The sequence below is a fragment of the Methylosinus sp. DMC45 genome, assembly GCF_056313885.1.
Map to the genome: position 1 here is coordinate 1 of NZ_JBQUZK010000011.1, position 44,147 is coordinate 44,147.

Annotated in this window: 34 protein-coding genes; 9 read left to right on the top strand and 25 right to left on the bottom strand. The window is 63.7% G+C overall.

Annotation, left to right across the window (positions count from 1 at the left end):
* The coding region (locus ACT53T_RS03555; RefSeq protein WP_476160116.1) for an IS1182 family transposase at positions 1-1,328 on the top strand (1,328 nt) is incomplete at its 5' end.
* An 89-nt stretch (positions 1,329-1,417) separates the two neighbouring features.
* Here ACT53T_RS03555 and ACT53T_RS03560 read toward each other — a convergent pair.
* From ACT53T_RS03560 to ACT53T_RS03575, 4 genes are all read right to left on the bottom strand, one after another.
* Complete coding sequence (locus ACT53T_RS03560) at positions 1,418-1,636, bottom strand: hypothetical protein (protein WP_476160117.1); 219 nt, start codon at positions 1,634-1,636, stop codon at positions 1,418-1,420.
* Positions 1,637-1,814: 178 nt separating this feature from the next.
* Positions 1,815-3,002, bottom strand: a complete 1,188-nt coding sequence (locus ACT53T_RS03565; RefSeq protein ID WP_476160119.1) for a PepSY-associated TM helix domain-containing protein — start codon at positions 3,000-3,002, stop codon at positions 1,815-1,817.
* 63 nt (positions 3,003-3,065) lie between these two features.
* Positions 3,066-5,354: a TonB-dependent siderophore receptor gene (locus ACT53T_RS03570; RefSeq protein WP_476160120.1), complete on the bottom strand. Its 2,289-nt coding sequence runs from the start codon at positions 5,352-5,354 to the stop codon at positions 3,066-3,068.
* Between the two features lie 67 nt (positions 5,355-5,421).
* Positions 5,422-5,877 carry a hypothetical protein gene (locus ACT53T_RS03575; RefSeq protein ID WP_476160121.1) on the bottom strand — a complete coding sequence of 152 codons (456 nt, stop codon included), beginning with the start codon at positions 5,875-5,877 and terminating at the stop codon, positions 5,422-5,424.
* Between the two features lie 178 nt (positions 5,878-6,055).
* On the opposite strand from ACT53T_RS03575, the gene ACT53T_RS03580 reads away from it, so the two are divergent.
* Both ACT53T_RS03580 and ACT53T_RS03585 read left to right on the top strand, forming a co-directional pair.
* The gene (locus ACT53T_RS03580) at positions 6,056-6,733 is read left to right on the top strand and encodes a response regulator transcription factor (protein ID WP_476160122.1); all 678 of its coding nucleotides are present in this window, start codon (positions 6,056-6,058) and stop codon (positions 6,731-6,733) included.
* On the top strand, positions 6,730-8,115 hold the full coding sequence (locus tag ACT53T_RS03585; RefSeq protein WP_476160124.1) for a sensor histidine kinase: 1,386 nt from the start codon (positions 6,730-6,732) through the stop codon (positions 8,113-8,115). The genes ACT53T_RS03580 and ACT53T_RS03585 overlap by 4 nt, the downstream gene beginning before the upstream one ends.
* 83 nt (positions 8,116-8,198) lie before the next feature.
* On the opposite strand, the gene ACT53T_RS03590 is transcribed toward ACT53T_RS03585, so the two are convergent.
* The 5 genes from ACT53T_RS03590 to ACT53T_RS03610 all read right to left on the bottom strand — a co-directional run bounded on the left by ACT53T_RS03590 (position 8,199) and on the right by ACT53T_RS03610 (position 14,867).
* Positions 8,199-8,954: an STN domain-containing protein gene (locus tag ACT53T_RS03590; RefSeq protein WP_476160125.1), complete on the bottom strand. Its 756-nt coding sequence runs from the start codon at positions 8,952-8,954 to the stop codon at positions 8,199-8,201.
* 249 nt (positions 8,955-9,203) lie between these two features.
* On the bottom strand, positions 9,204-10,487 hold the full coding sequence (locus ACT53T_RS03595) for a PepSY-associated TM helix domain-containing protein (RefSeq protein WP_476160126.1): 1,284 nt from the start codon (positions 10,485-10,487) through the stop codon (positions 9,204-9,206).
* Positions 10,488-10,566: 79 nt separating this feature from the next.
* Positions 10,567-13,176 (bottom strand): TonB-dependent siderophore receptor, encoded by a 2,610-nt coding sequence (locus ACT53T_RS03600; RefSeq protein ID WP_476160127.1) that lies wholly within the window; start codon positions 13,174-13,176, stop codon positions 10,567-10,569.
* Between the two features lie 145 nt (positions 13,177-13,321).
* A complete protein-coding gene (locus ACT53T_RS03605) occupies positions 13,322-14,269 on the bottom strand; it encodes a FecR family protein (protein ID WP_476160128.1) in 948 nt (315 codons plus the stop codon).
* Between the two features lie 94 nt (positions 14,270-14,363).
* On the bottom strand, positions 14,364-14,867 hold the full coding sequence (locus ACT53T_RS03610; protein WP_476160130.1) for an RNA polymerase sigma factor: 504 nt from the start codon (positions 14,865-14,867) through the stop codon (positions 14,364-14,366).
* An 877-nt stretch (positions 14,868-15,744) separates the two neighbouring features.
* Here ACT53T_RS03610 and ACT53T_RS03615 point away from each other — a divergent pair.
* The 3 genes from ACT53T_RS03615 to ACT53T_RS03625 all read left to right on the top strand — a co-directional run bounded on the left by ACT53T_RS03615 (position 15,745) and on the right by ACT53T_RS03625 (position 19,043).
* A complete protein-coding gene (locus ACT53T_RS03615; protein ID WP_476160132.1) occupies positions 15,745-17,187 on the top strand; it encodes an IS1182 family transposase in 1,443 nt (480 codons plus the stop codon).
* 313 nt (positions 17,188-17,500) lie between these two features.
* Entirely contained in the window at positions 17,501-17,761 is a 261-nt protein-coding gene (locus ACT53T_RS03620) for a hypothetical protein (RefSeq protein ID WP_476160134.1), read from the top strand.
* 271 nt (positions 17,762-18,032) lie between these two features.
* Positions 18,033-19,043, top strand: coding sequence for a hypothetical protein (locus ACT53T_RS03625; protein ID WP_476160136.1), 1,011 nt, complete (start codon positions 18,033-18,035; stop codon positions 19,041-19,043).
* A 195-nt stretch (positions 19,044-19,238) separates the two neighbouring features.
* Here the strand turns inward: ACT53T_RS03625 and ACT53T_RS03630 are convergent, their stop codons facing one another.
* Positions 19,239-22,112 (bottom strand): ATP-binding protein, encoded by a 2,874-nt coding sequence (locus tag ACT53T_RS03630; protein ID WP_476160137.1) that lies wholly within the window; start codon positions 22,110-22,112, stop codon positions 19,239-19,241.
* A gap of 153 nt (positions 22,113-22,265) precedes the next feature.
* Between ACT53T_RS03630 and ACT53T_RS03635 the strand changes: the two genes are divergently transcribed.
* Together ACT53T_RS03635 and ACT53T_RS03640 are read left to right on the top strand one after the other, a co-directional pair.
* On the top strand, positions 22,266-23,180 hold the full coding sequence (locus ACT53T_RS03635; RefSeq protein ID WP_476160139.1) for a helix-turn-helix transcriptional regulator: 915 nt from the start codon (positions 22,266-22,268) through the stop codon (positions 23,178-23,180).
* Between the two features lie 244 nt (positions 23,181-23,424).
* Positions 23,425-24,834 carry an alginate export family protein gene (locus ACT53T_RS03640; RefSeq protein ID WP_476160141.1) on the top strand — a complete coding sequence of 470 codons (1,410 nt, stop codon included), beginning with the start codon at positions 23,425-23,427 and terminating at the stop codon, positions 24,832-24,834.
* Between the two features lie 5 nt (positions 24,835-24,839).
* On the opposite strand, the gene ACT53T_RS03645 is transcribed toward ACT53T_RS03640, so the two are convergent.
* The 3 genes from ACT53T_RS03645 to ACT53T_RS03655 form a co-directional block, all read right to left on the bottom strand.
* Positions 24,840-26,477: an MFS transporter gene (locus ACT53T_RS03645; protein ID WP_476160142.1), complete on the bottom strand. Its 1,638-nt coding sequence runs from the start codon at positions 26,475-26,477 to the stop codon at positions 24,840-24,842.
* Positions 26,478-26,605: 128 nt separating this feature from the next.
* A complete protein-coding gene (locus ACT53T_RS03650; protein ID WP_476160143.1) occupies positions 26,606-27,037 on the bottom strand; it encodes a DoxX family protein in 432 nt (143 codons plus the stop codon).
* A 60-nt stretch (positions 27,038-27,097) separates the two neighbouring features.
* The gene (locus ACT53T_RS03655) at positions 27,098-27,796 is read right to left on the bottom strand and encodes a pirin family protein (RefSeq protein WP_476160144.1); all 699 of its coding nucleotides are present in this window, start codon (positions 27,794-27,796) and stop codon (positions 27,098-27,100) included.
* A gap of 112 nt (positions 27,797-27,908) precedes the next feature.
* On the opposite strand from ACT53T_RS03655, the gene ACT53T_RS03660 reads away from it, so the two are divergent.
* Positions 27,909-28,838 carry a LysR family transcriptional regulator gene (locus ACT53T_RS03660; RefSeq protein WP_476160145.1) on the top strand — a complete coding sequence of 310 codons (930 nt, stop codon included), beginning with the start codon at positions 27,909-27,911 and terminating at the stop codon, positions 28,836-28,838.
* 28 nt (positions 28,839-28,866) lie between these two features.
* On the opposite strand, the gene ACT53T_RS03665 is transcribed toward ACT53T_RS03660, so the two are convergent.
* The 12 genes from ACT53T_RS03665 to ACT53T_RS03720 form a co-directional block, all read right to left on the bottom strand.
* Positions 28,867-29,985, bottom strand: a complete 1,119-nt coding sequence (locus ACT53T_RS03665) for a DUF1275 family protein (RefSeq protein ID WP_476160146.1) — start codon at positions 29,983-29,985, stop codon at positions 28,867-28,869.
* Complete coding sequence (locus tag ACT53T_RS03670) at positions 29,982-30,890, bottom strand: VOC family protein (protein ID WP_476160147.1); 909 nt, start codon at positions 30,888-30,890, stop codon at positions 29,982-29,984. Before ACT53T_RS03670 ends, ACT53T_RS03665 begins: the two co-directional genes overlap by 4 nt.
* A 27-nt stretch (positions 30,891-30,917) precedes the next feature.
* A complete protein-coding gene (locus ACT53T_RS03675) occupies positions 30,918-32,768 on the bottom strand; it encodes an amidohydrolase (protein WP_476160148.1) in 1,851 nt (616 codons plus the stop codon).
* 53 nt (positions 32,769-32,821) lie between these two features.
* A complete protein-coding gene (locus ACT53T_RS03680; RefSeq protein WP_142861392.1) occupies positions 32,822-33,070 on the bottom strand; it encodes a XapX domain-containing protein in 249 nt (82 codons plus the stop codon).
* The gene (locus ACT53T_RS03685; protein ID WP_476160151.1) at positions 33,067-34,284 is read right to left on the bottom strand and encodes an MFS transporter; all 1,218 of its coding nucleotides are present in this window, start codon (positions 34,282-34,284) and stop codon (positions 33,067-33,069) included. The genes ACT53T_RS03680 and ACT53T_RS03685 overlap by 4 nt, the downstream gene beginning before the upstream one ends.
* Before the next feature lies 1 nt (position 34,285).
* The gene (locus tag ACT53T_RS03690) at positions 34,286-34,966 is read right to left on the bottom strand and encodes a hydrolase (protein ID WP_142861390.1); all 681 of its coding nucleotides are present in this window, start codon (positions 34,964-34,966) and stop codon (positions 34,286-34,288) included.
* A 46-nt stretch (positions 34,967-35,012) separates the two neighbouring features.
* A complete protein-coding gene (locus ACT53T_RS03695) occupies positions 35,013-35,834 on the bottom strand; it encodes an alpha/beta fold hydrolase (RefSeq protein WP_142861389.1) in 822 nt (273 codons plus the stop codon).
* Between the two features lie 683 nt (positions 35,835-36,517).
* Positions 36,518-37,687: a VWA domain-containing protein gene (locus ACT53T_RS03700; RefSeq protein ID WP_476160152.1), complete on the bottom strand. Its 1,170-nt coding sequence runs from the start codon at positions 37,685-37,687 to the stop codon at positions 36,518-36,520.
* Positions 37,684-39,930 carry a DUF5682 family protein gene (locus tag ACT53T_RS03705; protein WP_476160154.1) on the bottom strand — a complete coding sequence of 749 codons (2,247 nt, stop codon included), beginning with the start codon at positions 39,928-39,930 and terminating at the stop codon, positions 37,684-37,686. The genes ACT53T_RS03700 and ACT53T_RS03705 overlap by 4 nt, the downstream gene beginning before the upstream one ends.
* Positions 39,931-39,934: 4 nt before the next feature.
* Positions 39,935-41,029, bottom strand: a complete 1,095-nt coding sequence (locus ACT53T_RS03710) for an ATP-binding protein (RefSeq protein WP_476160156.1) — start codon at positions 41,027-41,029, stop codon at positions 39,935-39,937.
* Positions 41,019-42,449 (bottom strand): DUF5691 domain-containing protein, encoded by a 1,431-nt coding sequence (locus ACT53T_RS03715; RefSeq protein WP_476160158.1) that lies wholly within the window; start codon positions 42,447-42,449, stop codon positions 41,019-41,021. Before ACT53T_RS03715 ends, ACT53T_RS03710 begins: the two co-directional genes overlap by 11 nt.
* On the bottom strand, positions 42,446-43,855 hold the full coding sequence (locus ACT53T_RS03720) for an SWIM zinc finger family protein (protein WP_476160159.1): 1,410 nt from the start codon (positions 43,853-43,855) through the stop codon (positions 42,446-42,448). Before ACT53T_RS03720 ends, ACT53T_RS03715 begins: the two co-directional genes overlap by 4 nt.
* Between the last annotated feature and the right edge of the window lie 292 nt (positions 43,856-44,147).

Genomic DNA, 44,147 nt, shown 5'->3' on the forward strand with positions numbered 1-44,147 from the left:
CCCCGCGTTCAGCAAACCTCGGCAGAGATCCACTTAAAATCCGCGGGGAGTTGTCCAGAGAAGCGGGGCCAGCTCTGAAACCGTTCTACAGCAACACCGGCCGCCCCTCTGTCGATCCAGAGCTGATGATCCGCATGCTTCTCGTCGGCTATTGTCTGGGCATTCGTTCAGAACGCCGCCTGTGCGAGGAAGTGCATCTCAATCTCGCCTATCGCTGGTTCTGCCGTTTGGGGCTGGACGGCAAGGTCCCAGACCATTCGACGTTCTCCAAAAACCGGCACGGCCGTTTTCGTGAGAGCGACATTTTTCGCCGGCTCTTCGAAAATATCGTGGAGCGCTGCATGGCCGCAGGCCTTGTCTCCGCCGAGGGCTTCGCCGTCGATGCGAGCCTGATCGCCGCCGACGCCAACAAGCAGCGCTCGGTCCCGAGCAAAGACTGGGAACCCGCCCGGATCAAAGACGGCGCGTGCCGCGCGGCGCGCGAATATCTTGCGACGCTCGATGACGCCGCGTTCGGCGCGGCGTCGCCGGTGACGCCAAAGTTCATCGCGCGCTCGGACCCAGCGGCGCAGTGGACCGGCGCGCACAAGGGCCATGCCTTCTTCGCTTACGCGACCAATTATCTGATCGACACGGATCATGGCGTGATCGTCGACGTCGAAGCGACGCGGGCCATTCGGCAGGCAGAGGTCGGCGCCGCGCGAACGATGCTGGAACGCACGGAAGGACGCTTCGGCCTGAAGCCGGATTATCTCGTCGCCGATGCCGCATATGGCTCGGCGGACAATCTCGCCTGGCTCGTCAAGCAGAAGCAGATCACGCCGCACATTCCCGTCTTGGATAAGTCGGCGAGAGCGGACGGCACGTTCTCGCGTTCGGACTTCACCTTCGATCCCGAGGCCAATCGCTATATCTGTCCCGCGGGCGAGGACTTGGTCCAGTTCCGACGCGCCTACTCCGTTCCGCGGACCGGCATTACGGCCGACGGCACGCGGCGCTTCCGCGCCAGCAAGCAAGATTGCGACATCTGCGAGCTCAAAGCGAAGTGCTGCCCGAATGCGGTGGCGCGGACGATTTCACGCGATCTGGAGGAAGATTCCCGCGATGTTGCTCGTGCGCTCGCAGGGACGCCCGAATTTGAAGCGGCATGTCGGCGACGAAAGAAGGTAGAGATGTTGTTCGCCCATCTCAAACGCATACTGCGACTCGGGCGCTTGCGACTTCGTGGGCCGTATGGCGCCAAGGACGAGTTCCTGCTCGCCGCGACCGCGCAAAACCTGCGAAGGCTCGCCCGGTTACGGCCGGCAGGGTTCGCAATGGCGGCATAAGCCGCCCACGAGGGCGGCTTCGCCGCCGCCCCGGCGAAGATCGCACCGCCCAAAATCTCGAAAAATGCCTCCGAAGGGACCTGCGACGCTCAACGGCAGAGTTTTTCAACGAAATCCGCCATGAACGGCCATTCGTCGCGAGCGACCATAGTGTCCGCTTTCCCTAAATTTCGCAGACGTTCGTAGAGGCAGAGCGGCTGGACGAAGTTCCGGCTCCTGTGGCCCGGCAGACGTTCGCATGGCGAGGTTTGCGCCTGCATCACGACGCCAGCTGTGCCCATCGCCATCCGCCCGATCGAATTCCGCATTTTGATGGTCGCGCGCCTTTTCCATGCGCAGGTCCATTCGAGATGCGACGTTTGGTGTCGAGAAGGCCGATCTCGTCCTGTCCGAACTCAGCCTTGCCGATGCGTCGATTGATTTGGACGACCAGAGGCAACCGGTCGCCGCATGGATTCGATGACGGGCAACGTTCGAGCCTAGCAATCATAGGGTCCAGGGCGTTGAGATAGGGTTCCGGGCTGCGCGCTTCTTCCACCAGACATACACGCCTGTCGCACTGAGCATGACGATCGCCAGGCCGAGACAGGAGACGAAAACGCGGTATGGGGTTCCGAAGACATTCGCCGTATGGAGCTCGACGAGCCATGTCGTCAGCGTCGCGCCGCTGTGCTGGCCGGTCGGCAGGCTGAGCGCGGTCAATTCGCCGTCGCGCGCGTCGAAGAGGATCGACGTCGATCCCGCCTTGTCACCGATGTCGCGCGACGAGCGCACGCGATATTCGAAGAGGCCTTTCTCGCGCAGATCATAGAGCGCCAACGGGCGTTCGATCGCAAATCCGTGAATGCGCGCCTGTTCGGCCATCAGCCGCTCGCCGGTCGCTTGCGCCTCCTCCCACTCCATGAGCGGACGCGTTCCGTTGCGCGGAGGCGCTTCCGCCGCCCAGACGGGGCCGTCGTAATGGAGGAACAGCTGCGTCGCTCTCGTGTAGAAATTGGGGAAGGTGAAGAAGACGCTCGACCAGGCGAAGACGAGCAGAATCGCCCAGAGCCACAGGCCTCCGGCGCGATGCAGATCGAAATTGAGCCGGTAGAAGGATCCGGACGGCTTGATCAGCCACGCCCGCCGCCACCGCGCGACAAAGCCGCGACGCGCCTGTCCGCCGACCGGCGGCAAGGTGAGATAGAAGGCGATGAAGCAGTCGATCGTCCAGGTCAGCGCGACGGCGCCGAGAATCCAATCGCCGATCCCGCTCATCGCGAGATACATATGCAGCCCGTAGACGAAGGGCATGACGTCGTTCTTCGTCTTGGGCAGCCCATGCCAGACGACGCGCCCCCGCTCGCTCCCGTCGATCGGATCGAGATGGAGGAATTCGAAATCGAGCGGCGGCGCGCCGTCTCGCGCCTCCATGCCGATCTGAACCGTGCCGGGATAGCCGAGATAGACAGCTCGCGCGCGCGCCTGTGGAACCAGCGCCTCGGCGCGGCGCGCGAGCGTCGCGGCGTCGAGCATGACGCCGGGCCTCTCGCCCGGATAGAGATCGGGCGTCAGCCAATGATTGATCTCGAGCCAGAAGGCGAGCAGGCTGCCGGTCAGCCCGACCAGGATCAGAAATCCCGCCATGGCGAGGCCGGCCCAGCGGTGCAGCCGAATAAAAATATCGCGCATCATGTCACCTCGCCCGTTCGTGGACAGGTCGCCTCCCACGCCGAAAAGCGAGGGAGGCGAGGCGTCTTACCATTCGAAGCGCAGCGTTCCGGTCGCCGTGAAGGGCGGAGCGGGGAGCGCCGACAGCGGCGGATTGTAGTAATTGAAGAAATTATCGACGCCCGAATAGTAGCGCGTGTTGGTGATGTTGCGCAGATTGAGCTGCGCTGTCACCTTATGGCCTTCGTAGAGCGTCGTGTAGCTCACGAAGCCGTCGAGCCGAGCCCAGCCGGGAATGATGAAAGTGTTCTGAATGTCGCCCCAGGCGTGGGTCGAGGCGGTGACGCCGCCGCCGACGCGCCAGCCGAGGCCATGCTCGCCGAAATCATAGGTGAAGAAGATTTTTCCGGAGTGGCGCGGCGCATTGTCGAGATGGTTCTGATAGACGCCGCTCGGACCGAACCAGCCGAAAGGATTGAGCGGATCATGCCAATTGTCGGAGATCACCTTCGCGTCGATATGCGCATAATTGGCGACGACCGTCCATCGATCGGTGATGCGGCCGACGACGTCGAGCTCGATCCCGCGGCTGCGCTGCAAGCCAGCGAGTTTCATCGCGAATGGATCGGGCGAGGCGTAGTCGCGCGTCGCAATGCCGGATTTGGTGATCTGGAAGAAGGCGAGCGTCGCGGTCAGCCCGTCGAGTGGCTCGGCCTTCAGACCGACCTCCCATTGCAGGCCGCGTCGCGGTCCGAGATTGACTCCATTGGAGTCGAAGCCATTACTGACGCCGAAGGAGCGCGAATAGCTGCCATAGACACTGAGCTCGGGCAGCACGTCATAGACGAGGCCGAACCGCGGGCTCCAGGCTTTGTCGTTACGCGATTTCGCATGATCGCGCGCGGCGCTCGCCGCGTCCGCATTGGCGCTGAGATCGCCGCCGAAGGAAGACGACGTTCCCCGCGTGATATCGGCTACGTCATAGCGCACGCCGAGCAGAAGATGCGCCTTGTCGTCCAGCGCGGTGATCTGATCCTGGACATAGAAGGCCTTCTGTCGTTGCAGCTCCGAGGAATGGAACTTCGAGCCGAGGCCGGCCACGCTGGCGAAATAGGCGTAGGGTGAGACTGTCCCATAGATCGGATTGTAGATATCGATCGAGGAGGCCCTGCCATTGTCGGCGAAGTAATAGTCGGTGAGGCTGTTGACATAGTCGAGCCCGAACAGGAAATCATGCTTTGCGCCGAATGTCGTGAATTTCCCTTCGACGTCGATGTTGGTCGCGAAGGTTCTGCCGGAGATCCATTGATACTCGCCGATGCGCGGCAAAGTGCGCATATCGGCCGAGTCGACGCAGAACGGATAGCCGCAGAACATGGTGACCATGTTCTTCTCCATCGTCGGCGTGGCCGCGTAGAGAAAGCGATTGGTCACTTTCCAATTCTCGTCGAGATTCTGCCGGAAGCGATATCCGATATTGAAGCTCTCTATATGGTCGCGCGGATCGTTCGGCTCCTGGAATGAACGATAGAATGGCAGATTGGCCGGCGCCGAGCCGATCGTCGGGACGCCGATGTCGCTCTGCGCCTTCTGGCCGAGGAACTGGCCATCGACGGTGAAATCGGTCCATTCCGTCGGCCGATAGCTGATGACCGGCGCGATGAGCACGCGTTCGCCGCCTTGGAATTTGCGGAAGGAGCCGTTGTTCTGATAGGCGCCCGACACGCGATAGGCGAGGCCCGGAACCTCCGGCAGAGGCGTCGAGAAATCCCAGCTCGTGCGATAATGATCGAAGGAGCCGATCTGCTGATCGACGACATAGCGCGGCTTGTCGAGCGGCTCCTTGGTGATGATGCCGATGAGCCCGCCGGGCTCCGCGCGGCCGTAGAGGACGGAGGCCGGCCCCTTCAGCACCTCGATTCGCTCGATATTCGCCGTGTCGAAGCCGCTCGGATTGGCGCCGCCGCCGGGGATGGGGAGATTGTTGCGATAAACATAGAGGCTGTCGAAGCCGCGAATCTTGAAATTATAGCCTTCGAGCTCATTGCTGTTCGAGCGCACGCCGGGAACATTCTCCAGCGCGTCAGTGAGACTGGTGAGAGCCTGATCGATGATGACTTGCTTGGGCACGACATTCAACGAGACCGGAATCTCGCGGATGGGCGTGTCGGTCTTGGTGGCCGAGCCGGCCTCCTTCGTCACATAGCCGTCCTCAGCGGTCTTCGGCTCGCCGCGAAAGCGGGAGGCGGAAGGCTCGGAAGAGGCTTCGCCGGCGATATCGATCGTCGGCAGAGCCTCCTGCGCGGAGGCGTCGATGGAGAGAATCAAAGCGAGAACGCCGGCCGAGGCGCCGCGCGCGAGATGACACGAAATCATGAGCATGCTCCCGAGCGCCCGCCGCGGGCGCTCGCCGAATAGGGTTGTTCGGAAAAGGCGAGAGAGGTCAGGCCGTGCGGGTGCGGCGGGGCGGCGCGCGCGACGACCAGGCGGTCGCCCAGCCGGCGAGGGCGAGGAAGTCCTCGCGCGCGGCATATTGCGACGCGGCGCCGGAGGGCGCGGCGTGCGGAACAAAGCCGCGCAGCGCCGGAATCTCGGCATGTGCAGGCTGATCGCAGCCCGCCGCGCAGCAGAGACCGCCGGAGTGGCATTCGCCGCGGCGCGAGTCGTCGCTCGTCCGCTTGGATTGATGGCCTGTGCAATCGGCGGCGATCGAAAGGGCGACGCCGCCGTCGGGCGCGTGCCGCGGCCAGCGCGGCAGATCCGCCAAAAGGCCGGCGACCAAGAGCAGCAGCGCCATCAGGCCGGCGATCGGCGCGCGGCGACGCGCGACGCCCATGCGCCGCGCCGCACGCTTCGAATTTCGTCCCGATTGCCGCATCGCCATCGTCGTTTCGACCATCACGCGCCACAATAGCCAAGGTGGAACAGCAAAACCTGACATGAATCTGGCGCAGCCGCCTCGAGATCAGATTTCGGCCGGCCGTGTCCTTCCGGCCACAGCAGCGGGGTGATATGGCTCATATCTGCGCCAGCGGCGTTGCGAGATTGCGCCGCGCGCCAGTCGGAGCGGCGTCTGGATGCGTATATTGCTGGTGGAGGACGAATCGGAGGCGGCGCGGCTGATCGCGTCGCTGATCGGGACTGCGGGTTTCGCCGTCGATCGCGCGGCGTCGATCGCGGCGGCGCGGGAGGCAGTGGCGAAGACGCCCTATGATCTCGCCTTGCTCGACCGCCGGCTGCCGGACGGCGACGGCCTCACCCTGCTGTCCCATTTGCGCGCCGTCCTGCCGGGCGTGCGCGTGATGATGTTGACCGCCATGGACAGTCTCGACGAAAAGGTGGCGGGCCTCGACGACGGGGCCGACGACTACGTCACCAAGCCGTTTCAGGGCGAGGAGCTGATCGCGCGCATCCGCGCCTGCCTGCGCCGTCCCGGTGGGCCGCCGCTCGCGCCGATCGTGGTCGGCGCCCTGTCCTTCGACACGACGACGCGCGAAGTGTCGATCGCCGGCAAGATCGTCGCTCTGCATCGCCGCGAGCTCGATCTGCTCGAGGCGTTGATACGACGCGTGAGCCGTGTGACGCCGCGCGAGACGCTGTTCGAGGAAGTGTTCGCCGCAGGCTTCGACGTACAGGACAATGCGCTCGACACAGCCGTATCGCGCCTACGTCGGCGGCTCGATTCGCTCGGCGCAGGGGTGAGCGTCCATACGCTGCGCGGCGTCGGCTATATGTTGACGGAGCACGTTGGTTGAGGGGGCCGTCGCTCGTCGCGCGAACGGTCGCCTATCTCGTCGTCGCGCAGATCGTCGCTTTCGGCGTCGCTTGGTTCATGACGCTCGGTCTCGGCCTCGCAGGCGTCCAGCGGTTCACCTACTCGCTGGACGAATTGTCCACGGCTCGCGCGCAAAAGCAGGTCCTCGCGTCGCTCGCGCGGGACGAGGACGGACAAATCGTGATCGCTCCGACGCCGGAGCTGCGTGACGAATTGGCCCGCTCGCCGACGATGAGGATCGCGGCCTTCGACACGCTTCGCGGACGACCTCTCGGCGGCTCGGCCCCGGAGCTGGTCGAAGCGCTGCGACCTTTGATCGTCATGCGTCCCACCCATGTGCATTTCGTGCTGCCCGGGCAACTGCCCACCGTTCGCTTGGGGCTGCTCGAACCGCAATGGACGCGCTTCGGTCCCGTGCATGTCGCCGTCTATGAAACGAGGTTTCATCTGAGCGATATTCTCGACGATGCGGTGGAAGAGACGCTCGGGCTCGCGGCCTATATTCTCATGGCGATTTTGATGAGCGGGGTCGCCGCCTCGATCGCCGTGCGCTTGGGCTTGCGGCCGTTGCGTGAGATCGTCGCCGAGGCGGCGCGCATCGACATGGGCTCGCTGCATCAGCGTCTGTCATTGAAAGGCGTGTCGGCGGAGATCGGCCCGCTCGTCGAGGCCGTCAATGGGGCGTTGGCGCGGCTCGACGCCGGCGTCGCACGGCAGCGCCGTTTCACGGCGAACGCCGCCCATGAGCTGCGCACGCCGGTCACCATTCTCGGCGCCCGACTCGACGCGCCCGAGGAGCCGAGCTTTAAAAATGATCTGAGGCGCGATCACCGCAGGATTCGCAACATCGTCGAGCAGCTGCTCGCAACCGCGCGGCTGGGCGAGAATACGGCCCGCGTCGAGGAGGGGCTCGATCTCGCCGCCTTGGCGCGCGCGATGATCGGCGACGCCGCCCTGCTCGCCGTGCGATCGAAGCGCCACCTCGTCTTGGAGGCGCCGCAGACGCCGGTTCTCGTCACCGGAAGTCGCGTCGCGCTCGAATCGGTCATCGCCAATCTCATCGACAACGCATTGAGGGCAGAGCCCGAGGGCGGGACGGTGCTCGTGCGCATTTTCGAAGATGCATCGCTCTGGGTGGAGGATCACGGAAGCGGCGTCGACGAAAGTGACCGGTCTGCGATTTTCGAGCCATTTTGGCGTAAGAGCGACGCGGCGCCGGGCACGGGTCTCGGCCTCGCTATCGCCAAAGAGCTGATCGATGCGCATCGCGGACGAATCTGGGTCGAGACGACGCCCGGCGGCGGAGCGACATTCAAAATTTCGTTCGAAAATCGCCACGGGAGGAGGGAACGCAACACCTGACGATGGGGAGTGGCGATGAAGAGCGGAGCCGGATGTGGAAGGCGCCCCAGCCAACGAAACCTACAAATCAGTGACTGGCGGCTTCACGAACCCGGCCACGTCGTGAAGAAAGCTCCGGGAGGCGCGGCGCCAATATGCATCTCGAATGGGACGAGGCGGCCGGCTTTCTTCCGGATCACGACAGCACGGTTGCGGACGTGGCCTCCGACGTAGACGTCGCTCACTTGCAAGGGTACATTTGCAGCGCTTTGTTGGTGGCGAGATCGACATTGCGCGGTCACGCCTGTGGCCTTCGAGCTATAGGTGGACGTGTATGACGCGAGTTTCACCTTAGTGAGCGGGAGAACGATATTGTGGCTCCAGGCGACGATCGAGCGCGAGCGAGAAGCGCGCCGTGCGATGCCGGTTCGTGCGGAACTGTATTCGCGCGGATACTGGCGGAGCCAGACGCGCTCGCAGTCCGTGGAAATGACCGGCGTGACGTAGCTGTTCTGCGGTGTGAGGGTCGGCTTGCCGTCGCCCGGCCCGCTCGTCTTCGGCTTCTCCGCGCCTATGTCGATCGCCGGCAGCGCCTCCGCCCTGGCGTCGCTGCGCGCTCCCGTATCGTTCTGCGCCAGCACGATCGACACCGATTTCCCATTCGCGTCGAAGCGATAGGTCAGGCTCGTGCCGATCAGCAGCCTGTCCAGCGCCTCGGTCAGGGAATAGGCGCCGACGAGGCCCGGCGTGCGCCAGCCGCGCGTCGCCCCGGCGGGATAGAGGACATGGACATTGTTCTGATCGGCGATCTCGTTGAGCGCGCCGCCCAGCGTGCCCGGCGCGATGATGTATTCCCGCACGACGCCGAGGCGATCCTGGGGCGCGACGGACGCCTGCGCCGGAGAGGATGGCGCCTGGGCCGCGAAAGCGGCGCTTCCAACAGTCGGCGGGCGTCAGCGGCGCGCGCCGCGCGCGTCCGATCGACGTCGCGAGAATGGATGTCTCGAATAGTCTCGGGCATATCGAAATCTGCTTCTGTGCGAAATGTCGTGGTGGGACTTTCGTCGAAATGTTCCATGGCCTCGAGGCTACGGCTTCGAATACTTTCGTCAATCGGCGATCGTGGCCTCCAGCGCCGCGCCTGCCGATGCGCCACGCTCCTTGTGAAAGCGCCGCGCCTTTCTTTTCTTCCACCAGATGTAGACGCCGGTGACGCAGAGCGCGGCGACCACGAGTCCCATCGCGCAGACGAATAGTTTCATCGGCAGGCTGAACACCGCCGCCATGTGCAGAAACATGAGCCAGAAGGTGATCGCCGCCCCGGCCGGAACATCGCTCAGCATCAGCACGCGGGCGAGAGCGCCAGTGTCGGCGTGGAAGAAGACCGCCGTGCCGCCCCACTCCGTCCAATCCCTGGAGCTTTTGACGCTGTAGACATATTGGCCGTCGCCCCTGTTGAACGCGAAGCCGATCTCCTCCTCGATCGCAAATCCCTTTTGCGCAGCGAGCTGCGCCATCAATTCGCGTCCGCGCGCATAGGCGTCGCGAAAGCCGAGCGCGGGATCGTCGAGCGCGGGATCGTCGAGCGGCTTATCCAAAAGCGGCTTGTCGTCATGATGGCTCAGCACGCCCATGTCGAAGGCGGCGCTCATCACCGGCGTGTAGACGCTGCTCAGATTGAACGAGACGCCGGACCAGGCGAAGACGAGCAGCATCGCCCAGGTCCAGAGACCGAAGGCGCGGTGAATGTCGAAATTGAGCCTGTAGGGCCCGCCGCGGCGGCGAATGAGCCAGGCCGGTCTCCATCGGCTCCACCAGGAGCGGCGCGCGCCTTCGGCGCCGACGCGTAGCGGCAGCGTCAGATAGAATCCGACGAAGCAGTCGATCGTCCAGGCGAGCGCAACCATTCCGAAAAGCGTACGCCCGAAACTCGCGAAGTTCTCGGACAGAGCGAGCGACGTGTGGAGACGCAGGATGAAATTGAGAATCCCTCGTCGTCCGAGCGAGACTTCCTGCATGTCGCGGGCGCCGATCATCTCGCCCGTGTAGGGGTCGAGAAACAGCTGCCGCATCGGCAGGTCGAACGGCTTGCCCGTCTGCGGGTCGGTCTTCGGCGGCAGAAGGATAGCGAAAGACCGACCCGCCGGCAGCCTGAGGTCGATCGCGTCGACGCGCGCCCGCGGCTCCAGCGCTTCGGCCTTCTCGCGCAGATTGAACACGTCGAGCGCGGGTGCGTCTCGCACCGTCACGTCGAACAGATCTGCATTGAGCCGGTGATCCAGCTCCTCGCGAAAGGCGAGGATGCTGCCGGTGAGGCCGACGAGGAAGAGAAAACTCGTCATCGTCAGCCCGGCCCAGCGGTGAAGCGCCACCCAGAAGGAGCGTTGGAACATTCGCGGTCTCCCTATCCACGCGATGGCGGCGCAAAGATCGGCGCCGGCCACCCCGAAACGGGTGACCGGCGCTTGCCCATTATTCGAATTTGTAGGTGATATTGGCGAAGATCGAGCGCGGTTCGCCGCGCTGCATCGCGCCAAAGCCGTTCGACTTCCAATTGGAGCGGTCGAAGAGATTATTGGCGTTCACCTGAATCTTGATCTGATCGTTCACCTTATAGGAGGCGAACAAGCCGAAATCGTAGATCGGCGCGATGGTGAAAGGGTATTGACTGGAGAAGTTGCCGCCGTTCAGAATATTATTTAGATTCGACTGCGGATTATTGGGGAACAGCGCGGGCGTCTTGGCCGAATAATAGAATTTGGCGCCAATATCCAGGCCATTCAACGGGCCTTCCTTGAATGCGTATATCGCCGAGAAATTATAGAAACGCCGCGGTGAGAAGGTCAGCTCGCTGCCCTCGGCGGTAGGCGTGTTGGTGTCCCGCCCCGCCTGCCCGTGCATGAAGGTCAGCGCCGCGTTGACGCGCAGATTCGGCAGCACTTCGCCGGTCAGATCGAACTCCAAGCCGTGGCTATGGTAAGTGCCGATCAGCAAACTGCTGAGAGGATTGACCGGATTGGGCACCAACACATTGGTGCGGGAGATGTCGAAAGCGGTGGCCCCCGCCTGAACCCTACCGTGGAACAATTCCTGTTTAATGCCGATGTCCAGCTGCTCCGAATATTCGGGCGGAGCCGGATGTCCGAAACTGAGGTTGGCGCTGCTCGGCGTAAAGGATTTTCCCCAGGCGGCGAACAGCGAGGTCTCCTTGAACGGTTGAAAAACGCCGCCGAGATGCGGTGAGAAATATTCATAATTTTGTTTCGAATCTAGATAATATCCCAGCCCGAATATATTTTCCGGATTGCGTCCCACGGACCATGTTTTCGCGGAGTCGTAGCGCCCGCCGTACAACAGCTTGAATTGGTCGGCGATTTCGACGATGTCCTGTCCGTAGATCGCGTTGATCGCCCAATTCAAGGTTGAAGCATAATAACCGCTGCCATCCGTTAGGGCGCATCCCCGCTCATTGAAGAAACATTGCGTGTTCGAGTAGACTGGATAAAAAATATTGATCGACTCTGGTGTGGCCGGAAAGCCGAGGTTTGCGTTCATGGTACGCCAGAACTGTCTTCTGTACAGTCCGAAAACGGTGTTGTGTTTGATGAATCCGGTGTCGAATTTTCCTCTGATGTCGATCTGGCCCTGGAGTGTGTCTTCATGGGGTGTGAAATAATAATTGAATTGCCCGAGATTCAATTGTGATGCACCATCGAATGAATAAGTGGCGACTGGCAGATATTCTCTCGTGTAATTGTAGTCGAAAGTGGCGGTGATGTTCCAGTTTTCGTTGAATTTATGCTCGTATTTCAAGGTGGCGTTGGCGATCGGATGCACCGCGTTGAAGCGGAGGTCGCCGATGAATTCCTCGCGCGGCAGCAATTGGAAGATCGGGTAGATCGGCGACCCGGCCGACGAGCGCTCATGGGTGACGCCATATTGGCCATGGAAATCGAGCTTGTCGCCATTGTCGAGGAACAGGGTCAGCGCCGGCGAAACGAAAAAGGCGTCATGATACTCTTGATGCTGCGTGCCGTTTTTCTGCTCCAGCGCAGCGTTCAGCCGAAACAGCAGGCTTTTGTCGTCATGCAAGGGCGAGTTGAAATCGATTGTCGTGCGATGAAAGCCGAAGCTGCCGATGCCCTCGCCGACATGGACGAAGAATTTGTCGGTCGGCCGCTTGCTGATGAAATTGACCGCGCCGCCGTAACTGCCGGAACTGTCGCCATAGAGCGTGGAGCTCGGACCCTTGGCGAATTCGACATGATCGATATCGGCGAGGTCGATGGCCGATTCGGCATAGTAACGATACATGCCGTCCTGGAGCACCACGCCGCTGTTGGAAAAGCCGCGGATTTGGAAATTCGGCGAGTTGGCCGCGCCAACCTGGCCGCCGATGGGATTGCCGATAACGCCGCTGACCTGGTTGGCGAGGTCGTAGACCCGTAATTGCGGACCCTGATCCTCGATCAATTGCGGCGTGATCACCTTCACCGATTGCGGCACGTCGCGCAAAGGAAGGTCGATCTTGGTCGCGGTCGAGGCGTTGGGGGTGACGTAGGCGTCCTCTGGAAGATTGCCGAATTTGTCGGCGGCTCCCGGCTTTGTCGGCGGCAAGCTTTGTGTCCGCGCGGCGCCGATGTCGATCGGAGGCAGCGGCTCCGCTCCTGCGTCGCTGCGCACGCCATTGTCCGCCTGTGCCAGCACGATCGACACGGCGTGGCCATTGTTCGTGAAGCGGTAGCCGAGGCCCGTTCCGGCGAGAACATGGTCGAGCGCCTCGCGCAAGGTGAACTCGCCGGAAAGGCCCGGCGTCACCCGGCCGCGGGTGATCGCGGCGTTGTAGAGCACATGGAGGCCATTCTCGTCGGCGATGCTGTTCAGCGCCTCGGTCACCGAGCCCAATGGAATGCGATAGGGACGCGCCGCGTGGACGCCATCCTCCGGCGGAATGGCCGCCTGGGCAGGCGAAGCGCCGGGACCCGCTCCCGTCATGAATGCGCCGAGCGCCGCCGCCGCGATCGCCGAACCCATCTCGCTACCCTTTTTCGCATCGACTCGACGATTCGGTCTCTTTGTCATTTCCGGCCCCCTCGATCTTTTGATGGGGCGGCAGTTCGATGCAGCCCCTGATTAGATCGACGGAGCTGGGGGAGAAAACGAAACGTCGGCGCCGAAAAAAATTCAATGCTCTGCGCAGGCTCTGCGTGAGCCGGACAGAAACCTGCTACTCATGCAGCAAAATCAGATAATTGGACAGGCGCGTGGCGCGCAGGCCGAGATTGGCTTCGATCTCGGCGAGGGCCTGGAGCGGCTCTTCGGCGCCGAACACGCCGCTGACGCGTCGCTCGCAGGCGGCGGCCGGCAGGCAATAGACGAGGCCGCGCCGATAGCGTCCGAGCATCTTCAGCACGTCGCCGAGTCGCTGGTCGTTCACGATCAGCTTGCCGCGCCGCCAGGCCGTGGCGTGGAAGATATTGGCCGGCTCCGCGGGGCCGGCGGCGCGATCGGGAGCAAAGGAACACCATTGGCCCTCGTCGACGATCGTGCGGCCTCCGTCGCTCGCGATCTCGACGCTATGCTCGGTGACGGTGACGCGAGCCTCATTGCTCTCCAGGGCGACGTCGAACGCCGTGCCGCGCGCCGTGATCGTCCCGCCTGCCGCTTCGACGACGAAGGGTCTGGCGCCGTCCCGCGCGACCTGAAACCAGGCTTCTCCCGCGAGAAGCGCGACGCGCCTCTGCGAGGCGGTGCGGCGGACGGCCAGGACCGATTTCGGCGCCAGATGGACGGCCGATCCGTCCTCCAGCGTCACCAGCCGGGTTTCGCCTACGCCCGTGTGATAATCCGAGCGTAGCAGGGCGATCAAATCCGCGAAATTGGCCGCCAGCACGAACGCGCCAGCGACCAGGGCCGCCCCCCCCCCCAGACGCAGCGCGACGCGCGCGCCGTGGGCCGAACGCGGCGCCGCCGTTGGCGCGCCGAATGTCTCGAGATAGCCGGTAAACCCCGAAATATCCTCGAAAGCGGCGCTGTGACGTCGGTCGCTCGAGAGCCACGCCTCGAAGGCTGTGCGCTCCTCTCTGGACAGGGCGCCCATTTTGATGCGCACCCACCAATCCACCGCCGCGGCGCGCACGCTCTGCGGGTCGGCCTCGCCCCGTTCCTCACTCATCGCTCACGACCAGTCCTCGATGCCCGAGACTACGCAGGCTATCGATATGTACGACGGACCAGCATGTGAAAACGAAACGTCGCCCATGAAATTTTTATTCCGGTAGAGAGTTGCGGCAGCGCAGGATGGCGAGGTTCAGATGTCGGCGAACCATGGCGTCGGTGATGCCGAGCCGTCTGGCCGCCTCTTTCGCCGGAACGTCCTCCTGCATGACCATCTCGAAGACCTTTCGACATTGTGGCGGCAAGGTCTCTATGGCCGCCGAGACGAGGCGTCGCTTCCGTTCGTCGTCGATCTTCTCGTCGACTGGCGTTTCGCCGCTCGGGACGTCGGCGGGCGACTCGCCGAACTCGAAGCGCTTCGCCTCGGCTTTCACATGGCGATCGAAATCTGTCGCCAGATTGACGGCGATCCGCTGTAGAAACGCCGGAGGATCGGCGACCTCCTCCAATCGGGCGTGACCGAGCGCGCGAGCGAAGGTCTCGTTCAGGAGGTCCGACGCATTGTCGCGACCCGCTCGGCGCGTCAAATATTTCAACAATGCTCGGTTGTTGCGCTCGAAGAGCGCGCCGACGAGGCGGCGTTTGGTCTCGAACATCTTCTCGATTTCCGCGCGGGCAAGTCGCAGCGCCGGTCGTCCGCAGGACGACTCCGGGTGCAATCGGGGATCAGAATTTCGCCACAATGGCGGCGAAGCCGCCTCACGCGGAAAAAGGAGGCGCGCGTTGCGACCAGGAACTGATCCAGCCCACCGGCGATGATATCGCCGCAATCGGAAAAGCGTCGACCGAAGCAACCTCAGCGGGCGCGAATGAAGGTTCTGCGCCCTTCAGGAGGCCCGAGAGAAATCCGGCCCAACCGTCTAGGTGACCGGACCGGCACGGAATGCAGCAGGAACACGAAACATGTGTTCCTGGGGGATGATGGTGGTCGTCGGCGCCATCGGACGCGGCGCAATGAACGACCTCCGCGAAAACGACACTGTCGTCGGCCGCACGGGCCAAAGCGGTGGCCGCCGTGCCAGACAAGACGAGAGCCCAAGCCGAGAGGCCCACGATCAATACGCGGGCGACCCACTTCGGCCAGAGCGCAAACTTGTCCATTCCTCTTAATGAGCTCCCGGACGCGACGCCGTGTCAAGGTCTGGGGCCTATCCGACAAGAGAAAGCCTATTCCCTGTTGCCGAAGCGCAACACGGCCGATGCTGCGGCTTTTCCCTCGATCGTTCCGATCGTCCTCGTCCGAAACCGAAAGGGCCATACGCTCCGCCGATCGGTGCGCTTGGGCAAACCGCCGGACGACGAGGGCCGCGCCCTCGGAGTCGACGATCGCGTTTTCATCCAGACACCGGAATGTCCGTTGTCGGCGAAAGCGGTCGCTCGCCCTTCGAGTGGGAAGCGCCCGCGTGGGTCCAGGCTGTGTGAAAACCCCGTCTGATGGATTCTCTGACCGTAAACATTGCGCTAGAATCTGGCATGACGCACATTTCCGGCTCCGATCGTTCGCAATTGCTGCTCCTGCCCGAGGCGGTCGACGATTACGTCGCCGCCGACAATCCCGTTCGCTTCATCGACGCCTTCGTGGAGGCTCTGGATTTGAAGGCGGCGGGATTCGCGCGCGTCGAAGCGAAGGCGACAGGACGTCCGGGATATGCGCCGGGCGATCTGCTCAAGCTCTATATTTACGGCTATCTCAACCGCATTCAGTCGAGCCGCCGGCTCGAACGAGAGACCAATCGGAATATCGAGCTGATGTGGCTCATCGGTCGCTTGACGCCGGACTTCAAGACCATCGCCGACTTCCGACGCGCCAATGGGCCAGCGATCCGTGCGGCCTGTGCGAAATTTTTGACGCTGTGCCGACAGTTCGACCTGTTCACGCGCGCTGTCGTGGCCGCCGACGGAAGTAAGTTCAAGGCCGTCAACAACCGTGACAAGAATTTCACGGTGGCCAAGGTCGCCAAACGGATCGAGCAGGTGGAGGTGGAGGCGAGCATCGCGCGTTATTTGGCGGCGCTCGATCATGCGGATCGACAGGACAGCGATGTCGCCGAAGCCAAAGCAACGCGCCTGAAGGAGAAGATCGCAGGCCTGCGTCGGCAAATACAGGCGCTCGAGGAGATGGAACGGCAGGTGGAGGCGGCGCCCGACAAACAGATTTCTCTAACCGATCCCGACGCCCGCTCGATGGCGACCAGTGGCAAGGGCACAGGGATCGTCGGCTACAACGCCCAAATCGCTGTCGACGCCGAGCATCATCTCATCGTCGCGCACGAGGTGACCAACCTCGGCACTGATCGAGCGCAACTCGCGTCCATGGGGCGCAATGCTCGCGACGCCATCGAATGCGACGAAGTCACCGTGCTGGCTGATCGAGGCTATTACAGCGGCGAGGAAGTGCTGGCTTGCGAAGGAACGGGCGTATTGCCCCGCGTTCCTAAGACGCTCACCTCCGTCAACGACAAGCGTGGTCTCTTCACGATCCGGGACTTCATTTATGATCCGGAAAATGACTACCACACCTGCCCGGCGGGCGAACGGCTGACCAAGGGAATCGCGCGCTCCGATCGGCATGATAATGTCGACCAATACCGCAATCTCACGTCCTGTCCGACTTGCACGCTGAAACGCAGATGCACGCCGACCAAGTACAAGCGTCTCAAGCGATGGGAGCATGAGGGCGTCCTCGACAAAATGCAGTCTGCGCTCGACCGCATGCCCGAGGCTATGACCATCCGCCGACAGACCGTCGAGCACCCGTTCGGGACATTGAAGGCATGGATGGGCGCCACCCACTTCCTGACCCGAACCCTGGAAAAGGTCAAAACCGAGATGAGTCTTCATGTGCTCGCCTACAATATGAAGCGGATGCTCAACATCTTCGGAGTCGCGCCGCTTATGCAGGCAATCGCAGCCTAATCGCGATAGCCAGACAGCGTCCCGATTCCTCGTTCGTTCATAAGCAAAAAATCGTCACGCGGGCCTTCGAGGCGGCGTTTTCACACGGCCTCGGTCAGAGTTCCCCGTTCGCGGTCCCGAACGGCCAAGGGGCACCATAACCGGCCATTCGTCGCAGACCACCGCAGGGTCCGCTTTCTCTAAATTTTGCGGACGTTCGCGGCGGTGGATCGGCGGGACATAGAGTTGCGGCTTCTGAGGCCCGGCTGAAGCTCTCGTGACGCGTATCGTTCCTTGATGACGGTTGCGGGGTTCGCTATGCCAAGTTGGCGATATGCGTTTGCGCGCAGCGGCGGCGATTATCGCCGATTTCGCGCGAGATCGGATCGCTGCGGTCGAAGGCCAGCTCGGCGATGGACGCGACGAAGATCGCGGGATCGGCGCCGTCGCTGACTTCGACCTGGCGCATGAGGCCAAGGCATCGCTGGCGAACGCATCGGTCACCGTGCAAAGGAGCCCACGCTATTTTTTCGTCTGTGGGAAAGCTGTGTGGGAAATCCGCGCCGGGCGGGAGTTTCAGCAGCTAACTATTTGATTTTATTGGCGCGCCGGACAGGATGAAGCTGGGCACTGGGAGCTGGAGGTCGCGCTATGACCCGCGGCTGGCTTCTCTGTCGAGCATATATGTTTGAAATTACGTATCAAAGTTACCCAGGAAGGGGGGTGGCTCGGGTCCGTTCACCTCGACGCTTTTTGTCTCGAAGCGACTCGGCGCTCCAGAAAGTCCCGGTCCTTTTTCGTTCTCATGCGGCGTCTTCGGATCCTTGTAACGGCAACGTATCCAAATTGGCGGGAGGGCGCCGCACATGACGACGCCCGAAACCAGCGTCCGCTATGCTGAACGGTTCCGCTTGCTCAGCCGCATGGCTGCCAGAGAGGTGATGCAGGACGCCGATTCGCCTATCTCGCTGGCAGCGCTTGTTCAATGGCTCTCCGATCGTCGAGCGATGCTGCGGAACGCCTCATGGCGACAATATCGTTGTGCGATCGACCATCATTGCAAGACGGTTCTCGATCTCGATGAAGAGACGCGAAAAGATCTATTGAAATCGCTCTATGGCAAGTCAGATCCCGAGACCATTGCCGCCGGCAAGGGCTTGCCGCCGGCGACGTCGTCGCATGTCCTCAAACGACTTCTCGATTCGGACTGGGACAAATTGCTCGATTGCCTGAGGCAGGGCGTTGCGGGAAACTCGGTTTATGACTCGCCGCTGCTTGCCTATCTGGAAGCGGGGCGAGCAAGCGGCTTGCGGCCGTGTGAATGGGCTCGGGCTCGTCTCGTGACGTTTCCGGGGGCCGCCGTATCGGTTTTGGTTGTCAAGAACGCCAAGGAAGACGAGGTCCGCGCCCATGGCGACTTTCGACGGCTGGTCTTCGCGCATGAAACCTGCGGCGCATCCCTAATTGCCATTCGTCGATGGCTCGCGATTGTCGACAGCTGCCTTGCAGGAACTGTGGGCGGTGACCGTGCCGCCATATGGGAAAAATTTTACAATGCCCTCGGCGATCGGCTCTATTACGTCAGTCGCCGAATCTGGAATAGAAAAAGGCACCCCGCGCTCTATACAACGCGGCATATGTTCGCAGCGGCCGCAAAGGCTGTATTCGCTCCGGACGAGATCGCCGCGCTCATGGGGCATAAGCTCGATACGACAGCAACCCAACATTACGCTCGGCCGCCGCGCGGTCAACGTCGTATGCCACGCGTTGAGCTTCCGACGGCGCATCCCCGCGACCTTGGTAGAGTTGTGCATTCCCTTAAATTCGATCCAGAAGCGCTTAAGAGCCTTTTGAAATGCGCCTCTTTTGAAAGCTAGGCGCGAAGTAGCGGGAGCGTGGGGACTCCGCCTTTTTGGCTGTTCCACGATTTCTGACAATAATCGTCTGCGTTTGTCTCGAGCGACTTGCTTGCGCCGTAACTGAGAGACGGAAGTTCGGGAGAGCCACGATCGAAACCCGAAAGGTGAGTGTCATGCGGCCGCCTTTGGCCTTTAGCTTCTCGCCTTTCGCGCTCAGTCTTTCGGAACCCAAAACATTGGATCGCCGTCGTCGTGATAATGCTCAGACAGCCAGTGGCCCCATTCATCTGCCTTCTTTCGTAGAGCCAGCGGCGAATCGCTCCAAATCTTGACGCGGTGGAGATTTCTGATCGCGAGCGCGAGCGAGCCTTGCGACGTGGATAAGTAATGGCTCTTCTCGAACCAAGCCGCCGCCATCGCATCGTTCGCCGAGCGCGTCTCCAATTGCCCCATGAGCGACGAGAGCTCCGGCAACCACCATCCATTCTGGTTGGCTTCACAGAAAGAGATCGCATCCATCAAAATGGCGCGACAGGCATTGTGGTCGCCTTCCGCGAGACGGGCCTCGGCGTGAATGCCTTCGAGCCACGGCAAAAGAAGATGGAAATGATTGCGGCGCAATGTTCCCAGCAAGCGCGGCAAGTCCGATCGCACACGGCCTGAGACTTTGGTTTCCAGAGCGGCTTCGGCCGCGAGCCCCGCGACGCATCTGATCTGCATCGACTGACTTTGCGCCGACACGGCAAGCTCGTCGATCACAGCGCGCGCAGCGTCATAATCCTCCATCGCGCAATAGAGAGGAACGAGCGCCTCGTTCAGCGCCCAGGCGCGATAGAGCCCATGCTCCGGCGCGCGCAAGCCGGGGCGGATGTGTTCGTAGAGGTCGATCGCGCTTCGAAAGCGTCCTTGCAGCCAGAGTGTCTTCATCAAAAAAATCTGCGACATGAGACCGGGATCGCTGCCGATGCGCATGAAGCGGCCAAGGCTGACGCGGGCTTGGCGATCGACCACGTCTCTGAGCTCTCGTTCAGCCGCGGCCGTGCGGCCCATCGCCTGATGCGCCATGGCGGCGTAATTATCCGCCACGAGATCGTCGTCCTCGCCTAGGTCGGCGTCGCCCTGCGGCCGTAAAGCCTCCGCGCAAGCGAGCGCGCGCAGCGGCTCGCCGCGATACATCCAGAGCCAATAGAGACCTGACGCGGCCAAGGCTGCGATCCGGGCGCTCGACGGGGTCGACGCTCGGCTCGAGCCGGCTTCGAGCGCGGCTTTCGCGTCGTCGGTCGGCCCCTTTGTCGCCAGAGTCGCAGCCCCCAAAAACGCGCTCAGCGCTTGCCAAACCTCGGACGGAGCATCGACCTTCTCGCGGTCGGTGAGAGCGTCGCGCGCCATGCTCTCGCATTCGGACAATAAGGAGAGCTGCATCAGCAGCGGCGCCGCATATTGCGCCAATTCGACGGCGAGCGCCGGATCGCCGCGGGCGCCGAAGGCCCAAGCCTTTGCGACGCGCAGATTGGACAGATTGGGACAGGCGGGACCGAACCATCGGTCGACCGTCTGCTTATGCCCTTCGACGCTCGTCTGATCGCGGATGAGCGCCGCCAGATAGCGCGTCAGACGCGACAGAACGCGATCCTCCTCGCCGCGCAAGCGGAGCTTCGCCAGACAATGCGCTCGCGTCGTGTCCAACAACCGATAGAGCGCGCGCCCGCTTGCGCATTCTCTTATCACGAGCGATTTCTCGACCAATCGCGCCAGCGCCTCGATCAATCCATTTTGGGAAACGCCCTCTCCAGAGATCACCTGCAGACAGGCGTCGAGGTCTGCGCCGCCGACGAAAATCGACAATTGGTCGAGCACGGTCTTATCGCGTGCGTCCAACCGATCATAGCTCCAGTCGATCATGTTACGGAGCGTCTGATGCCTATCCGGCGTGTCGCGCGGCAGAAGACCGACGAGATCGAAATCCTTTTGCAGGAGCCGATCGAGATCTTGCGGGCTGAAGCTGGAAAGATGCGCGACCGCGAGCTCGATGGCGAGAGGAATGCCGTCGAGACGCCGAACGATATTTCGGATCGCATCCACATCGGTCTCGGCGAGCGTATATTCGCCCGCCATGTCTCGCGCGCGTCGAATGAACAGCTCGAGAGCGCCATAGGCGCCGGCGCTCGCAAAATCGAGATGCTCGTTCGCGCTGGGCAAGCCGAGCGGCGCGAGCCGAATGACCCGCTCGTCGCGAACACGCAAAGTCTCGCGCGAGGTCGCGAGGATCGGCGTCGCGAGACCCATGCTTCGGATGTCGTGAATGAAGCGCCCGACGCTGTCGAGAACATGCTCGCAGCAATCGAGAACGAATAGCGGCGTGTTCTTCGGCAGGGCGGACAGCGCCGCCTGAGCGAGGTTTTGCGCGCCCGCGCCGACGCCGAGCTCGCGCGCGAGTGCGGGCCAAATATCTTCGTCTTCCGATCCATTCGACAGGTCGAGCCAGATCGGATCAGGACGCGCCTCCGCAAGGAGCGCGCGCGCGACGCATTTTGCAACGGTGGTCTTGCCGATGCCGCCCGGTCCAGTGATGGTGACGGAGACATTCGGCCGTAGAGATTCGATGGTTTCGCGTATCGTGTCGTCCCGACCGACGATCGCGCCGGTTTCGAAGCGCTTTCGGCGTTCCGCGCTCGGCGTTGGTCTCTCGATCGCACTTTCGACAAACCGAGGCTCTGAGCGAAAGCTCACCGTTCCGCTGAAATAATAGCCGGTTCGAGCGACGGTCCCGATCAGCCGAGCCCCATCCGATTTCAGCGCGCTTCTCAATTCATTGATCTGAAATCTCAAAGCTCCATCCGAAATCTGCGATGCTCCCCAGACCTCCGCGACGATGTCGGCTCGCTTGACCGTCTCGCCCGGTGTCCGGATCAAGAGAAGCAGGATGTCGAGCGCTCGATCCCCGATCGGCACGGATTGATCGCCGCGGGATAGACGACGGGAGCGCGTTTCCAGCCGGAAATCCCCAAAGGTGTAGACGCCCTCCATAACATCCCCCGAGACGGGCTCTTCTGCGGCGATCCGCGCCGCGCCTTTCCCATCTAACATAAACTAACAAAATCAGATTTGTAACATGAATTAAATACACATAATTGTCTCTGTCCGGGACCCGCGAATTGTCTCCCGACCGTCGAGCGCGTGGGCCTACCGAGGCGGAAACGGCGCAGAATCCTTTTCGCAACATGCTGAAGGAAAACGAAAATGGATGCAGCGGCAAAAGGCGCGAGCCCGAAAGCGGGCGCCATAAAGGACTCTCTCGGCTGTTCGCTGACCGAGCTGAGCAAGGATCAGGCATTGGATGCGGGCCATATGGTTTTTCGCCGCAAGGCCGCCAGCGGGCGGCATCGTGCGCAAGTCGCCACGCAGGCGCAGGATCGCGGCGTTCTGATCGGGATTTCCCTGGCCGACGGACACCGGCGCAGCCTCCGAGAAGGCCGGGCCGCGCATGATTGCCTATTCGATCATGGCGACATCTATCTCCGAGACTTCGAAGAGAACTACAAAGCCGAGATGGATGGAAGCTTCGACTTCTTTCTCATCGAGTTGATGCCGGAGTTTTGGCGGGATGCAGAGAAAGTCGCAGGCGTTTCACCGGACGTCGGACTGGCCCGCCAGCTCGCGAAGCGAGACATGACATTATATCACCTCGCAAACGCCGTTCTCCCACTCCTCGAGGATCCGGAGCTCCTCGATCCGATCCTGGTCGAGCAGATGGCGACTACGATCGGCGCGCATCTGTTGAAGCGTCATGGCGATCGGCGAAGCGAAGCGACGGGCTTCGATCGCGGACTGGGTTCCGTGATGGTTCGGAAGGCGAAGGAGATGCTCGTCTCCACCGACGAGGAGGATGGGACGTCGATCGCCGCGATCGCTGAGGCCTTGAACATGTCGCGCAGTCACTTTTTCAGGGCTTTTCGCGAGTCGACGGGTATCAGCCCCTATCAATGGCTGCTGAAGCAGCGGATCGACAATGCGCAGCGCTTGTTGCGCACGACGAACCTCCCCTTGTCGGAAATCGCGCTTCACTGCGGCTTTTCCGACCAAAGTCATTTCACGCGAATTTTCAGCAGGGATGTCGGTGTGACGCCGAAGGTTTGGCGGCAGCGCGTGCGATAGTAGGACGCCCCGCTGTCACAGGACGATTGTGAAATAGCGCATACGAACATGCAAGACGCTTCGCGGCAGCCGGCGTATTCGATCGTCGCGAGAAAATCGTGAGGATCGATGACGACTTGGTCCAGGTAGACGACCGCGGCCGGCGCGCCTGTCGCTGGGTCGGCAAGACCACGCCGCTGATCGTATGTCTCGGACGATGGCTCGAGGTCGCGCAGTGAGTGTTCGGCGAAGGGGGGGGAACATCATGTCGTGGCGCGGCGGCAGAAACGCGTTGGCGTTGATCGTGATCGTCTCGGCTTGCGGCGCGCATGCGGATGAAGCCGCGAGCGTCGCGCCTAGCCGACCGCGGCTCATGTCCAATCGGTGGCAGGAGAATTGGTCCGCGCTCGCCGATCCCGGCCTCCGCACAGAGGCCGGAGACGAGCTCAAATTCATCCCGCTGTCGCCGAGCGATCCGAATTTATATCTCTCTTTCGGCGCGACTCTGCGTGAGCGATTCGAGCTCGCCAATGCGCCGTCCTTCGGCGTCGGCAAGACCAATCGGAACAACAGCTATCTGCTTCAGCGCATTCAGCTACACGCCGATTTGCATTTGAATGAGGATTGGCGGATCTTTGCGCAAATCGAGGACGCGCGCGCCTTTGACAAGAAAAATCTCGGAAAGGCCGATCAGAATCCCCCCGATCTTCGTTTGGCCTATTTGGAATATGGCCACGCTTTTCCCGAGGGCGCGCTGAAGGCGCGCATCGGTCGTCAGGAGTTCGCTTTCGATCTCCAGCGCTTCGTCTCGAATCGCGACGGTCCGAACGTCAGGCAGGCGTTCGACGCGGCGTGGCTCGATTTCGAGGTTGAGCCGTGGCGCGTTCTCGGCTTCGTGAGCCGCCCGGTTCAATATTATCGGGAACAGGCTTTCGACGATAGATCGACGAGAGATGTTCAATTCCATACGCTACGCCTGGAGCGGCATGTCTTCGGCCAGAACGAGCTCTCCGCATATTATTCCTTTTACGGCAATAGAAGCGCCTCCTATCTGGACGCTTCGGGAAGCGAGCGTCGACATATTTTCGATATTCGCTTCGCTGGAGAAAAAGACGGATTCGATTGGGATGTCGAGGGAATGGCGCAGTCGGGAAGCGTCGGCGCCAAGAGCATTCGCGCATGGGCTGTCGGGGCGCGCGCAGGCTATCGCTTCTCGATGCTGCCGTTGAGGCCGCGCATCGGAATTCAAGCGGATGCAGCCTCTGGGGACCGGCGCAGGGGAGATGGACGGATCGAGACCTTCGATCCGCTGTTTCCCAATGGCTATTACTTCACGCTGGCGGGATTCACGGGCTATGCCAATCTCATTCACCTCAAACCGTCCCTCACTCTCGCGGCGAGCGACAAGGTGACTGTGCTCGCGGGCGTCGGCCTGCAATGGCGCGAAACCACAGCGGATGCGATCTATGTGTTTCCGAATATCGCCGTCGCCGGCACTGCCGGATCGCCGGGCCGCTGGACCGGCGCCTATGAGCAATTGCGCGTGGATTGGGCTGTAACGGCAAATCTTTCCGCAGCGCTCGAATGCGTGCATTTTGCGGCAGGCGACACAATTCGTCGCGCTGGTGGACATGACGGCAATTATCTCGGCGCGGAAGTCAAATTTCTGTGGTGAACGACCTATGAGGCGATCCGCTCGGAGCCGGAGGCGCTCGATGATGCGGCGATGAGATGCGTGACTTTAGGCTCCTGGTCGGCCCCGAATTGGCGAACCATTTCCTGAAGGATGCGATCGGTGTTCGTCACGCGACGATGCTGCCGCAAATGCTCGAGCCAAGAAGCGACGTAGAAGATTTCGACGAAGCGTCCCTCTTGGGCGACATCTTCGAAAATATCCCAGGCATAGGCCCCGTCGCGGCGTCGTCCTTCGCCGAGCTCGCGGACAGCCTGCAAAAAGGCGTCGCGATGCTGGGAGTCGACAGAATATTCGACGCTGATCATGACGGGGCCTCGATCCGCCTCCGCATTGATCGAGATCACCGGGTTCGGCCAATGCATGGACGGAGTGAGATCCGTGCAGGCGCCTGCGGACAGCTTCCATCGGCGGCTCGGGAGAATGCCGAACAGAAGGCCTGCCGCTGCGACGTAATTCGTCGTCGAAAGATCGAGCATCGTGGCTATTTGCCCCCAGACTGCGCTGCCGAGGGTCATCGCGCCAAAGAAAGCGGTCGCGAACATGGCGAGTCCGCGTCCCCTCACCCAGTCCGGCAGCGAGATCTGCGCTGAAACATTGAGCGTCGCGATCACGAGGATCCAGGAGAAGCCGGCGAGAACACATGCGGCCAAGGCGGGCGTCGGCGAGCGCGCGAGTCCGAGCGTCGCCAATGTGGCCGCTGTGCCGCAGGAGCCCAGAATGACGAGCCCGTCTGCGTCGAGCGCTCGCCTCAGACGCGGAAGCGCCAACGCGCCGATGACGGCGCCTAGACCGATGGCGCCGAGAAGCATGCCATAGATGGCAGGGCCGCTCTCGATTTGGCTGCGCGCGATCAGCGGAAGGAGAGCCCAATAGGCGCTCGCGAAATAGAAGAAGAAAGCCGCTCTCATCAAAGTGGCCCTCAATGGCCGATTATAGCGGGCATGACGAAATCCGATGATCAATGCGCTCATCAGCCGTTCGGCCGGCAGCGCATGCTCGGTGTTCGCAGGCGGACGCCACCATAGGAGCGCGCCGATCACGGCGAAATTGCTCGCGGCGTTGAGCCAGAACGGAGCCGCGTTTCCGAACGCGCCGATGACGACGCCCGCGAGGGCTGGACCAATGGCGCGGCTGATGTTGATGCCGACGCCATTGCCCGCGACCGCCGCGGGGAGATCACGGCGAGGGACCAATTGCGGAACGATCGATTGCCAGGCGGGCGCGGTGAGGGCTGCCCCGATGCTCAGGAGGAAGGTGCAGAGCAGCAAGAGGAAAGGAGTGATGATATCGAGCCTGACGAGCACGGCGCTCGCTGCGGCAACGATGGTGACGGAAATTTCCGCATAGATGAGGAAGCGGCGTCTGTCGACGATGTCGGCGAGCGCCCCGGCCGGTAGTGCGAAAAGAAACATGGGCAGGCTCGACGCGACCTGAATCAGCGATACTGTCATCGGGCTAGCGTCCAGGCCGGTCATCAGCCAGCCTGATGCGGCGTTGTACATCCAGGTTCCGATGTTCGAGACGACCGTCGCGGTCCATATGATCGCGAAAGCACGATGGCGGAACGCGGACCAGAAGGATTGGCCCGAATCGTTCGGCTCATGAGATTTGAGATCGCGCATCGGTCATCTCCTGGCAAAGTTGTTCAGAGCAGTTCGGCGGAGGTCGTTTGCGAGCAGGGTGGGGAGCGCGTCGATGAGTGCTCTGTGTAACCTGCTCGTTCTTTGTCGTGGGTGGCCGGCTCTTTGCTTCAGCTGCGCGCGGCGCTCCTGAGCGCCTGGCCTTCTGCGTAAAGGCGCCCGGCGGCGAAAGCGCCGGGGCCGAGCAGAGCCTGCACGATCAGGAGCGCCGTCCATAGCGCCGGAAACTCCCATCCGCCATTGGCGTTGGAGAACAGCCAGCCATTGGGAAGATGCACGAGCAGCGCGCCGATCATCACGGGAATGAGCGCGACGGACACGATGCGCGTGAGCGCGCCGAAGATCAATGCGAGGCCCCCGCCGATCTCCGCGGCCACGACCACATAGGCGAGCAGCGACGGATAGCCGAGCGAATCGAAAAATTTCGCCGTTCCCGGCAATGTGAACACGAAAATTTTGAGCAGCCCATGCGCGAGAAACAGCGCGCCGAGGGTCACACGAAGCAGCAGAGCGGCGTATTCCGCGTTACGAACATTGGTCATTGTCTCGATCCTTTTTTCACGATTTGAATGGTTGCCGGCGCCCGGGAGCCGGTCCCGAGGTCACGCGGCGTCGACGAGAACGATCTCGCTGTCCTCCAGCGCTGTGACGCGTAGGACGTCGACGTCGCTGATGGCGGCGCCGTCGCGGGCGTTCACGCGCAGATCGTCGATCCGCACGGCGCCGCTCGCCGGCACGAGATAGGCTTTGCGCTCGCGGCCGAGCGTATATTCCGCCGTCGCGCCGGCCTCGAGCGTCGCGCCGAGGACGCGCGCATCGGTGCGGATCGGCAGCGCGTCGCCGTCCTTGTCGAAGCCGGAAGCGAGCGTGACGAAGCGTCCTGACCGCTCGCCCTTGGGGAAGGGGCGCGAGCCCCAACTGGGCGCGCCGCCGCGCGTCGTCGGCAGGATCCAGATTTGAAAGATCCGGGTCGTCTCATTCTCGAGATTATATTCGGAATGCGCGATGCCGGAGCCCGCGCTCATCACCTGCACGTCGCCGGCCGCGGTGCGGCCCTTGTTGCCGAGACTGTCCTGATGCGTGATCGCGCCCTCGCGCACATAGGTGACGATTTCCATGTCGCGATGCAGGTGCGTGGGGAATCCGGAGTGCGGCGCGATCGTGTCGTCGTTCCAGACGCGCAGATTGCCCCAATGCATCCGCTCGGGATCGTGATAGCCGGCGAATGAGAAATGATGCTTGGCGTCGAGCCAGCCGTGATCGGCGCCGCCGAGGCTGTCGAAAGGTCTCAGTTCGATCATTTGCAATCTCCTGTCGCGTGATCGGTCGCTGTCGATGGAGACGGATTTAAGGGTTGCGCGCCTTTCTGATCAGTCGGATAATTTTTGTCGAACTATTCGAGAAAGTTGAAAAGTGAGCAATCCCGGCGCGCCCAGCCTCGACCAGCTGACCATTTTTCTGGCCATCGTCGACGCCGGCAGCTTCGCCGGCGCGGCGCGGCGGCTGAACCGCGCCGTCTCGGTGATCAGCTATGGGATCGCCAATCTCGAGGCGCAGCTCGGCATTGAGCTGTTCGAGCGCGAGGGAACGCGCAAGCCACGGCTCACCGTGGCGGGGCGCGCGCTGCTGGCGGAGGCGCGGGCAATCTCGCGCGGCGTCGAGGATTTGCGCGCCAAGGTCAAAGGCCTGCTCGAAGGGCTGGAGGCGGAGGTCGATCTCGCCGTCGATGTGATGCTGCCGACGGAGCGGGTAGGGACCGTGCTGCGGGACTTCGCGCAGCAATTCCCCACGGTACAACTGCGGCTGCATATGGAGGCGTTGGGCGCGGTCACGGCGATGGTGCAGGGCGGCGCGGCGATGATCGGCGTGTCGGGGCCGCTCGCGCTCGGCGTCGAGGGGATAGAGAGCATAGCGGCCGGATCGGCGGCCTTGGCGCCTGTCGCGGCTCCAGACCATCCGCTCGGACGCATGGCGCGCATCCCGCCCGGCGCCGCGCGCGAGCATACGCAGCTCGTGCTCACGGATCGCTCGCGCTTCACCGAGGGACGTGATTTCGCGGTGATCAGCCCGCGTACATGGCGGCTCGCCGATCTCGGCGCCAAGCATGCTCTGCTGCGCGAGGGCGTCGGCTGGGGCAACATGCCTTTGCATATGGTCGCGAGCGATCTGGCGTCGGGCGCATTGGTGCGGCTCGCCATGCCGGATCATCCGGGCGGCCTCTATCGCTTTTCGTGCATTTGGCGGCGCGAGGCTCCGCCAGGCCCGGCCGCCTCGTGGCTGGTCGATCGCTTTGTCGCGCTCGGCGCAGCCGATTTGCCGGTCGAAGGGCTGAGCGACGTTTGATCGGAATCTCATTCTCGAGAAAACCTCGTCAACCCTTTGCCGGCTCGCTCGATGAGGGATGAAGCGCGCAGAGGATGGTTCCGAGCAGGATCAGCGCTCCGGCCAGGAACAGCGGCGCCGCGAGACCGCTATGGACGACGAGAAACGCGCCGATCCCCGCGCCGAGAAAGATTGCCGCGACACTGCCCAGGCGCCGCGGCCAATTGGCGTCGGCGCCGCCGGCGAGCGGCGAATCCGCGGCGAGTCCGGTCAGCGTCAAGGTCAGAACGGTCGTGGTCAGATCGGGAATCTTGAGCTGCCGAATGGTCGCGTTGCGAAAACCCATGGCGACGGCGGTGAATGCGATGATCGCGTAGATTGTTATCGCCGAGCGCGGGCTCGTGGCTTCGACCCCGAAGGCCATGACCGCGCTCGCCCAGATCAATAGCGCCTCGATGATCGCGGCCGCGGTCAGCCAGCGACGCAGCGGCAGGCCGACATGCGCGCGACCGATGCGTCCGGCGCCGAGCGCGCCTAGCAGAAAGGCGGAGAGGGCGACGAGATAAGGAATCGGCTCGAAGGCAGGCGCCCCTGTCGCGGCGAGGCCGAGGAAGACGATATTGCCGGTCATATTCGCGGTGAAGACCTTGCCGAGGCCGAGCACGCTGATCGCATCGACGAGGCCGGTCGTGACCGACAGCAGCAACAGCAGCCATGGCAGCGGAGACTGCGAGGGATCGTCCATGAGCGGCTTTCGGTCGCGCTTGCCGAGGTCGAGCATGGCGATGAGGGCGAAGCCCGCGACGAGTCCGAGATGCTCGAAAAAGGCGTTCGCCGCCGCTATGCGCTCCGGCCCCTGCATCGTCCAAAAGGGATTGGCGATGAAAGCGGCGAGCAAGGTGAAAATCCCGAGCGCCGCCGCTCCGAGCCACGCCAATCGATCGAGAAGAATGAGCGCTGGACCGATGAGCTCGACCGCGATCGTCAATGCGGCGAAGAGGGTGGGCGGATGCAGTCCGAAATGCGCCTGTTCCGCCACAGCGCCGGGCCAATCCAAAAGCTTGCTCACGCCGCCGAGCAGATAGGCCGCGACGAGCAGCAGGCGAATGAGGAAGCTCGTCCATCGCGACGAGAGAATCGCCGCGATGGGCTCGGAGCTCGCGCTCATCGCGCGCGCGCCTGATGGATTTCGGCGATATAGCCGCCTGGAAATTCGACGAACGCCGCCCGTCGATCTCCGGCGTCATAGGGCTGTGCGACAATTCTTGCGTCGGCCGCCTTCGCCTTGGCGAGCGTCGCTTCGAGGTCGCTCACCTCATAGCCGGTGAAATCGCGGCCCCACGGCCAGGGCAATTGTCCGTTGGAGACCAGAAGCGTGAGCTTGCCATAGCCGGAGGCGATGCGGACGCGGCGGATCGTCCTGTCCGGCTGACCGACTTCGCTCCCGGGCGCCGACTTCTCGTCGGAGAGGATGCGTCCATGCGAGAAGCCGGTCCAGCGACGGATGAACTCATCGGCGGCGTCGGCGGTGAGATAGACGCGGTTTTCGGGGATGCTCGTCAGCGGCGCATAATTCGGCTTGGCCGTATGCCAATAGAGCTGCATGTTCACGCCGCCCGGCCATTGCACCACGACGTCGCGGCCGATGGGGTCGGGGAAGGTTTCGATCAGCCGTATCGCCCCATTGCGTCGCGCCGCCTTCACCGCGGCGTCTATGTCGGTGACGAGATAGCCGGTGCGCTCGGCCCCGAAAGGATAGGGAACGGGCGTGAGAAAGCCGAACACGGAAATCGTGCCCGCAGGCGTGAGCACGAGCTGCGATTTGGTGAGGCTGGATGTGGGCGTGACCTGGAATTGGCCCTGCTTGCTGGTCTCGCCGCCGAATGTCGCGACGAAGCTCGCGACGAATTTGTCGAAGTCCGCCGCTGCGACATAGACATGAGTCGTGTCATATTGCGGTCCCACGGCGAAGTCGGTCGCCGCGCGCGGCCGGGCGGCGGCGGGAGCCGCTGTGGCGATGGCGGCGCTGAGGCCGAATGCGGCGGCCGCGACGAGGAATTTGGTTCGGCGCATATTTATCTCCAATTTCGGAATCGACACTCAAACCGCCCAGCAGCCGCAACCGAAGGCGCCCCAAAAGCTCCGCGCATCGGCTGTCGGAACTTGCGCGCCAAGCGCGGCCGCATGGTCGTGCCCATGCACGGCGCAGGCGGAAACGCAGCCGCAGGCGGAGGCCAACTTTCGCGTGGCGTCGGGCGCGCGGCGATAGCCGCCGAAGGAGGCGACGGGCGACCAATCTGGCATGGCTTTCAGCAGCGCGGGCGCGAGCGTGGCGTAATCGCCTTCGCCGTGAACGATCTTGCCGCCGAGCAGCGTCAGCACGGAACGTATGTGGACGATCTCGCTTTCGGCGACTTTGAAATAATCATCGGACAGCAGCGCGAGATCGGCGAGCTGCCCCACTTTGATTTCGCCCTTCTTGCCTTCTTCGTTCGAGAACCAAGTGTTGGCTTCGGTCCAGAGGCGCAGCGCCGTCTCGCGATCGAGACGGTTGCGCGCGGGATAGAGCGTGAGGCCGCCGAGCGTCCTGCCGGTGACGAGCCAGGAGAGCGAAACCCATGGATTATAGCTTGCGACGCGCGTCGCATCGGTGCCCGCGCCGACCTTCAGGCCGGCGGCCATCATGCGTGTAATCGGCGGCGTCGCCTCCGCGGCTTTGGCGCCATAGCGCTCGACGAAATATTCGCCCTGAAACGCCATGCGATGCTGAACGGCGACGCCGCCGCCCAGAGCCGCTATGCGGTCGATGTTGCGCTCGCTGACTGTCTCGGCATGGTCGAAAAACCAATTCAAGCCCGCGAGCGGAATATCTTTGTCGACCTTCTCGAATACATCGAGCGCGCGGCCGATCGTCTCGTCATAGGTCGCATGGAGCCGCCAGGGCCATTTGCGTTCGGCGAGCAGGCGCACGACCGGCTCGAGATCGGCTTCCATGCTCGCCGGCATGTCCGGACGCTCGACGCGGAAGTCTTCGAAATCGGCCGCGGAATAGACCAGCATTTCGCCGGCGCCATTGTGGCGATAGAGATCGTCGCCATCGCCCGGCTTCACCTTCGTCGACCAATTCGCAAAATCGGCGAGCTCTTCCCGCGGCTTTTGCGTGAAGAGATTATAGGCGATGCGCAGCGTCAGCTCGCCGTCTCGATGCAGCGTCTCGATGATCTGGTAGTCGTCGGGATAATTCTGGAATCCGCCGCCGGCGTCGATGACGCTGGTGACGCCGAGCGAATTCAGCTCGCGCATGAAATGCCGGGTGGAATTCAGCTGATAATCATGCGGCAGCTTCGGACCCTTGGCCAGCGTGGAATAGAGAATCATGGCGTTGGGCCGAGCGAGCAGCAGTCCGGTCGGATTGCCGGCGGCGTCACGAACGATCTCGCCGCCCGGCGGATTCGGCGTGTCCTTCGTGTAGCCGACGACGCGCAACGCCGCCGCGTTCAGCAAGGCGCGATCATAAAGATGCAGAATGAACACCGGCGTCTCGGGCGCCGCGGCGTTGATCTCGTCCAGAGTCGGCAAGCGCTTCTCGGCGAACTGATGTTCGGTGAAGCCGCCGACGACGCGCACCCATTGCGGCGGCGGCGTGTTTTCCGCCTGCTTCTTCAGCATCGCCATCGCATCGGCGAGAGTCGGCACACCGTCCCAGCGCAGCTCCATATTGTAGTTGAGCCCGCCGCGGATCACGTGAATATGGCTGTCGATGAGGCCGGGCACGAGCCGCCTGCCGCCAGCGTCGATCACATCCGCGTCGGGCGCCGCCGCGCGTATCTCCGCCTCGGAGCCGACGGCGAGAAATTTGCCGTCACGGATCGCGACGGCGCGGGCGACGGGATTGGCGCGATCGAGCGTCGTCACCTCGGCGTTGACGATAATCAGGTCCTTGGCTTTCATTTCGAGCCTCCGGTGGCGCGAGCCTGTCATTGATGGATACCGACGCGTCCGCGTCAGCCGTCGCGGTCCCTATTCGTGGGGAGCGGCCCCAGAACATGCTGCGAGCAATCATGGCGAATGAAGCGGGTGAGCTCGGCTCGATCGGCGATCCGTTTGGCGATCGGAACGATCTGCTCGCCGAGCAATATACCGGCGAGCCCGACGAGCGCGACGACCGGCGGCGCGGGGGAGCGGACGCCGAGCAGGCTGTAGATGACGCCGATCAAAAGTCCGGCGCCGAGGGATAGGAGATAAGAGCTCATCGCGTTTCGCTTCCTGCTTCTCGTGAGAGTGACGGGCGCGGCGGGGCGCGAAGCTGAATAGCGAGCGCCGCCGCGCTGAACGCCATCCCCAAGACGGCGACCGCCGGCCATTCGCCGAGCCGCCAAGCGATCATCGCGCTGAACGAGCCCCCCGCGCCGCCGAGGAACATGGTCGTCATGAACAGAGTGTTGAGCCGTCCGCGCGCGTCGGCGCGCAGCGCATAGATCACATGCTGATTGGACACGAGCGCCGCCTGCATCGCCAGATCGAGCGCCAGAACGCCGGCGACGAGTCCTGCAAGATCGCTCCAGAGAGCCATCCCCGCCCAGGAAGCCAGCGCGAGAGCCGCGCCCAGGCGAACGATCGTGGACGGTCCGCGCGCGTCCGCTAGGCGTCCGGCGAGCGGCGCGGCGATTACGCCTATTGTTCCGACCACGCCGAACAAGCCGGCGGAGCCGGCTCCGAGCCCGAGAGGCGGCGCTGCGAGCCGTAACGCCAGCACGGTCCAAAAGGCGGAAAAAGCCGCGAACAGGAAAGCTTGCGTGAACGCGGCGCGCCGTAGCGCCGCCAGATCGCGCCAGAGGCGCCGCAGAGAGCCCATCAGCTCTGGATAGGGGAGGCGCAGCTCGCCGCGCACATCGGGGAGAATGGCCTGGAGAGCGAGCGCCACCAGCAGCATCGTCGGAGACGCGGCGAGGAACATGGTGCGCCAGCCGAATTGTGCGGCGACGAAGCCGGCGAGCGTGCGGCTCAGCAGCACGCCGAGCAATAGTCCCGACATCACCGCGCCGATGGCGGCGCCCCGCCGCTGTGGCTGCGCGAGCTCCGCTGTGAGTGGAACGAGCTGCTGCGCGACGCTCGCAGCGAAACCGACGAGCGCCGAAGCGATGGCCAGCGTGAGCGCATCGGGCGCCGCGCCAGCCAAGACCAGCGCGATCGCGAGCAGCACGAATTCAGCGACGATCAGCTGCTTGCGCCGCGTGACGTCGCCGAGCGGCGTGAGCAGGAACAATCCCGACGCATAGCCGAGCTGCGTCAGCACCGGAACGCTCGTCGCCGCGCCAGGGCCCAGCGACGCCTCGATCAGGCCGAGCATCGGCTGGTTGTAATAAATATTGGCGACCGCGAGCCCGGTGGCCGCGGCGAGCGTGAGCAGCAAGCCGCGGCTGAGACGCTCTGCCGCGATCTCGTCAGAGCCGCCGAGCGTGTCCATGCTAGACCGCCGGGACGGGCGCGAGCGTGGGACCATGCGAGACGCGCTCCGGCGCCTTGTGCACCATCGTATAGGCGTAATCGACGCCCATGCCGTAAGCGCCGGAATGCTCCTTCACGATCGACATGACGGCGTCATAGCTTTCGCGCCGCGCCCAGTCGCGCTGCCATTCGAGCAGGACCTGCTGCCAGGTCACGGGCACGACGCCCGCCTGAATCATGCGCTGCATGGCGTAGTCATGCGCTTCCTTCGACGTGCCGCCGGAAGCGTCGGCGACCATGTAGATTTCATAGCCGCCTTCCAGCATGGCGCAGAAGGCGAAAGAATTGTTGCAGACCTCGGTCCACAGGCCCGAGACGACGACCTTCTTACGTCCATTCGCGGCCAGCGCGTCGCGGACCTTCTTATCGTCCCAGGAATTCATCGAGGTGCGCTCGAGGAGCGGCGCCTCGGGGAAAACGGCGAGCAGCTCTGGATAGGTATGGCCGGAGAAGCTTTCCGTCTCGACGGTGGTGATCGTCGTCGGAATCGCAAACACCTTCGCCGATTTGGCGAGGGCTACGGCGTTGTTCTTGAGCGCCTGCCGATCGATCGACTGAACCCCAAAGGCCATTTGCGGCTGGTGGTCGATGAAGATCAGCTGGCTGTTCTGCGGCGTCAGCAATTCGAGCTTAGCGGTCATGTCGTTCTCCAATTGTGGATTGCGGATTTGGGCGGCGCCTCGCGCGTCAGCGCTTGATGAACGCGAGCACGTCGTGATTGAATTTCTCTGGGTCGGTTTGGGCGAGGCCGTGCGATCCGCCGGGATAGACCAGAAGCTCGCCCTGCGGCGTCAGCCGAACGGCCTTCCGCGCCGAGGCCGCGAGGGGAACGATCTGATCATCATCGCCATGGATGAACAATGTGGGGATCGTCATCTTGGCGAGATCGGGCGAATAGTCGAGTTCAGAAAACTCGCGGATGCAATCGTAGAGCCCCTTTAGCCCGCCCTCCATTCCTTGCAGCCAGAAGGCGTCCTCTAGCCCCGCGCTTCGCTTCGCGGCATCTCGGTTATGGCCATAGAAAGGAACGGCGAGATCCTTGAAGAATTGCGATCGATTGCTCGCGACGCCAGCGCGCGTGCTGTCGAACACGTCCATCGGCAGACCTTCTGGATTGGAGGACGAGGCGAGCATGATCGGCGGCACGGCGCCGACGAGCACGGCTTTTGCGACGCGACCGACGCCATGGCGTCCGACGTAGCGTGCGACCTCGCCGCCGCCGGTCGAATGCCCGACGAGAACGGCGTCGCGCAGATCGAGGAGCTCGAGCAGCTCGGCGAGATCGTCCGCGTAGCGGTCCATCGTATTGCCGTCCCAGACCTGCTGGGAGCGGCCATGGCTGCGACGGTCGTGCGCCACGACGCGATAGCCGCGCATGCCGAAGAACAGCATTTGCCCTTCCCATGCGTCGGCCGTCAGCGGCCAGCCATGCGAGAATACGATCGGCTGGCCGTCGCCGAAGCTCTTGTAAAAAATTTCTACGCCGTCGGATGCGGTGAAGTAGCTCATGCTCTCGGCTCCTCGGCTGCCGTGATCGGAGGCGCGTTGCGGCTCATCGCGCAACTTTTTCTGAGAAATGCACGAGCCGTTCTGGCGATGCCTTCCTCGTCGCTCGCTTGAAAGACTAAGTCCGGGCCGGCGCCTCGGTCTTGAACGTTCGGCGTGGCCTTATAACGATCGTGCTCGGCGGCTCGGCTCGCGGGCAGATCTGGGCGAGGTAAGTCTGAGAATACCGTGATGGGAACCCGGCCCCGCACACAAGATTCCTGACAGTCCCGATCTTTGTCAATTATTCGACACGGCCAATGGATCGAGATCATGCGGAGAGGGAGGGAGATGACGTCGGCCATGCTCGGACAATGCGCTGGGGCTTTGCAGCGCTGTCGCGGGCCGATCTCAGAATTCGAGGATTATCGTGCACTTTTCGTGCAGTCCGCGGCTTGGGCATGAGGGAGATCGATATCGGCGCCGGTCTGTGGTGAGCGCTCGTCGCTTTGCGGGGCAGATCCCTGGCCCGTTCCGAATCAATCTTCGGAGAAGTGGTCCCGTATCGATCTCCCTGGCGGGCGGGGCAGTAGGCGAAATGTGAGCGCGTAAATCGTGGAAAAAGCGATTGTTCAAGCGCCATCACCGCGGCGGATGTTATGTCGCTCGTGCTCCGCCGGCGAGCGATCGTTGGTCTACCGCCTCAGCTAAATACGGCCGGTCGCTCTCACGACGGCGATGTCGTTCGCGGCGGCCCAGGCGCCGATGTCCCGCCTAGTGAGCGCCGTCGCCATGAGGCCCGGAAACTGGTCGGGTGTGCAGGCGAACACGGGACAGTCGAGCGCGGCGATCAGCCCTGCGTGATTGGCGTCATAGCCGGGGCGGCCGAGATCCGACAGAGCGAGCAGGACGATGACATTCACGCCCGCTTGCTTCAGCGATGCGACACGGGCGATCATGTCCTTCGCACTTCCGCCCTCGAAGAGATCGCTGATCAGAACGAGATGCGTCTTCGCCGGCTGCTCGACGAGGCCCTCGCAATAGGCCAGCGCCTTGTTGATGTCGGTGCCGCCGCCGAGCTGCACCCCGAACAACACATCGACAGGATCGGCCAATTGCTGGGTGAGATCGACGATCGCCGTATCGAAGCAGACGAGCGAGGTGCGCACCGCCGGCAGCGACGCCATCACCGCCGCGAAGATCGACGCGTAAATGACAGAGGCCGCCATCGAGCCCGATTGGTCGACGCACAGGATCACATGATCGATATCGGCGCGCTGCTTCGACCGGCGCGCGAAGCCGATGAGCGTCTCGGGCACGATGGCCCTATGCTCCGGCTGATAATGGCGCAGATTGGCGCCGATGGTCCGGCGCCAATCTATGTCCGCCGCGCGGGGACGCCGCGTGCGCTTTTGGCGGTCGAGCGCGCCGCGCAGCGTTTCGAGCGTCCTATGCGCGAGGCGCCGCATAAGCTCGTCCACCACATGCCGCACGACGAGGCGCGCGGAGCACTTGGCCTTCTCCGGCATCGCCGAACGCAGAGACATGAGGTCGGCGACGAGATGCACGTCGGGCTCCAGAGTCGCGATGAACTCCGGATCCAACAGCAGCGCTTTGAGATTGAGGCGTTCGAAGGCGTCCTTCTGAATCACCTCGACGACGGAGGCCGGAAAAAATTCGCGAATGTCGCCGATCCAGCGCGCGACGCGCGGTGCCGAAGCGCCGAGCCCGCCACGGCGGCCGGTCTTGGGGTCGCTCTCATAGAGCGCGCCGAGCGCGCGAGAGAGGCGCTGGTCAGCGTCCGAAAGAGCGGCCTCCGCCTCCTCGCCGCCGACCGCGAGACGCCAGCGGCGCATGCGTTCCTTGTCGTTGGTCATGACGCGGCCTCGAGTCCGAGAATGCGCAGCAGCAAAGGAAGCGCGGCCGCAAAGGCCGGATCATCCTCCTCGGGTTCTGGCGCGGGCGCGTGCGAGAGCGTGCGCCGCCCTTGCGCGACGCCATCGATAAGCCGGATGCGCGCCGTGCTGTCGAAGCCCGAGAAGGCGCGTCGCAGCAAGGGAAGCGCGGCGAGAAAGGAATCGTCGTCGAGATCGACGATGAAAGCGTCCACGAGCGCGAGCAGCGCCGCGTCCTGAAGCAGAATTTCCGCGCCGCCGGCGACGAAATGCTCGAGGAAGGCGCCAGCCTCCAGCGGCGCGGCGGACATGCGGCGCGCGAAAGCCGCGGCGGCTGCCTCCGCGGTCCAGAGGCCGAGATCGAGGAGGCGCCGAAGCGCGAAGCCCGCCGCCGCCGGCGCGCTCTGCTCGTCCTCGACGATGAGCGCCAGCGCCTTGCGCCAGCCGGCGACGAGATCGGGCGCGTCGAAGATCGCCAGCGCCTCGTCGAAGCCGCGCATGGCTGCAACGCGCGCCGCGGCGACATCGGCGGCGAGTTGACGCGAGCCGATGCGCACGCCCGCATTGACCTCCACCGCGAGCGCATGCACCAGCGCGCGCAGCGCCTCCTCGGGGAGCCGCCGTGCGACGCCATAGCGCAGCGCGCTCGCGAGCGGCGCGACGGCGAGCATCAGATCGGTGAGATCGCTGGCGTCGACGGCGAGCGCCTGGAGCGCTGAGATCGCCGCTCCGGCGGCGTCGGGAAGATCGGCGACGAGGCTCGCGCGGACGATCTTGGCCATGTCCATGACGCGCGCGCAATGCGCGGCGCGGTCGCGGATGATATTGCCGGCGGCCTCCTCGATCGTGACGCCGTAGATCAGCGCCTCGGCGAGCGCGACCGAAAATTCCGGACGCCAGGAGAGGCGCCAGATTTCGCGAAACGTGCCGCGGCCGGCGTCCGCCTCGATGAGCGTCCCCCAGGAGACGCCGAGCAGAAGCAGCCGATGCAGCAGCGTCGATTTCGCGAGACCCGCCTCGGTGCGCAGATCGAGACGTATGTCGCTCTCGATATCCTTCGGCTCCAGCCTCACGCGCTTCTGCCAGAGCGCGAGATCACGCGCGAGCGGGCTCTGCGGCGCGTCGCCGGAAATCTCGCCGATTGTCTCGCCGATATAGAGCCGCCGCTCGACGACGCGCAGCGGCACAGGATCGCCATTGCAGAGCGCGGCCAGCGCGCCATCGCGCATCTCGTCGAGGCCGGGCGTCGCGAGATCGCGCAATCCGCAGAGCGACAGTGTGAGCCGCGCGGCCTCTATGGCGGCGGCGGGCGAGGCGGCGAAGCCCTCCGCGCGGAGCAGGGTCGCCGTGCGCGCCTGCCAGCCGGCCGCGAAGGATAGGGGCTCGAACGTCTCTTCGCGATAGGCGCGCCAGAGATGTCGGAACCAGCCGGGCGAGACGACGCCGGCGCCATAGCCGGAGGCAAAGGCGAGACGGCTGTCGGTCCAGGGCGCCCAGGTCGCTTCGACCTTCACTTTCGCGAGGCCTTTGATCGTCGCTTTGTCGACCGTGGGCGAAACTTTCGCGCGGAGGCCGTCGATGTGCCAGGCGCCGACGATCGCGACCACGGCGCCGCCGAAATCCTGAAGCGCCTTCCGGATGGAGAGACGCATGAAGGCTTCGCGGATCGCGTCGCGACGGGCGGCGGGCGCGCCGCTCTCCTCGGCTTGGCGGCGCGCCTCGGTCATGGCTTCGCCGATGGCGGCGAAAGCGGCGACTGGATCGCTCGCGCCGCCGCTCTCCTCGACGAGCGTATTCCACAGCGCTTCGCCATTGGCGACGCCGGCCGCTTCGGCCAGAAGGTCGAGCGGGTCGGAGCGCTGCGCCTCCGCATTCTCCTCCGCATCCTCGTCCTTCTGCGTGAAGGCGAGAGAGACGCTCGCCGGCCAATCGATGAAGCGCAGAGGACGGCCGCGCGCGAGCGCCCAGCGCATGGCTTGCCATTCGGGCGAGAATTCCGCGAAGGGCGCGAAGACCGCGCGCTTGGCCTCGCCCGGCGCGTAGAACAGCATGGCGACCGGCGGCTTCAACCCGTCGCCGCCGACATGCGGCGCGAGCGCTTCGCCTTCCGGCGCGCCCTCGATCAGCACGACGGCGGGGTCGAGCCTGTCGAGCGCGGCGACGAGCAGCGCCGCCGAGCCCGGCCCGTGATGGCGCACGCCGAGAAGATGGAGATGGGAGTCCATCGCGTCAGATCACGTCGCGGATCGCGCCATAGAGATCGTCCCATCCCTCGCGGGAGCGCATCACATTCTCGAGATATTCTTGAAGCGCGACCATGTCCTGCACCGGGTCCTTGACGACGGCGCCGACGAGATTGGCGGCCATGTGCTCGGCCGCCATCGCGCCCTCGCCGAAATGCGCCGCCTCGGCCCAGGCGCCGACGCCGACGGAGATCGCCTCCGCCGTGGAGAGCGAGCCAGAGGGCGTCTTCAGCTTGATCTTGCCGTTCAGCGTCTTGCCGTCGCGCAATTCCCGAAACAGAGTGACGATGCGCATGAGCTCCGCATCCGGCGATTTGATCGGCGGCAGGCCGAGTCCTGTGACGGTCTCGCGCACGCGCTTGACGACGATTCCGGTCTCTTCCTCGATCGTCGCCGGCGACGGCAGCACGACGACATTGAAGCGCCGCTTCAACGCGGAGGACAATTCATTGACGCCCTTGTCGCGATTATTGGCCGTCGCGATGACATTGAAGCCGCGCCGCGCGTCTATGGCCGTGTCGAGCTCGGGGATCGGCAGCGTCTTTTCCGACAGCACGGTGATGAGCGTGTCCTGCGTGTCGGAGCCCATGCGGGTCAGCTCCTCGAGCCGAAGGATGCTTCCATCCTCCATGGCGCGCGTCAGCGGCGTCTTGACGAGCGCGTCCATGGATGGACCATGCGCGAGCAGCATGGCGTAGTTCCAGCCATAGCGGATTTGATTCTCGTCCGTGCCGGCGGTGCATTGAATGAGCCGCTTCGACGTGCCGGAGACGGCCGCCGCGAGATGTTCCGACACCCATGATTTCGCCGTGCCCGGCAGGCCGAGCAGCAGCAGCGCGCGATCCGTCGCCAGCGTCGCGACCGCCGTCTCGACGAGGCGCCGATTGCCGACATATTTGGCGGAGATCGGCGTTCCGTCCTTGGCCTTTCCGCCGATGAGATAAGTGACCGCCGCCTGCGGCGACATCAGCCAATTCTCGGGCCGAGGCCGGTCGTCGCCGCGCCGCAGCGCGTCGAGCTCCTGCACGAAAATATCTTCTGCGGACCGGCGCAATTTCAGTTCGTTCATATTATTGGCCATGGGTCGAAATGCTTTCGAGACTGTCGAGAAGATCGAGCGCGACGAGGCTTTGCGCGGCCGCATCCGAGGCGTTGGCCTCGAGACGCGAGCGCAGGCGCGGGTGGAATTCGGCGGGCGCCAGGGCGACGAGGCGGGGCTGGAGCGCCGCTTCGACGGCTTGCGCATCGGCTTTCGCCACCAACTGAAAGAGATGGTCGAAGGTCGGCGCGGCGAGCGGGGCTTCGAGAATGCGCAGCAGACGGCTCATCGCTTGCGCCAGCACTCCACCGCCGCGAGCGTCGGGCGCTTCCGCCTGCAAAATGGCGGCGGCGAAGGACTGCCGATCGTCCGGCGGAAGATCGAGGCTGTCGGCGAAGAAATCCTCGATCAGCAGCCAGAGCGGATCGGCGCCGAGGGGCGCGACCTTGCGGAAGAGATCGAAGCGGCGAGCACGGAGCGTCATCAGCAGCATTGCGCCGAGGAGCGGCGCATCGCCCTTCGCCGCCTCGATCGCTTCCTCTTCTGTCGCGCCGAGCGCCGAGACGAAATCGGCGATCTCGATCTCGGAGAATGTCTCGCGCACCCATTGACGCCAATTATTCTTTGCCACGGTCGCCGGCAGCTCCATCGTCAGCGCGAGGCGTTTGCGCAGCAGGCCCCGGCTGCCGACGCGAATGCGTTTCATCGCCTCCGCCAGCATCGGATCGGCGCCGGCGAGCTTGCCGAGAAGGCGCGCGGCGAGGTCGCGCACCTTGGGCGCGCGATCCTTGGCGAGCCCTTCCAAAAATGCGCGGTCCTCGACGCAGAGCCCGACACGAAAGGCTTTCAGCAGACGAAAGCGCATGTCGGCGGACTCGCCGGACCAAACGGCCTCCGCCAATTCCCGCGCGCGGGGCGCATCGCTCAGCCGGCGCCGCTCGAGAAAATCGCCGCGGCGGGCGGGCGTGGCGTCGATCCAATTGTCGTCGACGATGAATTCCGCGTCGAAATAGCTGCGCCGTTCCTCGATCGCCTTGTCGCGCTCGATGAAGGCCAGCGCGTCGGCGCCGAACCGTTCCGCATGCGCGCGCAGGAAGGGCTCCAAGCGGTGAAAATCGAAAGGATGCGGCGCGACGCGCGCGCGCTCCATGGCGAGCGTGACGGCGAAAGCGAGATCGTCCTGCGGGGAGAGCGCAGGCTTGCCGGAAACGAAGAGACGAAGCATCAGCGTGCGCTGCTCTTGCCTAACGAGGCGCCGCCCGGAGTCGCGCGGACCGACCGCGAAATAGGTTTCCGGCGCGGGCGGCAGCGCGAAGCGCAACGCCGTCGCGAGCAGCGCCAGAGCTTTCAGATCGGCCTTCGGATCGGCGGGCGGAACGGCGAGGCGCGAATAATCGAGCGCGCGTCGCGACGTCCCGACGACGAAGCCGGGCAGGAGAGAGGAGACGGCCGCGCGCCTCATGCCTGCGTCCATCGGCCGAGATCGGAACTCGCTTCGGCGAGGAGAAATCCGCGTCCATCCCAGAGGCCGACGCCGTCGAGTCGCGACGCCATGGCGAGGCCGGGCGCGGCGGCGTCCTGCTCCGAAGCGAGCGGCAGAGCGAAGCCTGCGTCCGTCTCGTCGACGAGAAAGGTCCCGGAGGCGGCGCGTCGGACGCGCGCGCCGTGGAAGGCCATCGGCCAGATATCGAGCCAGGGCCGCGCGGCGAGCGCGCTGCGATAGGTCTCGAAGGCGCGCCCGAGCGACTGCTGGGGGAGAGGCGCCGCGGAGCTCTGCGCCGAAGGCCCGATCTGGCGCGCGACCAGCGCTCGCAACGGCACGGGAGAGCCGTAAAAGACAAGCTCGGCCTCGAACCCGTCTCCAGTCGAATAGCCGAAAACGTTGCCGCCGCCGGACAGCGGCACGAAATCGAGCAGCAACGCAAAGCGCGGCCCTTGCGCGTCGCGCTCGCGCAGGAGCCAAGTCTCGACCCGCCTCAGCCGATCCGGCTGGACGATGGCTCGCGTCAGGAACACGCGCCAACGACCCGAGACCCGCAGCGCGCCGGAATCGGCGAGCAAGGCCTCGCGCGTCTGCGTCCAGCCGATCATCTGGCGCACGTCGTCGCGAAGCGGCGCGTCGAGCGTCGCCTGCCGACGATAGGCTTCCGCGATCAGATGAAGCAGTCCGAGCTCCTCGGCGGCCGCCTGCGGACGCAGCGCCTCGCCGAGTCCGAAGAGCCGCGCCGGTAGGCTGTCGAGGCGCGTCGCGAGGCCGGGGGCCTTGGCGTCGACGAGGCGCTCCGCCATCTTGCGGCAGGACGAAGCCGCATCGACGACGAAGACGGCGAGGCCGCGCTCGATCTGATCCTTCAGCCAGACATCGAGCTCGTCCAGACCCGCTAGCACGCCCGCCTCGCGCGCTTTGCGGTTTTTCTCGCGCAGAGCGGCGGCGCGGGCCTCCGCCTCCGGGGCCGTCTCCGCGGTCGCGTTTTCATCGAGGATCGCCTTCGCGATCGAGGTCTCGCGCGGGGGCTGCTCGGCGGACTCGGCGGAGGGGCCGCGTCGACGCGCCGTCCAGTCGCGCACCCATTGCGGAGCCTCGCCTTGCGCAAAACTCGCCTGTCCCTCGACGCGCAGCCACATCAGCGCGAGCGAATGCTTGCAGGGAAATTTTCGGCTGGGGCAGGTGCATTTATAGCCGGCGTCGGTTTCGCAGACGATGACGCGATAGGGCGCCGAGCCGGACCCCTGCGCCTCGCCCCAAACGAGCCCCTGCTCGTCGCTCGCCAAAGTCGGCCAGCTCGAGGGTTTCAGGAGCTTGCGCGCCGCAGCGAGCGAAGCCTGGTCCGGCGCGAGCGCCTCGATGCGAGTGAGAGTGAGCGCCACAAAATCACCTTGCGCCTTGGGCGACGAATAGGCTGAAACGAAACTGTGCGGAGAGAATAGCCGATCGGAGCGTTACTCCCAAGTGTGTCGAGGCCGGCTCGGTCGCTTCGGAAAGAGCCCGCGAGCCTCGTGGCTGCGGCCGGAAGGCGCCGGAACCCGACCTTGCTAAGTGCGTGTCTGAACGCCCGGTTAAGGGCCGGGAGCGGGCTGGCAGCCAGAGCTGGCCCCGCTTCTCTGGACAACTCCCCGCGGATTTTAAGTGGATCTCTGCCGAGGTTTGCTGAACGCGGGG

What these genes read in the sequence shown, in the direction of transcription:
- ACT53T_RS03680 (WP_142861392.1), bottom strand. Translation starts at nt 33,070, where the DNA reads ATGAGCTCTTATCTCCTATCCCTCGGCGCCGGACTTTTGATCGGCGTC.
- ACT53T_RS03690 (WP_142861390.1), bottom strand. Translation starts at nt 34,966, where the DNA reads ATGACCGCTAAGCTCGAATTGCTGACGCCGCAGAACAGCCAGCTGATC.
- ACT53T_RS03630 (WP_476160137.1), bottom strand. Translation starts at nt 22,112, where the DNA reads ATGTTAGATGGGAAAGGCGCGGCGCGGATCGCCGCAGAAGAGCCCGTC.
- ACT53T_RS03715 (WP_476160158.1), bottom strand. Translation starts at nt 42,449, where the DNA reads ATGAGGCGCGCGGCCGTCTCCTCTCTCCTGCCCGGCTTCGTCGTCGGG.
- ACT53T_RS03620 (WP_476160134.1), top strand. Translation starts at nt 17,501, where the DNA reads ATGCGTTTGCGCGCAGCGGCGGCGATTATCGCCGATTTCGCGCGAGAT.
- ACT53T_RS03650 (WP_476160143.1), bottom strand. Translation starts at nt 27,037, where the DNA reads ATGACCAATGTTCGTAACGCGGAATACGCCGCTCTGCTGCTTCGTGTG.
- ACT53T_RS03605 (WP_476160128.1), bottom strand. Translation starts at nt 14,269, where the DNA reads ATGAGTGAGGAACGGGGCGAGGCCGACCCGCAGAGCGTGCGCGCCGCG.
- ACT53T_RS03615 (WP_476160132.1), top strand. Translation starts at nt 15,745, where the DNA reads ATGACGCACATTTCCGGCTCCGATCGTTCGCAATTGCTGCTCCTGCCC.
- ACT53T_RS03625 (WP_476160136.1), top strand. Translation starts at nt 18,033, where the DNA reads ATGACGACGCCCGAAACCAGCGTCCGCTATGCTGAACGGTTCCGCTTG.
- ACT53T_RS03575 (WP_476160121.1), bottom strand. Translation starts at nt 5,877, where the DNA reads ATGGTCGAAACGACGATGGCGATGCGGCAATCGGGACGAAATTCGAAG.
- ACT53T_RS03705 (WP_476160154.1), bottom strand. Translation starts at nt 39,930, where the DNA reads ATGGACTCCCATCTCCATCTTCTCGGCGTGCGCCATCACGGGCCGGGC.
- ACT53T_RS03655 (WP_476160144.1), bottom strand. Translation starts at nt 27,796, where the DNA reads ATGATCGAACTGAGACCTTTCGACAGCCTCGGCGGCGCCGATCACGGC.
- ACT53T_RS03675 (WP_476160148.1), bottom strand. Translation starts at nt 32,768, where the DNA reads ATGAAAGCCAAGGACCTGATTATCGTCAACGCCGAGGTGACGACGCTC.
- ACT53T_RS03640 (WP_476160141.1), top strand. Translation starts at nt 23,425, where the DNA reads ATGTCGTGGCGCGGCGGCAGAAACGCGTTGGCGTTGATCGTGATCGTC.
- ACT53T_RS03595 (WP_476160126.1), bottom strand. Translation starts at nt 10,487, where the DNA reads ATGTTCCAACGCTCCTTCTGGGTGGCGCTTCACCGCTGGGCCGGGCTG.
- ACT53T_RS03665 (WP_476160146.1), bottom strand. Translation starts at nt 29,985, where the DNA reads ATGAGCGCGAGCTCCGAGCCCATCGCGGCGATTCTCTCGTCGCGATGG.
- ACT53T_RS03565 (WP_476160119.1), bottom strand. Translation starts at nt 3,002, where the DNA reads ATGATGCGCGATATTTTTATTCGGCTGCACCGCTGGGCCGGCCTCGCC.
- ACT53T_RS03610 (WP_476160130.1), bottom strand. Translation starts at nt 14,867, where the DNA reads ATGTTCGAGACCAAACGCCGCCTCGTCGGCGCGCTCTTCGAGCGCAAC.
- ACT53T_RS03695 (WP_142861389.1), bottom strand. Translation starts at nt 35,834, where the DNA reads ATGAGCTACTTCACCGCATCCGACGGCGTAGAAATTTTTTACAAGAGC.
- ACT53T_RS03670 (WP_476160147.1), bottom strand. Translation starts at nt 30,890, where the DNA reads ATGCGCCGAACCAAATTCCTCGTCGCGGCCGCCGCATTCGGCCTCAGC.
- ACT53T_RS03560 (WP_476160117.1), bottom strand. Translation starts at nt 1,636, where the DNA reads ATGCGGAATTCGATCGGGCGGATGGCGATGGGCACAGCTGGCGTCGTG.
- ACT53T_RS03635 (WP_476160139.1), top strand. Translation starts at nt 22,266, where the DNA reads ATGGATGCAGCGGCAAAAGGCGCGAGCCCGAAAGCGGGCGCCATAAAG.
- ACT53T_RS03580 (WP_476160122.1), top strand. Translation starts at nt 6,056, where the DNA reads ATGCGTATATTGCTGGTGGAGGACGAATCGGAGGCGGCGCGGCTGATC.
- ACT53T_RS03710 (WP_476160156.1), bottom strand. Translation starts at nt 41,029, where the DNA reads ATGGCCAATAATATGAACGAACTGAAATTGCGCCGGTCCGCAGAAGAT.
- ACT53T_RS03645 (WP_476160142.1), bottom strand. Translation starts at nt 26,477, where the DNA reads ATGCGCGATCTCAAATCTCATGAGCCGAACGATTCGGGCCAATCCTTC.
- ACT53T_RS03600 (WP_476160127.1), bottom strand. Translation starts at nt 13,176, where the DNA reads ATGACAAAGAGACCGAATCGTCGAGTCGATGCGAAAAAGGGTAGCGAG.
- ACT53T_RS03570 (WP_476160120.1), bottom strand. Translation starts at nt 5,354, where the DNA reads ATGATTTCGTGTCATCTCGCGCGCGGCGCCTCGGCCGGCGTTCTCGCT.
- ACT53T_RS03685 (WP_476160151.1), bottom strand. Translation starts at nt 34,284, where the DNA reads ATGGACACGCTCGGCGGCTCTGACGAGATCGCGGCAGAGCGTCTCAGC.
- ACT53T_RS03700 (WP_476160152.1), bottom strand. Translation starts at nt 37,687, where the DNA reads ATGACCAACGACAAGGAACGCATGCGCCGCTGGCGTCTCGCGGTCGGC.